The following is a 57,671-nucleotide window of genomic DNA, read 5'->3' as shown; positions in this document are numbered from 1 at the left end:
GCTTCATGGCCGCCTCCAGCCGGTCGGTGGCCGAACCGTCCGGGGCGGCCAGGCCCTCGGCCGTGGCGGAACGGACAAAACGGTTTTTCACCCGCATGCCGTTTATGGTGATGGGCTCGAAAACGCGCATGGAAAATCAGGCCGCCTCGAAACGGTCCAGGAACCGCTCCAGGTCGTTTGGTTGGCCTTCCTGGTAGTCCTCGGGATAGAGCAACGCGCCCATGAAGAAAACGCTCTCCAGGGACAGGGCCTGGCCGGCCCGGTGGGCGAAACTTTCGAGGCCCGCCGCAAAGGCGGCCACGTCCGCCGCGTCCACCGGGCCTGAAGCGCCCGAGGCGTCCTTCAAGGCCCCGGCCGCTTCCTCGGGCAGGGCTTCGAGGAGCAGGCACTTGCGGGTGAGGCCCTCCCGGTGGGCGGCCGTGTCGCCGGCCTCGTGCAGGGCGCCAAGGGCCTTGGCCTCCAGTTCCCGGATGTGCCGGGCAGCCGTGGCCACGATATCGAAGGCCGCCTTGGGGACTTTGCGTTTTTCCATCGTTCCTCCCTTCTTCCGGCCGGCCCGGGAGCCGCACCGTGGCATTGCATGTTACCAAAATCCGTTCGCCAGGCCAAGCAAACTCGAACGAGCCCCGGCCGCATCCGCCCGCCTTGGCGGGAGAACCCCGGCAGGCGGGCCGAGAAAGCCTGGCCGCCCGCCGATCCAGGGTGGCCCTTGACGGCAAAGGGCTCGGCCGGATACTTCTTTTATAAGAAATACGAGATGGTTACAAAGGAGCATCCCGCATTGGGCACCTCTTTCCCGCCCCTGCCCGAGCCGGCCGGCCGAGGCACCCCCCGGCCCGGCGCCCCGGCCGGCCTCCTCTCCCGCCTGTGTTTCGACCGGGAAGACCATGCGCTGCTGCGCATCGTCGACGACGTCCTGGCCCGTGGCGGCTCCTCGAGCCTCAAACGCCTGCTCGCGCCCTACCTCCATCCCCACGGCATCAAGGAGATGGCCGCGCCCCGGGGGCTGCGCATCGCCTACGCCACCATCCACCTGCTCGGCTCCCTGGAAGCGGGCCTGGCCGGGGATCGGCTGACGGCCCTGCGCTCGCTTCGCGACGAGGTCACGGCCACGGCCGAATCGGGCCTGGAAAAAAACACCGCCCGGGTGCTCCTGCAGATCATGAAGGAGCTGGTGCGGACCCGGGACAATCCGCGCCGCCAACTGGAGCTGGCCCACGACTTCCGTCTGGCCGTGACCGGCAAGCCCCGGACGGTGCGGCGGCTCCTGGCCGAATTCCACCTGCTCGAAATGCCCGAGGCCTGGAACCAGGACGCCTTTGACGACCACATCCACGACGCCAACACCAAGGGCCGCAAATCCCCCACCCATCTCATCATGGACGCCTGGATCAAGGGCATCCGCCGGCTGACCGTCATCCACTACCACTTCGTGCGCCAGGAGACGGCGGCCGAACTGCTCGAAGCCGCCGCCATCATGGACATGGCCGTGGACATCGGCATCGAGTGCCTGGCCCGGCACGAGGGCCGGCTGGTCAAGATCATCTGGACGCCGCGCGGGCTGTCCCAGCCGGAGGATTTTTCGCAGTTTTTGGCCCGGCCCGGGGTGCGGGCCTTCATGCGCCAGGGGTTCGACCTGTCGTTGCGGTGGCAGCGCCACGTGCTGGCAGTGCTTGCCGCCTTCAACGACCGCCACCGCCTCGATATCAACGAACGCCACGGGTTCGCCCTGCCGCCGCTCGACCCCGAGGAATTCCTGGCCTTCGTCGGCGCGGGCCAGGCGAGCATCCTGCACCTGGCCCGGTTTATCCACGACAACCTGCAGCCCTTCCTGGACGCCCGGGCGGCCGAAAGCCTGGCTGCGGCCGGGAAGTGCCCGGACTCGTGCGCCTTTCTGGCCGAACGCGACGCCCTGGATACCGAGGCCCTGCTCGAAACCTACCTGTCGCCCGAAGCCAACCCCGGCATCCCGCTCCCGGAGGAGGCCGGCCCCGGCGAAACCCTGCCCGAGCGGCTGGCCCTTTCGCCCGCCGCCCTGGTGGAGGAGATGGCGGCGCTCCACTGCGACAACCGGCTGACCCTGGTCACGGCCGAAATGGCCCTCGCCGACGTGCTCTCCGTCCTTTTCGCCTGCAAGGGGGCCATCACCCATTGCGACATCTTCAACCTCCGGGTCTTCGAAACCACCGGCCACGATACCGGCGAAACGTTGGCGCTGCTCTCCATCGTCAACACCGGCAACGTGGTGGCCTTAAAACGCCTGATCGTGCGGACGGCCGACCGGCTGGACGGCCCGGGCGGCGATCCGGACAAGGCGGCCCGGCTGCGGGCCCTGCTCCCGGCCGTGGCGTCCCTTGTCGCCGCCTACCGCAAGCACGCACTTGGCTCGCGCATCGGCACCGACTCCACGGGCCAGTCCACCCGCAGCCACGGCATGGGGCTCGTGGTGGCGGACACCTTGACCAGCCGGGCCCGCAACCGGCTGGCCCGGCGCGAAAAGCACCCCCGGCTGAGCCTTCGCCGGGCCATCCCGGTCGGCCTCATGGTCAGCCCCCGCGTCACCACCCTGCCGGACGAATTCGCCTCCCCGCTTTCGGCCCGGTTTTTCCGGTTCCTGCGCGAGCTGCCCGGGTTTCGGCTGGCCGGCTACCGGAGCCGGCTGTCCTGGGTCCGGGAGCGGCCGTACAAGGCCACGGCCGCGACCGCCAACATCCACACCCTGGGCGGCGTCCAGCCCAAGGCCAGCGAACGGTTCCAGGCCGAGGCCGCGGCGGTCGGGCGGCCGCCCCGCCTCACCGTTCGCACCGTAAACGGCACGCTCAAAAACACGCTCAAGATCCTGGTCGGCTTCGTCGTGGCCGCAGCCTCGTTCGCCACGGTCCATTCCTGGTGGGTGCTGGCCTGGCTGGGACCCTTCATCTGGTTTGGCATCACCGGCCTTCGAAACGTCCTCCAGGCGGTCCTTGGCTGCGGCGGATTTCGCGGCAGCCCGCTTCTCACCTGGAAAGACTACGTGCGTTTCGACCGGCTGGCGGACTCGCTTCTTTTCACCGGCTTTTCCGTGCCGCTCCTCGACATCCTGGTGCGGACCGTCCTCCTCGACCAGGGACTCGGCATCACCACCGCGACCAACCCGCTGGCCCTGTTCGCGGCCATGGCCCTGGCCAACGGCCTTTATCTGGCCAGCCACAACCTTTTCCGGGGCCTGCCGCAATCCGCCGCCGTCGGCAACCTCTTCCGCTCGGTCCTGTCGATCCCCCTGGCCCTTGGCTTCAACCAGGGCCTGGCCTGGATCCTTTGGAAGGCCGGGGTGGCGGACCCGGCGGCGGACCTCGAACCCTTTGCCGCCATCGTGTCCAAATTCGCCTCGGACTGCGTGGCCGCCGGCATCGAGGGCCTGGCCGACCGGGGCCGGTACGTGCGAATGCGGCTTCGCGACTACCGCGCCAAGATCCGCCAGCTCTACGACACCTATTCCCTGCTGGAGACGCTTTATCCGAGCGAGGACGTGGCCAAGCTCCTGGAAACGCCCAAGGCGTTCATCTCGGCCCTCGGCTCGGAAAACCGCGACCTGGACAAGATCGTCATCGTCAATGCCTTGGATTTTCTTTATTTCTGGATGTACCAGCCCCGGGCGCGCACGGTCCTCGACCAGGCGATCCGGGCCATGACCCTGGAGGAACGGCGGGTCTTTTTGCTGTCGCAGCTGGTCCTCAAGCGGGAAAAGGAGATCAGTCGCCTTTTCATCGACGGTCTGGTGGGCAGGAAGTTCGCGCCGGCCTTGTCGTTTTATTTGAGCAACTGGCAGCGCTATCTGGACGACCTCGAGGAGTTGGCCCGACGCCATCCGCCGGCCGAGGCGCTCAGCCGCGAAAACACGTTTCTTGGCTTCGAAGGGTCCGTGGGCGGGCTGTAACCGCACCGCCCCCCGCCGCCGGTCGCCCGGCAAAGGCCCGGCGGCGGGGAACATCGTGTGCGGCGGCTTACGCCGAAGTCGTCTCCACGCCGGACAGGGCGCTCGATATGACGCTGTCGAGCTGTTCCATGGGATTGGTGCCCCCGGCCTCGGCGTACTTCATAGCCGCCTGGGCCTGGGGCCCGGCCCCGGCTGCCGGCTGTTGGGGCGGGGTCAGGGAGGACATGTCGCCGGATTTGGCCGCGCCGGCGAACTTGTCGGCCATCTTGGTCAGCATGTCGGACGCTTTGGAATCGGTGCTGTTTTTGGCGGCCTCGGTCAGCTTGTCCGAAATGGTCTGGGCCACCTCCTTGAACTTGTCCGGGTCCGAGGCCTGCAGGTCTTTGAGTTTCTGCATCATCTCCGCACCCTGGGAAAACTTCTTCTCGTCCCCGCCATCGCCCTGGATGCTCAGGCCTCCGGCGTTGAGGGAGGAGGTGGAACTCGTGCCGGACGTGGAGCCGGTTCCATTCAGGAGTCCGGACGCGGTCGTCGTCGTATTGGACGCATAGTTGAGGCCGACAAGATCGGTGGACATAGGTTTCTCCTTGGTTACCGGGCAAAATTGCCTGCCTCAAGCATATCGGCCGCACTACGGAAGTCTTTATGGATAAAAAATTATAATTTATCTGTAACCTTTTGGGAACTTTTCTCGTCGGGCCATTCTCGATCTTTTCTGCTTTCCAACGGCGTTCTTTCCTGGACGCAACGTCCGTCCCCACCATTAGCGCAATGCCATCATGATCCTGGTGGAAGCTTTTTCCCATTGCCCTATTGCAATGCAATTTCCATACAAGAGAATTTTATTACAGTCTTCTGTAACATCCGGGCCGGGGATGCGTCGCCAAGGCGGCCGGTACGGCCTGGAGCCGGATTTGGAGCCGCGAAGATCGGGAAAGGGACAGGCAAGGCCCTGCCTGCGGCCAGGGTGGCTCGCCGGCCAGGCCCGACAGGCGCCGAAAGGCGCCTTCGCTGCAAGCCGGAAACGCTTGGACAAACGATCGAAGGGAGGACGACGACCGCAACGGGCGGGCCGTCTGGCAGACGGAAGGAAGGAAAAATGCGGCCGCTTCAGGCGGCGCAGACAAAAAAGAGGGAAAGCGGCAAGGGAGTCACACAGGGAACCATGCGGAATATCGCCGCCTGGGCCCGCCCACAAACGCATCCGCCACCCTGGCCCACCCCTTTCCGGGGGGTCCGGGGCAGCGCCCTGGTAGGGTCCGGGGCAGCGCCCCGGCGGGGTCCGGGGCGGCGCCCCGGCCGCCGGAGGCCCGGAGGCATAGAATTAGAACATCTGCTTGAGCAGGTCCTCGCCCTTGCCGAGGGGGGCGTTGGGGTCGGTGAAAAACGCCTTTTCCTGCTCCTGGTCCATGATGGCCATGGAGCCGCGCTCGGTGCCTTCCTTGAAGGCCATGGCCACGCCGTCCACGGTGCCCATGACGATGCCCGGCGGCCGGGAGAAGTCTTCCACCGGGTAGTCGTCTTCCACGGCCTTGCGGTAGGACAGCCAGATGGGCAGCGCGGCCCGGCCGCCGGTTTCGCCCTTGCCCATGGACTTGGGCTGGTCGAAGCCGATGTAGCAGCCGGTCAGCAGGTAGGGGGAAAAGCCCATGAACCAGGCGTCCTGGAAGTCGTTGGTGGTGCCGGTCTTGCCGGCCAGCGGCCGGCCGAGGACCTTGACCGCGGTGGCCGTGCCGGCGCGGACGACTTCTTTCAGCAGGCAGTCCATGACGTAGGCGGTCTGGGGCGTGAGGACCTGCTTGATCTCGGGCTTGTTGACGAAGATTTCCTCGCCCCACGGGCTCTTGACGTCCAGGATGAAACGCGGGGTGATGGTCGAGCCGTCCCGGGCGAAGGCGGAATAGGCGTGAACCATGTCGAGGAGGTTGACGGCCACGGCCCCGAGGCTGACGGGCAGGTAGGGCACGAATTCGCCGCGAAGGCCCAGTTCCTGGGCCCGCTCCACGATCTTTTTCATGCCCACCTGCTGGGCCACGCGCACGGTGACGAGGTTTTTGGACTTGGCCAGGGCCGACCGGATGGTCATGGGCCCGCCGTAGTCGCCCTCGTAGTTGCCGGGCGTCCAGACCTGCCCGCTCCAGGGGTCGCGGTAGGAGAAGGGGCCGTCCATGACCACGGTGGCCGGAGTCATGCCGTTGTCCATGGCAACCGAATAAACCACAGGCTTGAAGGACGAGCCCGGCTGGCGAAAGGACTGGGTGGCCCGGTTGAACTGGCTTTTTTCAAAAGAGAAGCCGCCGACGCAGGCCAGGACCTCGCCGGTGCGCGGATCCATGGACACCAGGCCGCCTTCGATGCGCGGCTCGAGCTGCATGGCGAGCTTCCACATGGGCCGGCCGGGTTTGGACGGCGCGGACGGGGCGGACGCTTCGGCGGCCTTGGCCTTCCTGCCGCCCTTGGCGGCGGCCGCAGCGGAGGCGGCGGCCGGGGCGGCGGCCGGGTCGGCCACGGCCCTGGCCGGGCCGGCCTTGTCCGGAACGGCCAGGATCGAGGCCCACACCAGATCCCCGACCTCGACCTTGCCCTTGGCAAAACTCATCTCGTCGGCCGGGATGAGGCCATACTTGTCGCCGAAACGGACCACCGCCCCCTGGCCCGTGACCTCCTGGACGAGGGCCTTGACCCAGCGGCCGGGGACGAGGAGCGATTCCGGCACGTTGCTGTGGGCGTAGAAATCCTCGAACTTCTCTTTTTCCAATTTTTCCAGGGCCGGCTTGTAACCGCGCCGCTTTTCCGAAGCGACCAGGCCGTCGCGCAGGGCCCGCTCGGCCGCCTCCTGGTGCTTGATGTCAACCGCCGTGTGGACGTGCAGGCCGCCGTTGTAGATCTGGTCCTCGCCGAAGCGGTCGATGAGCTCCCGGCGGACCTCTTCGAGGTAAAAAGGCGCCACTTCCCAGGACGGGTCGGGCATGCTTTTAAAGACCAGGGGCTCGGCCACGGCCGCGTCGTGCTGTTCCTTGGTGATCCAGCCCTGGACCAGCATGCGCCCGAGGACGTAGCGCTGGCGGTTTTTGGCGGACTCGAAATCGCGGAACGGACTGTAGCGGGTCGGGGCCTGGGGCAGGCCGGCCAGGAGCGCCGCCTGGGCGATGGTCAGGTCCGTGACGTGGACGCCGAAATAGGTCCTGGCCGCCGCCTCCACGCCGTAGGCCCGGGAGCCCAGGTAGATCTGGTTCAGGTAGATGGTGAGGATCTCGTCCTTGGTCAGGTACTTTTCCAGGCGGTAGGCCAGGATGGCTTCCTTGACCTTGCGCTTGTAGCTTTTTTCCGAGGACAAAAGCAGGCGCTTTATGATCTGCTGGGTGATAGTGGAACCGCCCTGCTTGATGCCGCCGCGCTGGAGGTTTTTGATCATGGCCCGGCCGATGGCCGTGATGTCCACGCCCTCGTGCTGGTAGAAGGTGGCGTCCTCGGCGGCCAGGAAGGCCTTGGGCAGAAAGTCGGGCATTTCCGAAAGCGTCACCAGAAACCGCTTTTCGGAATAGAAATAGCCGAGGATCTTGTTGTCCCGGGTATAGACGGTGGTGACCAGGGGCGGCCGGTAGTCGGTGATCTTGCGGAAGCTCGGCAGATCGCTCGAGGCCCAGTAGTAGAGGCCGATCAGGCCGGCCGCGCCCGAGAGCAGGCCGACAAAGAGCAAGAGGACGAAAAGGATGACGAACTTTTTCACGTGCCAAATCTCGCTGGGGAGGGAGTGACGAAAGGCATGCCTTCCCGGGGTGGAAGCCCCCAGGCCAGGCGCAAGCGGCCATGCAGCTCCCGTACGCGGGCTTCCGAGGAGCCAAGGAGTGTCAGCATTCCCGCCACGGTCCGACCCTGGCGGTGGACCAGACACCCGGCGGCGGCAAAGGCCGTCACCCGGCCGCCGGCCAGCCAGAACGGGAAGAGGCGGCAATAATACGGCCGTGCCGGCCTTGGCAAGCGGCAACCCGTGGCCCGCAGGAAAACGCACCGCCCGGCCGGGGTGACCGACAGGCGCAGATGCCGGCCGGCATCAGGGAACAGCAGTTCCAGGGCCTGCCCCTCCCGGGGGAACAGGTGGCGCAGGTTGGCCAGGAAGGCCCGGGAGTTGGGTTCGGGGGTGAACGCGCCGCGAGAGAGCCCCACCTGCTCGACGATGCGGTGGCGCTCCATCTCCGAGACGGGGAAGCACAGCTCCTCCTGGCCCGGCGAAAGCTCGCAGCACGTGGGTCCGCACCCGGCGCAGCGGCTGCATATATCCAACTCAAGCGGCGCGGGGATATCCCCCGGCCGGTCCATGGCGTTCACGGCGACCTCCCGGCGCGCCGGAACCGCCAGGGCCATTGCCCAGGACGTGCCGGCATCCCCGGCAACCATAATACCGCCATCCCCGGCCGTAAAGGGCGGCCCGGGCCGGGCGCGTCGGGCCCGGCGCGCCCGACGCCGGCCCGAAGGCGGCGGCGGGCGCGCGGGTCTAGGCCGACAGCTTCTCCCGGGCCAGGACCGTCAGCCCCAGGCGGCCGTGGACATCCTCCAAAAGGCCCAGGTGGAGCATGTCCCGAACCATGGGCTGGACCTGGGAAAAATGCCGCACCAGGCCCCGGGCGATGTCCTCCTCGGTGGCCGGCGGCTCGCAGATCCGCAAAATGTCCTTGGCCGTCTGGGTCAGGGATCCGTCGGGTTTTATGGCGGCAACGCTTTCGTCGGCGTCGTACATATCGGACGTCATGACGTCTCCTTTTTGCAAAAATACCAGTCCGGGCAGTCCGCGCCGCCGGCCCTGGCCCGTTCCTCGGCCATGGCCTGGGTCCGGGGCGGCGGGGCGAGCACGGACTCGCCCGGCTTCCAGCCGGCAGGGGTGGCCACGCCGTGGGCGTCGGTGGTCCGCAGGGCGGCGACCAGGCGCAGGATCTCGTCCACGCTGCGGCCCGTGGTCATGGGATAGGCGGCAAAGGCCCTGACGATCTGGCGGTCGTCGATGACGTAGGTCAGGCGCGCCGGTTCGTTCGGCGATTCCGTGGGCATGAGCATGCCGTAGCGGCGGGCCACCTCGCCTGTGGTGTCCGCGGCCAGGGGGAAATCCACCGTGACCGCGAACCTGGCCTCCAGGGACCGGACCCAGGCGATGTGGGAAAAGACGGAATCGACCGACAGGCCGAGCAGCTCGCAGCCGAGCTGGCGCAGATCCTGCCGGACGCCGGCGAAGGCGATCAGCTCCGTGGCGCACACCGGCGTGAAGTCGGCCGGGTGGGAGAAGAACACCAGCCAGCTGCCGCGAAAGTCTTCCAGACGCAGGATGCCCTGCGTCGTCTCGACCTCGAAATCCGGGGCCGGTTCGCCGATGCGGGGCTGGCCCGGCAGGGCGGCGCAGTCGGTCATGAAGGCTCCTTGCCGGCCGCACTTTGCGGCCTTTTTACGCCTCTGATGGCCCAAGGTATCGCCGCTTCGCCGTCCGGCGTCAAGCTTGGGCGGCTTTGCCTCCAATTCTGAGTGCCGCGCTCGGAAAACCGGTCAGTGCAGGGCGCACAGGTCGTCGGCCAGGCGGTGCAGGAGCGCGGCCTTGATCTCCTCGGCCTGTTCCGGGTCCTCCACCCGCCGTCCGTCGGCCCCGCGCACGTAAAAGACGTCCCGGACCCGGCCGGCCGGGGTCATGACCTTGGCCAGATGGGTTTCCAGGCGCAGTTCGTAAAGGGTGCGGGCGATGTCGTAAAGGAGCCCCACCCGGTCGTCGCAGGCCACCTCGATGACCGTGAACAGATCCGAGGCCCGGTTGTCGAGGAGGACCACCGGCGGGGTCCGGGGGCCGGCCGCCGGCGGCCGGGAGAGAAACGAGGCCCGTTTTTTGGCCAGCCGGTAGGCCAGGAAGAGCTTGCCCGACAGGGTGTAGCGGATGGCCCGGGACACCCGGGCGAAGACCTCGTCGGCATAGAGGACGTCCGGCGGATTGCCGGTCGTCAGCGACAGGATGGTCACCCCGCCGTCCCAGACGAAGACGTCGGCGTCGCAGATCGACAGGTCGTGCAGGGCCAGGACTCCGGCCACGGTGGCGAAAAGGGCCCGCACGTTTCGGGCCGCCACCGTGACCCGGAAGCCGTCCGCGGCGGGCAGGGCCTCGTGGGAGAGCGCGGCCACGTCCTGGCCCCGGCCGCCCGGACGCATGCGCCGGCCCTCGGCCTCGACCGCGTCGAGCTCGGCGAGCAAGGCCAGGTGGCCCATGATGGTTTCCGGCTCCTCGGCCACCAGATAGCGGGGCGGCATGGCGAGCAGGGCCTGTTCCAGGGCTTCAGGGGCCATCCGGCCCCGGGCCAGGTCCCGGAGGCGGTCGCGGGTGGCCAGCATGATCCGGGCGTCGCTCGCCCCGAAAAGCCGTCCCTGCTCGATGGTGGAGCGGACCTTGGCGTAGAGGTCGAAGACGAGGGTCTCCTTCCAGCCGGTCCAGGCCTGGGGGCCGGTGGCCAGGCCGTCGCACCGGGCAATGAGCGTCAGCATGTCGAGCCGCTCGACCGTGGCCACCCGGCCGGCCACCCGGGCCACCACGTCGCGGTCGGACAGGTCGCGGCCGGTGGCGGTGTCGGGCAAAAGGAGGTGTTCGCGCACGAGCGCCCCCACGGTGTGCCGGGCTTCCGGCGGGGCGGACAGGCGGGCCAGCATGGCCTCGGCCAGCTCGGCCCCCTTTTCGGCATGCCCGCCGCCAAGGCCCTTGCCGACGTCATGGAGGAGCAGTCCCCAGAAGGCCAGCTCCGGCCGGGGCAGGCCCGAGAGGAGCTCGAAGTAGCGGCCCTCGCCCCCGGCCCGGACCTCGGCCAACAGGCGCACGGCTTCGAGGCTGTGCCGGCCCACGGGATGGATGTGGTAGATGTCGAAGGCCACGATGTCCTCGACCCGGGCGAATTCCGGCAGCGCGGCCCGCAGGATGCCGGTGGTCATGGCCGCGTCCATGGCCAGGCCCGTGACGTCGGCCATCATGATCTCGCCCAGGCTGTCGTAGAGGTGCCGGCCGGTGCGCGGCGAGACCCCGGCCAGCCGGCCAAGCTCCCCGGCCATGGCCCGCAGCCGGCGCAGGGTGTCGTGGGACGGGGCCCGGCCGGAGGTGGCGCAGGCCAAAAGCAGGTCGAAGACCCCTTCCATGGCCGCGGCGTCGGAGAGCCCGGGCGCGAAACGAAGCCCCTCCGGGGCCAGCTCCACGCCGCCGGCCACGATCGTGGCCGGGGCGGCCAGATCGATGGCCCCGACCGCCCCGGCCAGAAGCGGCCAGGCCGAGAGGCGAAGGGCCTTGATGTCGGCCATGGCCCGCAAGAGCCGGGCCAGAAACCGCTCGACCCCCTTGCGGTCGCCCCGGGCCCCGAAGCCCAGGGCTTCCGAGAGGCGCTCCTGGAACTCGAAATAGAGCCTGTCGTTTTTGCGGCCGCTCAGGCGGTGGAGGTGCATCCGGGCGGAGAGGACAAAGCGGACGTCCTCGCCGAGGGCGGCAAGTTCGGGGGCCAGCACCCGGGCGTCCCGGTCCCGGTCCCGGTCCAGGGCCAGAAGCCACCGGACCTGATGGGCGTCGCGCAGGCCGCCCAGGCCGTTTTTGAGGTTCGGCTCGAGCATGCCGCCGGCGTCGCCGTGGGCGGCCTTGCGCTCCTCGTTGCCCCGGGCCAGCCAGCCCGCGAACCCGGCGGCCTGGGCGGGGAAGACGTCGGCGGCCAGGCGGGCGGCCAGGCTGTCGCAGACGGCCCGGTCCCCGGCCAGGAAGCGGAGATCCAGAAACGAGGCCAGGACTTGCCAGTCGTTTCGGGCCAGATCCAGGCACTGGCCGATGGTGCGGACCCCGTGGCCGAGCTCGACCCCGAGGTCCCAGAGCGGAAAAAAGAGGAACCGGGCCAGTTCCGGCGCACCCGACATTCCGGGCGCCTGGGATGTGTCCGAACCCTCCGGGCCCTTTGGGGCGCTTGGACCGTTGGGCGCGTCTGGCGACGATTCGCCGCCGAAGACCACGAGCACGTCGATGTCCGAGGCCGGGCAGAGTTCGCGCCGGCCGTAGCCGCCCACGGCGACCAGGGCGAACCCCGACGGGTCCGGACAGCCGGCCCCGTATTCGTCCAGGCGTTCGCGGAAATAGCGGTCGTAGACGTCGGACAGGGCGGCCACATAGGCGACGTCCACCTGCCCGGCGGCCAGGGCGGCGTCGAGGAGGCTTTTGCCCTCAACGAGAAGGGCCGCGCTTGGCGGCCTGTCGGTTGCGGCCATGCCGGCACTCCGATTCCCTTGCATGAAAAACCGGGAGGAAGGACCTTTCTGGCCTTCCTCCCGGTCGTCAAGCGGGTTTTCCGCCGGGGGCGGGATGCCCCGGCCGTTGTTTTTTCGCGGACGGTCCGGCGGGACCGGGGCCGGACCGAAAGGCCCTAGACGGCCGCGTTGCCGGTCTCGCCGGTGCGGATGCGGATGACCTCGTCCACGGTGGTGACGAAGATCTTGCCGTCGCCGACCTCGCCAGTCTGGGCCGCGGCCTGGATGGCCTTGATGACCTCGGTGGCCACGCCGTCCTCGACCACCAGCTCCATCTTGACCTTGGGCACGAAATCGACCTGGTACTCGGCTCCGCGGTAGACTTCGGTGTGGCCGCGCTGGCGGCCGAAACCCTTGACTTCGGAAACGGTCATGCCCTTGATGCCGATGCTGGTAAGCTTTTCCTTGATCTCATCGAGCTTGTAGGGCCGGGTGATGACTTCGATCTTTTTCATGGCGCGCTCCTCTCCCCTCGTTAGAGCTGATAGCCGACTTCGCTGTGCTGGCTGACGTCGAGACCCTTGATCTCGTCTTCCTGGCTTACCCGAATACCGACCATCAAGTCCACGACTTTAAAGAGGATAAGCGTCATGACGAAGCAGAACGCCCAGGTGGCGGCCACGGACACGAACTGGATCCACAGCTGTCCGGGGTTGCCGTAGAAAAGGCCGTCGGCTCCCAGCTCGTTGACGGCCTTGGTGGCGAAAAGGCCGGTGGCCAGGGCGCCGAAGGTGCCGCCGAGGCCGTGGATGCCGACCACGTCCAGGGCGTCGTCGTACTTGAACACGCTTTTGACCAGCACGCCGCCGTAGCACAGCCCGCCGGCCACCAGGCCGATCAGGATGGCCGGCATGGGCTCGACGTAGCCGGCGGCCGGGGTGATGGCGACCAAGCCGGCCACCGCGCCCGAGGCCATGCCAAGCGTGGTCGGCTTGCCGCGGTGCATCCACTCGACCACGATCCAGCTGACGGCCGCGGCGGCGGCGGCCAGGTGGGTGGTGACGAAGGCCGAGGCGGCCAGGCCGTTGGCGGCCAGGGCGCTGCCGGCGTTGAAGCCGAACCAGCCGAACCAGAGCAAACCCGCGCCGAGGATGGTCAGCGGCAGGTTGTGGGGAATAAACGACTGCTTGCCGTAGCCGTGCCGGCGGCCGAGGTACAGGACCGCGGCCAGGGCCGAGGCGCCGGAGCTCATGTGCACGACCGCGCCGCCGGCGAAGTCGAGGGCCCCCATCTTGGCCATCCAGCCGCCGCCCCAGACCCAGTGGGCCATGGGACAGTAGACCAGGACCAGCCACAGGGAGGTGAAAAGCAGGAAGCCGGAAAATTTGATCCGCTCGGCAAAGGCGCCGGTGATCAGCGCGGGCGTGATGACCGCGAACATGCACTGGAAGATCATGAAGGCCAGGTGCGGGATGTTGTCGATCCCTTCCTTGGCCGCGGTGCCGACGCCCTTGAGGAACACGAAGTCCAGGTTGCCGATCAGGCCGCCGATGTCCCCGCCAAAGGCCAGGGAGTAGCCGACGATGGCCCACAGGACGGTGACCGTGCCGAGCAGGATGTTGGAGTGCATGAGCGTGCCGAGGATGTTTTTTCCCCGGACCATGCCACCGTAGAACAGAGCCAGGCCCGGCGTCATGAGCATGACCAGGGCCGCCGAAATGAGCACGAAGGCGGTATCTGCCGCGTTCATGGTTTCCCCCTCTCGTAACGTTTTTGTACAATGCGACTTTGCCAGCGCCGCGCTTCCATCCGCCGGGCGAACCCCCTGTCCGACCCCTCTCCAGTGGTCGGACGGCCCTGCCCGGCCGGCGCGGCAAAACTGTCCTAGAAGGATCTTGACATTTTTGCAACAATAAAAAGACAGCCCCAGGCGAAAATGGCCGGCCGCCCCGCCCGACCCTGGCAAGTCCCCCGGGAATGCGCTATCCTTGGGACAAGAGCCAGTCCCTTCCGGAGCCTGCCCATGTCCGACAAAAAAGCCAAAATCCTGGTGGTCGAAGACGACGCCGACGTCCGCCAAGCCATCGCCTTTTGGCTGGCGACGGCCGGCTACGCGGTGCTCGAGGCCACCGACGGACGCACGGGCCTCGACGTGATCCGGGCCGAAGGGCCGCAAGCCGTGCTCCTGGACCTCCGCCTGCCGGGCCTCGACGGGTTTGGCGTGCTCGAGGCTCTTGGCCGGGAAGGCGGCGAACAGCCGCCGGTCCTGGTCATTTCCGGCCAGAACGAGATCGCGGGCGTCGTCCAGGCCTTTCGCATGGGCGCGGCCGATTACCTGCAAAAGCCCATCGTCAGCTTCGACCTCCTCGGCCACGCCCTGGAAGCGGTGCTCGAACGGCGGCGGCTGGCCCGGGCCGTGCGCCTGGCCGAAACCCGCTATTTCAACCTGGTGCAGAACCTGCCGCTGCTGGTCTTCGTCCTCGGCGAAAGCCTCGAGGTGACGTTCATCAACAAGTTCTGCCGTCCGCTCCTCGGCTTTTCCCGGGCCGAGGCCCTGGGCACGCCGGACTGGTTCCTCGGGCGCCTGCACCCCGACGACCGGGAGCGGATCGGTTCGCGCCTGACCGGCGGGTTTCCGCCCCTGGAACGGTCCCGGACCGAGGAATGCCGGTTCGTCCACAAAAACGGCGCCACCATCCATGCCCTGTTGCGGGCCATCCCGTCGGCCGGTCCGGGCCGGCCGGGCCGGGCCATCCCGCCCGACGCGGACGGGTCCATCGAAGGCATCGTGGTCGACATCACCGACCGGGTCGAACTCGAACGGTTCGTGGTCCAGGAGGAAAAGCTCAAGACCCTTGGCGCCATCTCGGCCGAGGTGGCCCATGAAATCCGCAACCCCCTTTTTTCCATCGCCGGCTTCGCCCACCGCTTGCAAGCCCGGATGCCCGAAAACCGCGAGGCGGCCATCATCCTGTCCGAAGCCCGGCGGCTCGAGGACATTCTCGACCGGATCAGCTCCTACCTCCACCCGGTGGACCTGCGGCCGCGCCTTTGCGCCCTAAACGCCATCGTGTCCACGGCCCTGGACTTCCTGGCCCCGGAATTCTCGGCCCGGGGCATTGCCGCCGACTTCCGGCCCGCCCCCGGCCTGCCCGACCTGCAACTCGATCCGGAACTCCTCACCCAGGTGGTGACCAGCCTCGTGCGCTACGCGGCGAGGCGTCTGCCCCAGGGCGGCCGCGTGGTCCTCGCCTCCTCGCGCCACGCCCGGTTCGGCCACCTGGACGTGGCCTTTGCCGCCGACCGGCCCGTGGCCGAGCCCGAGCTCCTCTTCCTGCCCTTCGAGGAGGGCGAGGAACGGATGGGACTGCCGCTGTCCTACCGGATTGTCAAAAACATGGGTGGCTCCCTGACCTTTTCCCAGATCGGCCCGGACGCGGCCTTCACCGTGCAGCTGCCCCTCGGCCAGTCTTCCGACCAGCCACTCCCCGCCAACGGGGAGGACGACCTTTTTGACGACAACGACGACACCGCCGCAAACGGGCCCCCGGACGCGGGACGCAGCCCCCTGGAGCGGCCATGACCCGGGAGGCCTGGCTCGACCGGCTGGCCGGCGTGGCCCTGCCCGGCCAGCCGGTGGTGGTGGACGGCGGGGCCAACAAGGGCAACGTGGCGGCCCGCATCCTGGAGGTCCTGCCCGGGGCCGGGCTGCACGCCTTCGAGCCCCAGCCGCGCCTGGCCCGGAAACTGGCCAAGCGCTTCGCCGGCGACCCGCGCGTCACGATCCACGCCCTGGCCCTGGGTGAAACGGCCGACACCCTCACCCTGTCGGTCCTTTCCCGGCCGACCCTGTCCTCGCTGCTGCCGCCGTCCGGCATCCACGACAAATACGCGGGCCAGGCCCTGGCGGTGATGGATTCCTTCGCGGTGCCGGTGGCACGCCTGGACGCCGTGCTGTCCCGGGCCGACGTGGTGAAGCTCGATTTGCAGGGCTACGAACTGCCGGCCCTTCGCGGCGCGGCCGGACTTCTGGGCGGAGTGTCGGCGGTGGTGGCCGAGATGGCGCTGGCCTACCCGCTCTACGCGGGGCAGGCCCTGTTGCCGGAGGTGGAGGCCTATCTGGCGGAGTTCGGGCTGGCGCTCGACGGGATGTACGATTTTTACCGGGACAGCGAGAGCAGGATCGTCTCCGGGGACGCCGTGTTCCTGCGCCAGGGAGCCGGCCGGTCTGGCCGGCCGGTCAGCCGGCCAGACCGGTGAGGAAGGCGGCGGTCTTTCGCGCCCCGTCCAGGTCCACGGCCGCCTTGGGCGGCGGCGGGGCGTCGAGGGCGGCGGCCAGGCGCCCGGCCAGGACCGGCGGAGCCAGATCGGCCGGATCGAGGAGGCCGAAAAGGCCGAGGCCGGCCAGCCGCTCGGCCCGCATCCGCTGCTCCCGGTTCTGGTCGAAGGGCAGGACCAGGGCGCGGGTCCCGGCCGCGAGCAGGGCCATGACCGTATTGTAGCCGGCCAGACTGACCGACAGGTCGGCGGCGGCCAGGATGGCGGCGAAGCCGTGGGCAAACCGGGCCACCCGGGCGTCGGGGAGGGCCTTTGCCGCCCGCTCCATGGCGGCAAAGGCCGCGTCCTCGCAAAAGGGGCCGGAAAAGACCCGCACCGCCGCCCGGGAGAGGCGCGGATGGTCCCGGCAGGCGGCCAGGACCGCGAGCAGCATTTCCGAACCGACCTTGCCGCCGCCGGCGCTCACCACCACGAATTCCGCATCCCCCGCCACGCCAAGTTCCCGGCGCACGTCCGCCCCGTGGCGGCCGCCGGCCGCCACGGCCGGAGCCACGTAGCCGGTGTGGCGGACCGGGACAGGGATCTCGGCCGCCCGGGCAAAGGTGGCGGCCAGGGGAATGAGCGCCGGGTCGGCGTGCACGGCCACGGCGTCGAAATACCGGCCGAGCCGGTCGAGGACCCGGGCCTCGTAAGCGGCCTGGTCCTTTTTCTCGACCAGGATGTCGCGCACCCCGCACACGGCCCGGCACGGGCCGAAATCCCCCCGCCGCACGGCGGAGAGGGCCGGCACCAGCTCGAATTCGAAGGCCTTGCGGCCGAAGGGATAGAGTTCCACGAAAAAGACGTCCGGCGCGAATCCGGCCAGGGCGGCCAGGAGCCGTTGCCGGCGGTCGGCCTTGACCCGGTCGAGGGCTTCGCCGGCCAGGGTCAGGCCGGAAAACCCGGCGTCCATGGACAATGCCGGCAGCCGGGCCACGGCGACGCCCGGCGGCGTCGCGGCCGGGGTCTCGGGCCCGCCGACCACCAGCAGGCGATCGTGCCCGGCCAGGGCGGCCACGATTTCGAGCGTGCGGAAAAGGTGCCCCATGCCAAGGACATGCTGGCAGTAGACCGCTATTTTCACGGCCTATCCGGCAGGACGATGTCCAGGGCCCCGACCGACAGGGAGCCGCCCCGACACACGATCTGCTGCACCCGGCCGACATCGAAGGCCGGCGGCTCGTCCGGCAGAAAGGCCCGGCCGAGCAGGTGGTAGAGCACGGCCTTGATGACGCCCTGGTGGGTGACGACCAGGACGCTGCGGCCGGCGTTGGCCCGGGCCGCGTCCACCAGGGCGTGTTCGGCCCGCTGGCGGACCTCGGCCCGCGACTCGCCGCCGGGGGGGGTGAAATTCCAGCCCGCCGCCTCGGCGGCGGCCAGGGCGTCGGCCGGGATGTCGCGCCAGTACCGGCCGGTCCACTCGCCGAAATGCTGTTCGCGAAGCCGCCGGTCCAGGGTCACGGGCAGGCGCAGGGCCAGGTTCAGGATGCCGGCGGTGGCCTTGGCCCGGCCGAGGTCGCTGGTGAGGATGCGGGCCAGGCCGAGTCCGGCCAGGGACGGGGCCAGCTCGCCGGCCCTGGCCTTGCCGGCCGGGGCCAGTTCGCTGTCCCACTGGCCCTGGATCCGTTTTCCCAGGTTCCAGAGGGTGGCGGCGTGGCGCAGGAGATAAAAGACGGCTTGCGGCATGGAAAAGTCCTTGAAGTCCCGGTACGCTTCCCGGCCGGCCTAGGTCCCGAGGCGGCCCAGGAAATCGTCCATGTGGCTGACCGCCGTGCGGCAGGCGTCGCACAGGGGGGGAGCCAGGCGCTCCACCAGGCCCGCGTCGCCCGAGGCGGCGGCCGCCTCCGCCTCGGCGGCCAGGGCCCGCATGGCCAAGGCCCCGAACATGGCCGCGTTGCCCTTGAGCGTATGGGCCACCCGCTCGCACACGGCCAGATCCCCGTCGTGCACGGCCGCGGCGAGGACTTCGAGCTGCTGGGGCACGGAGTTGACGAACTCCCGGCCCACCTTGGCCAGAAGCCCGGCCTTGCAGCCGTATTGGGAAAAAAGGCCCTGGGTGTCAAGAACGGCCCGGGCCGGCGTCGGCACGGCCCTGGGAACGCCGGCCGTCCCTGGGCCCCGGCGGTCCAGTACGACCCGGACCACCTCGAAAAAGGCCTCCACGTCGATAGGCTTGGTGATGTAGCCGTCCAGGCCCGCGGCCAAAAACCGTTCCCGTTCCTGGTCCATGGCATAGGCCGACAGCCCGACCACGGGCAGGGTCGGATCGATGCCGCCCTCTCCGGCCCGGATGGCCCGGGTGGCGGCCAGTCCGTCCATGACCGGCATCTGGATGTCCATGAGGACCACGTCCACCCGCTCCCGGGCCAGGAAATCCAGGGCGGCCCGGCCGTTCTCGGCCATGGCCACCTCGTGCCCCCGGCTCTCCAGGAGGTCGCCGGCAAAGACGCGGTTGACCCGGTTGTCCTCGACCAGGAGGATGCGAAGCCGCGGCATGGCCTCGGCCTGGAAACGGCAGGCCGGTCCGGCGGGGGTCCCGTAGGCCGGCCCGGCCGCCGACGTCGCCGGCTCGGCCACCTCGAACGGACATTCGAGCCAGAAGACGCTCCCCCGGCCGGGCACGCTTTCGACGAACACCCCGCCGCCCATGAGCCCGGCCAGCCGGCGGCAGATGGCAAGGCCAAGGCCCGTGCCGGCCTGGCGGCGGGTCAGGCCGTCGTCGACCTGGGTGAAGCTGTCGAAGATGGCGGCCTGCTGCTCCTCGGCAATGCCGACCCCGGTGTCGGCCACGGCAAAGCGCAGGATCTGGCGCGGCGCCTCCCCGGCCGGGCCCGGCAGTTCGCCGGTCCGGCTGACGGTGACGGCCACGGAACCGGCCTCGGTGTACTTGACGGCGTTGCTGAGCAGGTTTCGCAGCACCTGGCGCAGCCGCAGGCCGTCGCCGCGCACGTCGCGGGGGACCTCCGGCCCCATGGCCAGGGTCAGGTCGAGCCCCTTGTTGCGGGCCAGGACCTCCTGTTCCTTGACCACGGCCGCGAGGCAGGCCGGCAGGTCGAACGATTCGTTTTTAAGCTCCATGCGGCCGGCTTCGATCTTCGAATAGTCGAGGATGTCGTTTATGAGGGACAAAAGCGTTGCGGCCGACTCCTCGACCACGGCCAGGCGCTCGCGTTGCCGCGGCTCCAGCCGGTCGCGCAGCATGAGCTGGACGTAGCCGAGCACGGCATTGAGCGGCGTGCGAATCTCATGGCTCATGTTGGCCAGAAAGGCCCCCTTGGCCTGGCTGCCGGCCTCGGCCCGCTCCAGGGCGGCGGCCAGTTCCGCTTCGAGCTTTTTGCCGGCCGTCACGTCGCGCACGATCTCGACCACGCCGGTCACGGCGCCGCCGTCGTCAAACAGCGGAAAGCAGAAAAGCTCCAGCCAGCCGGTCTCGCCGCCCAAACCGCAGCGCTTGACCAGACTCATGGCCAGCTTGCCCGAGGCCATGGCCCGAAGCGACGGACAGTCCTGGCAGGGCATGCCAAGGCCCTGGTAGACCTCGTGGCATTTGCGTCCCACCGGCTCGTTGCTGTCGATATAGAGGGCCCGCATGGCCCGGTTGACCGTGACCACGGTCAGGTCGGGCGAAAGCACGGAGATGCCGTCCTGAATGGACGAGAGCACGGTTTCGAGGAACCGGGCCTCGTGGCGCAACCGCTCCCCGACCCGTTCCCGCTCCAGGACTTCTGCGGCCAGACGGGCCCGGACCCGGCCCAGCTCGGCGCCGAGCTGGAGCGTTTCGGCCTCCAGGCCGTCGCGGACCTTGGTGGCCGCGGCCTCGGCCAGCCGGCGCTCGGTGACGTCCAGGGCCACGCCGATGATGCCTGTCGCCTCGCCTCCGGCCCCGGCGTCGCGCACCACGGCCTTGTGGATGGCCATGGACCGCCAGCCGGCCGGCAGGGACAGCCTGGCCTCGTAGACTTGCCGGTGGCCCTTGGCCAGCAACTCGCTCTCCAGGGCTTCGTAGGGCGAGGCGTTGTCCGTGCCGCACAGGTCGCCAAGGGTCTGGCCGACGATCCGGGCGCGCGGCAGGCCGAGGAGCGTTTCGAAGGCCTGGTTGCAGCCGGTGTAGCGGCCGTCCCGCCCCTTGTGGAAAACCGGCAGCGGCAAGGCCTCGAGCATGGCCAGGGCGTGGCCGGCCTGGGTGTGGAGCCTTTGTTCCACGAGCTTCCTGGCCGTCACGTCCCGGCCCACGAACTGGTACTCCGCCACGGCGCCGGAGGCATCGAAGAGGGCCCGGCACGTCCAGCGCTGCCAACGGATGCGGCCGTCGGCCCGGACCACCCGATGCTCGAAGCCGGTGGTCGGACGGGCCGGGCCAAGGGAGGCCACGCGCCGGGCAACGACCGCCGCGTCCTCCTCGGGAATCCCGGGCCGGAAGTCCTCTGCCACGCAGGCCTCGGGTGTGCGGCTCCAGTAGCGGGCAAAGGCCGGGTTGGCGAAGGTCAGCCGGCCGGCCGCGTCGCGGCGGCAGATGAGTTCGGTCTGGTGCTCGACGATGGAGCGGTATTCGATTTCGTGCGCCGGCCGGCCGTCGGGAAGGGCGGCGGGAAAATCGGCGCAGGCCCCTTCCAGGGCCACCGGGCAGCCCCGGGCGTCGCGCACGCACCGCAGGACGCAGCGCAACCGCGTGATGCTGCCGTCGGGCCGGTAGCTCCCGACCTCGAAAGCGACGGCGTCCGGCCGGGCCAGGGCCGCCAAAAGGACGTCGCGGCGGCCGGGAGCGTCCAGGCGCAGGGGATGGCTGGCCTGGCCGGCCTGGCGCAGGCAGTCGGCCACGTCGCGGTAGCCCAGAAGCCGGGCCAGGGGGGTGTTGACGGCCAGGGGACGCCCGGCCGGGTCGAGGCGGAAAAGGCCTTGCATGGCCTGGTCGTAAAGATCGCGGTACCGGGCCGCCTCCGCGCCGAGCCGGGCCGTTTCGGCCTCGGCCAAAAGAAGATGCAAGGCCGTGGCCACGTCGGTGGCGGTCAGGACGCCAAGCAGGAAGCCGGCCGCGTCGGTGACGGCCAGCCGGCCGGCGCCGGCCCCGTCCATGCCGCCCACGGCCTCGGCCAGGGACAGCTGGGGCGAGACGGCCTCGACCGGAGCCCGCATGACCGCCTCCACCGGGCACCGGCGGATGTCCCGGCCGCCGGCCATGAGGGCCGCGGCGTCGGTGGCCGTCACGAGGCCGAGCGGCCGGTCTGCCTCGGCCACCACCACGCCGCCGACGCCGGCGCGGACCATGCGACCAAGGACCAGGGGCAGCGGCTCGCCGGCCCTGGCCGTGACCACGGTCCGGACCATGGCGCTGGCCACGGTCCGGCCGGACAGGCCGTCCACGCCCTGGCCCAGGCGGGCCACCAAAAGCGGGGTGAGGAGGCCCACGGCCCGGCCCGTGGCGTCCACCACGGCCAGCCGGCGCGACGGCGCGGCGAGCAGGTGCCGCAGGGCGGAGGGCAGAACATCGGTTTCCTGGGAAACCGCCACCGGGTCCATGAAATCGCGGACAGCCAGCTGGGCGGCCCTGTCCGGGTCCCGGACCAGGACCCGGGCCACACTCCGGACGGTGACCACGCCCAGCGGGCGGCCCCCGTCAAGGACCAGGGCCTCGGCGACCCCGGCCTGGCAAAGGATGCCCGCAGCCTGGACAGCCGTGGTCCAGAGCCCAAGCGTCAGCGGCGTCGCGGGCGGCAGGTCGCGCAGCCGCGTCTCGCAGAGATTGGCCATGGGACAGGCTCCAAGCCTTTCCGGCGCGGCACGACGTATCGCCTGAAAGGTTCCAGGTTCATAGGAACAACGATAGCACTCAATATGATTATTTATTCTATCACGAAGGTTCCTGGTCCGGCCAGGGACTTTTTCACCCTCCCCCGGCCAGACGGCGCAGGACCCCGGCCACGGCGCCGTAATTGCGGGTCCGGTCGTGGTCGGCCCGCACCGAAGCGGCAGCCGCCTCGCCCATGGTCCGGCGCAATTCGCGGTCGCCGAGAAGCGTGGCCAGGGCCTGTCGGTAGGCCGCGTCGTCGCCGGGCGGGGTGAGGAGGCCCGTGCGGCCGGAGGCGACCACCTCGGGCACCCCGCCGTCGGCCAGGGCGGCCACGGGCAGGCCGGCGGCCTGGGCCTCCAGATAGACCATGCCGAGCGACTCCCGGATGCCCGGAAAGGCGAAAACGTCGCCGGCCGCGTACACGGCGGCCAGTTCCTCCCGGGGGACGAGCCCCAGAAACCGGTGCCGGCCGGGGAGCTCCCGCTCGGCCAGGGCGGCCAGCTGCCCGCGCATCTCGCCGTCCCCGGCCACGACCAGGAAAAAGGGCAGCCCCTGGCGGGCCAGCTCGCCCAGACGGGAAAAAAGGTAGGCGAGGCTCACGGCCTTGACGTCGTTTCGAAACATGGCCGCCGTGACCACCACCGGCGTGGGGCCGACGTTCCACTCCCGGCGCAATCCCCGCCTGGCCGCCGCGTCGAAGGCGAAGGCGTCGGCATCGATGCCCGGCCGGACATAGACGATCCTGTCTTCCGGCAGGAGCCGGCGCAAATTCTCCGCGTCCAGCCGGCGGTTGGAGAAGACCAGGCGGGCGGCCAGGAGCGACCGGCGGTTGCACTCGAAGCCGAGCCGGGTCTTGAGGCTGCGGCGCTGTTTGGTGGAATAGATCCCCTGGAAGATGACGTAGGGGATGCCGAGCCTGCCCGCCACATAGGGGCCGATGACGTCCGGGGACTTGTAGTAGGCGTGGTAGGTGAGCCAGGCCTTGACGTCCGCCTCCCTGGCCGCGCGCAGAGCCTGGCGGCGGGCGGCCGGCACGGCCAGCCACAAGGCGGGCCGGGCCGAGAACCAGCGCGACCGGAAGCGGCTTGGCGTCATGACCGAAAGCCCCTCGCCGGCCAGGGCCGCGGCCAGTTCCCGGCCGATGGTCCGGTCGCCCGAAGGGGCCGGGTGGTCGAGCGGCTTAAAGGGCGCGTAGAAGGCGACGTTCAAACGGCCTCGCGAACCAGGGCGAACGCTCCGGCCGGCCGGCCGGCGTGGCGGGCGAAGACCTCGGCCAGGCGCCGGGTATTGGCCGCGTTGTCGAAATCCCGGGCCACGGCCGCCCGGGCAGCGGCAACCATCCGGTCCCGAAGCGTCCCGTCGGCCAGCAGCCGGGCGATGTTTCCGGCCAGGGCGGCCGGGTCGTCGGGCCGGCAGACAAGCCCGGTCTCCTCGTCACGGACCAGTTCCGGCAGGGCCGAGACGTCGGTCGCGGCCACGGGCAGGCCCATGGCCATGGCCTCGACCACCACGTTGGGCACGCCGTCGCGGTCGCCGTTTGGCAAAACGCGGCAGCCCAGGGCAAAGACATGGGCCTGCCGGTAGAGCGCGAGCACCATTTCGTGGGGCATGGCCCCGTGGAACCGGACCCGGCCGGCCAGGCCCAGGGCCTCGGCCCTGGCGACAAGCCCCTCCCGGTCCTCGCCCTCCCCGACCAGGTCCCAGGACACGTCCAGCCCCTGGCCGACGAGAAGGCCCAGGGCGTCGAGCACGGTGTCGAGCCCTTTTTTGGCCGTGAGCCGGGCCACGGTCAGCAGCCTGTAGGGCGGCACCGGCTCCGGCCGGGCGGCCGTGCCGTTAAAAAGCGCCAGATCGATGCCGTGGTAGACGGCGTGGACCGGGGTGGCGTTTCCGGCCAGGCGGCGCAGATAGGCGGCGTTGGCCCGGGTGCAGGTGACGACAAAGGCGGCCCGGCGGATCTTTTCGGCGAGCCTGTCCGGGGCCTGGGTCCAGACGTCTTTCGCGTGGCCGGTGAAGCTGACCGGCAGGCCGGCGATCAGGCCGGCGTAGAGGGCGACCGAGGTCGGCGAATGGGCGAAGTGGGCGTGCAGATGGGCCGGCTCGCCGGGAGCCAGGGCCCGGCGACACAGGAACCCGGCCTGGAGCAGGTGCTTTATGGTGGCCGATTTGCGGGTGCGCAGGAAATGCCGGGCCGCAAGGGCCGCCGCCCGCAGGTAGCCGGCCGGCGCGGCCAGGGCGGCCCGGACATTCTCGTAGACCAGTTCCCCCAGGGCCGGCCGGATATATTCCGGCAGATACACGACATCGGCCTTGATGCGGTAGATCGAGGCGTGGCGCAGCTTTTCGCGGGGGTCGCGCATGGAGACGATGCGGACCTTGAAGCCCAGGGATTCGAGCAGCAGGATCTCGTTGGATATGAAGGTCTCGGAGATGCGCGGATAGCCCTTTAAGACCATCACCAGCACCGGAGCCTTGTCAGCGACCGCCATCGTGTCTCCCATTGCCATAGTTGTGCCGAAGAGATGCCTCCGGCGGCCAAAGGGCGTGGCCCTTTGGAAACCCTAAAAAAATCGCACCGAGGGGCTGCGAATCCAGTTTCAACCATTTTTCCCCGTCGTGCAAACGCAACAGTCCATCCATGCCGACAAACCCCCGCCACCCTACCCCGACCAGGGGGTCCGGGGGGGATGATCCCCCCCGGCCGCCGGAGGCATCTTTTTTACTTCAATCCGCGATACCCGAACACCAGCCGGAGGGCCCGGCGGACGAAGGGCGAGAAGAGCCTGGCTTCGAGGCGGCGGCCGGCGGCCCGTTTGTTGGTCTCGGCCAGGGTCGGGTAGGGGTGGACCGCGCCGGAGAGCGTGCCGAGCCCCACCTTGCCGGCCAGCCCGGCCACCCATTCGGCGAGCAGTTCCCCGGCGCCCGGGCCGGCGATGCCGACGCCGAGCGGCCGGCCGCGCCGGTCGAGGACCAGCTTGACCAGCCCGGCCGTGTCGCCCTCGGCCCGGGCCCGGTCGTTGCCGGAAAAGGGCTCGGCCACGATGGCGACGGCGTGTCCCGCCTCCCGGGCCTCGCCCTCGGTCAGGCCGACCACGGCCAGCTCGGGCTCGGTGTAGGTGCAGCGCGGCAGGAGCCGGTAGTCGGCTTTTTTGGGCAGCCGGAAGACGGCGCCGGCCACCACCACCCCGCCCTCGTAGCCGGCGGCGTGGGTGAAAAGGTGCCTGCCCGTCACGTCGCCGGCCCCGAAGATGTGGGGGGCGGTGGTCCGAAGCCTCTCGTCGAGGACGAGCCCCCTCTCCGTGCGCTCGACGCCGGCCGACTCCAGGTCCAGGGTGTCGAGGTTCGGCGTGCGCCCCAGGGCCACCAGGATGGCCTCGGCCTCGATGCGCTCCTCGCGGCCGTCGCGCTGGATGACGACCGCCTTCAGGCCGCCCGGGACCGGGGCCGGCTGGACGGAAAGGACCTTGCAGCCAAGGCGCAGGTCCACTCCCTCGACAGTCAGGCGCGCCGCCACCACATCGGCCAGATCCGGGTCCTCGGCTGAAAGGATCCGGCCGCTTCGCTGTACGAGCGTCACCCGGCTCCCCAGCCGGGCAAAGGCCTGGCCCATCTCCACGGCCATGGGCCCGCCGCCAAGGACCAGCAAGGAGGCCGGCAAGCGGTCCAGGGCAAAAATCTCGCGGTTGGTGAGGCAGCCGGCTGCGGCCAGGCCCGGGATGTCCGGCACCGCGGCCCGGGAGCCGGTGGCGATGACGAAACGGTCGGCGGTGATCCGCCGGCCGTCGAGATCGATGGTGTGGGGGTCGAGAAACCGGGGCTCGCCGAAGCGGACCTCGGCCCCGAGGGACCGGAACCGCTCGGGCGAGTCGTGTTCCTCGATGCCGGCGATGACCGCTGCGATGCGGCGGCGGACCTGGGCGAAATCGACCGGCGGCAGGTCCGGGGCGGGCAGGCCGAAGTCCCGGGACCGGGCGGCCAGGGCGCGCACCCGGGCGGTCTGGATAAGCGTCTTGCTCGGCACGCAGCCGAAGTGCAGGCAGTCGCCGCCGAGCCGGCCCTCGCGGTCGACGAGCAGGACCCGCACCCCGAGCCGGGCCGCGCCGGCCGCGACGGTCAGGCCCGCCGAGCCGCCGCCGAACACCGCCAGATCGAAATCGCGCCGCGATCCCATGGCCGCCTCCTTTTTTTCCGCGACGTCCCGACTCTATGGCCGCCGCCGGTTTCATGGTAGCGTAATCGGACCAAAAGCCAAGCGTCCGGGCCGTCCGGCCCGGCATGAGGAGAGACCATGGCGCGCGCATACGACCTGATCGTCCTTGGCGGCGGGCCGGCTTCCGGACCGGCGGCGAGACTGTGTCGCGAGGCGGGCTGGACCGTGGCCGTCGTCGAGGCCGGGCGGCTCGGCGGGGTCTGCCCCAATGTGGGCTGCAATCCGAAAAAAGTGCTCCTGAGCGGGCCGGAAACCCTCGTCCAGGTCCGGCATCTTCTCGGCAAGGGCCTCTCCGGCGCACCGCGTCCGGACTGGGCGGCGCTCATGGCCTTCAAACGGAGCTTCACCCGGCCGGTGGACGCCCGGGTGGAGGGCTCGCTTCGGGAGGCCGGCATCGACATCGTGCGCGGCCGGGCCGTTTTCACGGGCCGGCGCACGGTTGCGGTCAGCGGCGAGGAGCTGGCCGCCCAAAAGATCCTCCTCGCGGTCGGGGCCACGCCGAGCCGGTTTTCCTTCCCGGGCGCGGACAGGCTCGCCACGAGCGACGATTTCCTGGATTTGGACGCCCTGCCCGGCCGGGTGACCTTTGTGGGCGGCGGGTTCATCGCCTTCGAACTGGCGCACATCGCCGCGGCCTGCGGGGCCAGGGCCACCATCCTCACCCACGGCGACGCGGTCCTGCGCCGCTTCGACCAGGACCTGGTGGCCCGGCTCCTGGCCGCCACCCGGGCCAGAGGCATCGAGGTGCGGCTTAGGGCCCCGGTCACGGCCATCCGGCAGGAGGCGGACGGGCTGGCCATCGAGACGCCCGACGGCCCGGTCCGGGCGGATCTGGCCGTCAACGCCGCCGGCCGGCCGGCCAACCTGGACGGACTCGGCCTGGAGGCGGCCGGCGTGGCCCGGAGCAAGGCCGGCGTCACGGTCAACGACCATCTCCAAAGCCCGACCAACCCGGACGTCTACGCCGCCGGCGACTGCCTGGACGCGCCCTTCGCCCTGACGCCGACGGCGGACCTGGAAAGCCGGATCGCGGGCGAAAACATGCTTGCCGGCAACACCCGGACCATCGACCGGACCGGCACGCCGAGCGTCCTTTTCACCCTGCCCCCCCTGGCCATGGCCGGGCTGACCGAGGCCGACTGCCAGGCCCGGGGCATCCCGTACCGCAAAAAGGAGTACGACCTGGCCGAGGCCTTTCCCTGGCAGCGGCTCGGCGAGACGACCGGCTTTTCCAAAACGCTCGTCTCCCCGGACGACGACCGCATCCTCGGGGCCCACATCCTCGGCCACGGGGCGGAAGAGATGATAAACGCCGTGGCCCTGGCCATGCGCCAGCATCTCCCGGCCAAGGCCCTGCGCGAGGCGGTCTGGGCCTACCCCACCTGCGGCTACTACCTCAGGTACCTGTTCTAGCCGGCCGCCGGCCGCGTCCCTACTTCTCGTCGAAGATCCGGCGGGCCTCGGCGTCGGTGAGCGGTTCCCAGGCCCATGGAAAAAGCAGCATGACGGCCGCGAAAAAAACCAGCGCCACAGCGGCAAGAGCATCCTTCATGACGGTTCCCCCTGTTTCCCGGCCCCCGGCCGGGACTCCCTGGATTCCACCTTTCTTTCTATCCTTTTTTACGCGTCCGGCAACAGAAAACGCGTCCCGTGCCCTCCCTTTGTTTGCCACTGGCGGCGGCTTCGGCTACAGAATGGGGCATCCCGTGAAAACGATCCAAGGAGCGGCACCATGGCCCTTTTCGGCAGCGATAAGACCTCGGAGAAGAAAAAGCCCAAGAAAGCCGAAGCCGCCACGCCCAAGCGGCTCATTCCCGAAGACAACCTGGCCGAGCTTACCAAGTTCTTCGAAGCCATGAAGGAACCGGTGGAACTGGTCGTCTTCACCGACCCCAGGCAAAACGCCCCGTACAACGCCTTCATGGAGTCGCTTTGCCGGGAGCTGGCGGAACTGGCGCCCAAGATCACGGCCCGGTTCGAGCCCCTGGAGAGCGATGCCGCCAAACTCCATGGCGTGGATTTTTCCCCCACCCTGCTCCTGGCCCCGGACCGCTGCAAGATCCGCTATCTCGGCGCGCCCTTGGGCGAAGAGGCCAGGACGCTCATCGAGACCATCATGCGGCTGTCGCTTGGCCAAAGCGGCCTGGGCCAGATTTCCAAGCAGCTGTTGCAGGAGCTCGAGGAGAAGCGCGACGTCATGGTCTTCGTCAATCCCTCCTGCCCGTACTGCCCGGGGCAGGTGGCCCATGCCTTCCACTGCGCCCTGGAGCGGCCGGACCTGGTGTCGGCCATGTGCGTGGACAGCTCCCAGCACCCGGCCCTGGCCGACCGCTACCACGTCGGCTCCGTGCCCCACACGGTCATCAACGAGACGTTCACGAGCATGGGCCTTTTGCCCGAGGAGCGGTTCGCGGTGGAGCTGGTGACGCTCAAAAGCGCCGAGGACCTGCTGGCCGAGCAGCGGGCGGCCGGGATCCTGCCGGCCGAGGGGCTGGACGTGCGGGAAGTGGACATCGTGGTGGCCGGGGCCGGGGCGGCCGGGCTGACGGCCGCCATGTACGCGGTCCGAAGCGGGCTTTCGGCCGTGGTGCTCGAAAAAAACGTCATCGGCGGCCAGGTGGCCCTGACGCCGGTGGTCGAGAACTATCCGGGATTCGCCAACGTGCCGGGCAAGCGGCTCATGGAGATGATCGCCGAGCAGGCCCGGGCCTACGCCGAGATCCACGAGGGCGAGGGCATCGTCGAGGTCAAGATCGGCAAGCACGTGGAGGTCTACACCGACCGGGCGGTGTACGTGGCCAAGGGGCTCATCCTGTCCACCGGGGCGACCTGGAAAAAGATCGGGGCCCCGGGCGAGGACCGCTACTTCGGCTTTGGCGTCAGCTACTGCTCCACCTGCGACGGCTATCTCTACCGGGAGAAAAAGGCCGTGGTGGTCGGCGGCGGCAACACGGCCATGACCGACGCCCTGCACCTCAAAAACCTCGGCGTGGACGTGACCGTCATCCACCGCCGCGACGCCTTCCGGGCCGAAAAGCACTTGCAGGACGCCCTGGCCAAGGAAGGCGTGCCCACCCTCATGAACACGGTGGTCACGGAAATAAAGGGCGACGAGAACAAGGTCACGGCCGTGCGGATACGAAACCTGACGGACGGATCGGAGCGGGAGATGCCGGTGGACGCGGTGTTCGTGGCCGTGGGCCTGTCCCCCAACACCGGGCTTGCCGAGGAACTTGGGCTGACGCTTGACGCCGACGGCTTTATCCAGACGGACCGGGGCAAGCGGACCTCGATCCCGCGCATCTACGCGGCCGGGGACGTGACCGGCGGGGCGCGCCAGATCGCCACGGCCGTGGGCGACGGCTCGACGGCGGCCTTGTCCGCCTTCGAGGACCTGGCCCACCCGTACTGGAAAAAAACGAAGACCGCCTAGGGCGTGGCGTAAAATTCCGCGGGCGCAAGTTCCGTGGACTCGAACCAGCCCCGGCAGGACAGGTGCTGGCGGATGTCCTGGCACAGTTCGCACTTGTTGACGTAGCCCTCGGCCCGGGCCGTGTAGCCTTCGAGGCCGGCGGCGTAGTCGAAAAGGCCCTGGATGCCGGAGCCGGCCAGGGTGCAGAGGATGGGATAGCGCTCGGGATCGAGCGGGGCCCCGAGGTCGGCCGCCCGCAGGGCCAGCCCCGAGCACAGGCCCGGCACGTAGTCGCCGTAGAGGTCCAGGTGGAAATGGCCGGTGTCGGTCAGTTCGGCCCGGCAGTCCGGGGAGGCCGCGGCCAGGATCGCCTCCACGGGCCGCCGGCCAAGGACCGGGGCGAAGAGATCGAAGGCCCGGCCGCCCTGGTGGATCCAGGTCCGCCCCAGGATGGCGGCCGGATAGTCCGGCCCGAATTTCGCGAGGTATTCCCGGAACGGATGGGTCGTGTCCGGGTCAAAAACCTGCAGGTCGTCCAGAAAATGCTCCTGCCAGGGCAGGACCGCCACCCCGGCCAGCCGCGCCGCCTCCAGAACGCCGAGCGTCTTTCGCAGCGGAACGAACCCGTTGTGCATGGGGCTTATGGACACGAGCAGGCGCGAAAGCCCCATGTCCCGCAGCTCGGCCAGAAGCTCCCGGGCTTCGTCCGGGTCGTCGTACCAGGACCCGCTCGTTTCCACGTATTCGATGGGCATGCCCGTTTCGGCCGCCGCGGCCAGCACCCCGGCCAGGCCCAGCGGATCGGCCAGCGGCTCCCCGCCGCCGACGTGCATGGCCGTGGCCCCCAGTTCCAGGGCCTTGGCGAAAAGCGTCCCGGCCGTCTCCCGGTCCAGGTATTCGGCCGCCCGGGACGGCCCGCCCCGGTAGAGGCAGTGCGGACAGGCGCTTTGGCACTGGTAGGTGGGGATGACCCCGCCTGCGCGCAGGCGCGAGACGACCAGCAGGGACATGGTTCAGCCTCTGGAAAGCCGGCCCGGGGCGGCCGGCACGGCCTCGGCCTGGCCGGCCGCCCGGGCCGCTTTGGGCCGGACCTGGGGCACTACGCACGTGGGATCGATGGCGTCATGGCTCATGGCTTCTCCATGGCGGCCGGGCGCGGCTCCTCGCTGGCGGCCAGCTTCTGGTGGATGACGCCGATGCCCTCGGCCGGGTAGCGCAGGCGCAGGAAGAAATAGCGGTCCACGACCTTGAGCACGTAATCCTTGGTCTCGTCGTAGGGCGGCACGCCGCCGTGCTTGGCCACGGCCCCGGGACCGGCGTTGTAGGCGGCCAGGGCCTGGACCTCGGTCTGGAACTGGTCGAGCATGGCTTTCAAATACTTGGTGCCGGCCGCGATGTTGCGCTCGGGGTCGAAGGGCTCGGTCAGGCCCAAAAGCTTCTGGGTGTCGGGCATGATCTGCATGAGCCCCTGCGCCCCCTTGGGCGAGACGGCGCAGGCGTTAAACCGCGACTCCTGTTCGATGAGCGCGTAGACCAGCCTCGGGTCGAGGCCGTTTTTGCGGCTGTAGCTGTTGACCAGCCGAATCAGCTTCCCGTCCTCGATCACGGCCGGATAGCGGCAGCCCACGGCCTTTTTGTCGGCGAACTTGTACCCGGCCTGGTGCAGCGAGGCGTCCCGTTTGGCCGCGGCCACGGGATCGGGCAGGGTCACCCCGTGGATTTCCGTTGACGGCATGGGACTGGAAACGATTTTCGGCCCGGCGGCCAGGGCCGATCCGGCCAGCACGCCCACGAACAAGGCGGCGGCCGGAAATGAAACATGCATGCGCAAGGCTCCTTCGCGCTATGGCGCTCACTTACCTAAACCCCGTACCCGGTTCGTCAAGGCTTGACAAGAAAGGGTCAACGAACCTGCCGGCGCCATCGATCGATGGTGTCGGCAATGAACCCCTTGTCGTTACACGGCGTGGCCCAGACGTCGGAAAACCGCGCCGTGTCGCTTCGCGGCCGCTCATTGTCGCCGAGATCGCGCAGCCGGATGCGCATGGGCACCGGCACGCCCTCGCCGACCACCACCGCCTCCTGGGTGCGAAGCGCCGGCAGGGCGGCCAGGAGCCCGGCCGCGTTCTCCGGCATGGCCCGGCGCACGAAAAGCTGGTCCTGCTCGTTGCTCATGCGCAGGGAAACGAGCGTATTGACCTGGGACAGCACGGTTTCGGAAATCTCCGACGGCCGCTGGGTCACGAGCCCCAAGGACACGCCGTACTTGCGGCCCTCCTTGGCGATGCGCGAGAGGGCCCGGCGGGTCGGGGCAAAGGCGGCGGCCGAATCGCGCGGCACGTAGCGGTGCGCCTCCTCGCACACGAGCAGGACCGGCACGCCGCGCCCCCGCTCGGTCCAGAGCGCGAAATCGAAGATCAGCCGGCACAGGACCGAAACCACCACGTCCACGATCTCGGCCGGCACCCCGGCCAGGTTGAAGATGGTCAGCGGCCGGCCATCGGCCGGCAGGCGCAGATACCGGGCCAAAACCCCGGCCATGCTGTCCTCGACGGTCAGTTGGCCGAACATGAAGCCGAACCGCCGGTCCCGGCGCAGGGCGTCCATCCGGGCGGTCAGGCGCAGGTAGGGCACGGAGTTCTCGGGCTTGTCCAGCCGGCCCATGCCGACCTTCAAGAGCTCGATCACCCGGGCCAGCCGGTAGGGGACCGGCGTGTCGATGGTGAGGGCCCCGTCGTCCGCGCCAAGGCCGCGCAGGAACTCGGCCTTGGCCGCCACCACGCAGTCCTTTAGGATATTGGCCTCCACCTCCCGGTAGGGCTGCTCGCCGCTGCAAAAGACCTGCGCCATCTCCTCGAAATCCAAGAGCCAGTACGGCAGGACCAGGTTGTCCGGCGAGACCGACTCGGCCAGGTCGCCAAAGGCATGGGCGTACTCGTCGTGGGGGTCGAGCAGCACGATATGCCCGTTGGCGTGGGCCGAGAGCACGGACCGCAGGAGCACGGCCACGGTGCAGGACTTGCCCGAACCGGTGGTGCCGAGGACCGCGAAGTGCTTGCCCAGAAAATCGTCCACCACCATGTAGGCCGGCACGGCCGCGTCCTGGTGCAGAGCCCCGATCCGCACGCTCGATTTGGCCGGCTTGGCGTAGATGCGCGACAGATCCTCGGTCACCGCCTGCCGCACCACCGCCCCGAGCCGGGGGCTGACCGACACGCCCCGCTGGAACACGAACTCGTCGGTCTCGGGCCCAAGGCTCTCGCCCAGAAGCGCCAGCCGCGCCACATGCCGTCCCTCGCCTCCCTGCCCCGCTTCCGTCAAAAGCGCCTGCACCAGCCCAAAGACCATGGACCGCTCGGACGGGATCACCACCATGTCGCCGACCCCGGCCGCCCCGGCCGCCCCGGCGGTGAGCACCACCGTCACCTCCGCGCCCTCCACGGACGCTACGTAGCCGATGGGATTACGTTCAAACATGAGGAAGATGCCTCCGGCGGCCGGGGGGGGATCATCCCCCCGGACCCCCTGGATAAATCGGGGGTTGTTTCTGGTGTTTAACCTGCGGCCGTCCGCGTTTCATTTCTTCCTTGCGGCGCTTCGCCGCCGGCGCACCATGTTGGCGCAATCGGGCCGGCGTGGCTTTCCGGATTTGCGGCCAGTGTCGCCGGCCCGATTGCGCCAACAGACGTCGATGCCCCGCCGCCCGACGTTGCCGCCAAGGCTCCCGCCCACCCCGTTGGGGAGGGTCCGGGAGGGGATCATCCCCTCCCGGCCGCCGGAGGCATCCCCCCGTCCCCGCCCCCGCCCGCACCGCCTTCGCGGAGCGCCGCCTCGATGGCGGCGGCCAGGTCGCGACGCAAGATGGGTTTCAGGAGCAGGTCGCGGATGCCGATGCCCCTGGCGCCTTCCTTGCTCATGGTCTCGCTGAAGCCGGTGAGCATGAGGACAGGCAGGCCGGGGCAGACGGCCAGGACTTCCCGGGCCAGGTCCGCGCCGGTCATGCCGGGCATGTTCTGGTCGGTGATCAGGAGGTCGAAGGCGGCGGGATCGTCGCGGATGGCGGCCAGGGCCTGCCGGGGATCTGTTTCGGCCCGGGCCCGGTAGCCAAGGGATTCGATCAGTTCCCGGCCGATCTCGGCCAACGCCTCCTCGTCGTCCACGAGGAGAACGCGTCCCCGGCCCATGGCGGGACGCGGTTCGGGGACCGTGGCCGCCTTGCCGGCGTCCTGGGCCAGGGGCAGGTAGACGTCGAAGAGCGCGCCCTGGCCGGGGTCGCTTTTGACCTTGATGTCGCCGTGATACTTGCGGACCACGCCGTGGGCCACGGACAGGCCCATGCCCGTGCCTTCGCCGGGCTTTTTGGTAGTGAAAAAGGGATCGAAAACCCGCTCCAGGATGTCCGGGCCGATGCCCGGGCCGGTGTCGCGGACCCAAAGGCGCAGGCACTCGCCGGGATTGGCCTCGCCGGGAATGGGACACAGGCCGGCGGGCGCCTCCTCCAGCCCCACTTCGAGCACGCCGCCGGTCTCGCGCATGGCGTGGGCCGCATTGGCGCACAGGTTCATGAGGATCTGCTGGATCTGGGTGGGCTCGGCCAGGATGGTGTCGCGGCCGGGGCGGATGGATTCCACCAGGGCGATGGTGTTGGGCACGGTGGCCCGGATGAGTTTGAGGGTTTCCTTGACCAGCGGCCCGACATGGAGCGGCGTGGCCTCCTGGTCGTTTTGGCGGCTGAACGTCAGGATCTGGAGCACCAGGTCCCTGGCCCGGCGGCAGGCCGACAGGATGTGGTCCACCCGGCGGGCAAGGCTGCCGTCCTGTTCGGCCTCGGCCTCGATCATCTCGGCAAAGCCCATGATGATGCCGAGGATGTTGTTGAAATCGTGGGCGATGCCGCCGGCCAGCGTGCCGATGGCCTCCATTTTCTGGCTCTGGCGCAGCCGCATCTCCAGGTTTTTGCGCTCCGTGACGTCGTGGGCCACGAAGACCGTGCCGAGCGGCGCGTCGTCGGCGTGGGTGAGCGGCGAGGCGGTGATCAAAAATTCGCCGCGAAGCCTGGGGATGGAAATTTCCCGGGAATGGTAGCGGCCGTCGGTCATGGCCAGGATCTCGTCCGAGCGTTCGCCGGGGCGGTCCGGCAGGTCGAAGAGAAACGAGCACTCCCGGCCGACCACGTCCTTGGGCGGCAGGCCCAGGCGGTGGGCCATGGCCAGATTCAGACGGCGGACCTTGCACTGGCGGTCGATGACCACGACCATGTCCTGGACCGAATCGAAGGTGCCCTCCCACTCGCGCTTGGCCGCGACGATGAGTTTGGTGACCCGCTCGCGTTCCTCCATCTCCCGGGTCAGCCGGCGGTTGGCGCTGGCAAGCGCCGCGGTCCGCTCCGAGACCCTGGTTTCGAGGCGGTTTTTGAGGGCCTGGAAATCGCGCTCGGCCCGCCACTTGGCGCCAAGCGAGGTGGCGAACTGGCGGATTTCCTGGGGATGGAAGGGCTTTTGGATATAGAGGAGCTTGTCGGCCGGCGGCACCCGGCTGGCGATGGTGGCCGGATCGATGTCGGTGAAGGCCGTGACCACCACGATCTGGATCCAGGGGTCCATGGCCCGGATCGCCTCGGCCGCGACCAGTCCGCCGCGCCCGGGCGGCATGCGGACGTCGAGGAAGGCGGCGGCAAAGGGCCGGTGTTCGCGGCCGGCCTCGGCCACGGCGGCCACGGCCTCCTCGCCCTGGCGGCACAGCGTCAGTTCGAACCGGGCTTCCTTGGACGCGGCGGCTGCGCCGTCCAGGCCGCCAAGGCCGCCAAGGCCGTCGAGGCCGTCGAAAAAATCGTCCTGCGGGGCCAGGATCTCGGTGAAAAGATCGAGGATGCGCGGCTCGTCGTCGGCCACCAGAAGGCGCATGGGCGCGATTGTCGCGGCGGGTGCCGCCATGGCGCTTCCCCTTGTCCTGTTGCGGCCCGGTCTACGGCGCGGCGGCGGCCGTGGACCGGCCTCGTGTCGCGTTCTCGAAATTCGTGCCTGCGAATTTCGAGAACAACATATTAAAATAATTATTTTTTCTAAAAAATAACAACATATTTTTTAGCCCACGCCACCCTAGGGCATTTCGGACCGGTCGGAACGATCGGAAGCCGAGGGAATCCGGGCCGGCGCGGCGGATTTCGCCTTGGCCGGCCCGGGCTTGGCGGCCGCGGCCGGCGCCGGTTGCGCCGGGGCCGGCTGGAACGGCACCGGGGTGCCCGGGGCACGGGGCGCCGGGGCCGACGTTGGGGCCACGGGGGCCGTGGCCGGCGCGGCCGGGGGCGCTGTCGCCGGTACGGAAGTCGAGGCGGCCGGGGCTTGAACCGCAGCGGCCGGACCGGGGGCCGGGGCAACCGGAGTGGCCGGGGCCGGTTGCGAAGCCGCCGGAGTCGGGGCCGGCTTCGGCAGTTCCGGCTGGAGCGCGGCCGGAGCCGGCAGGTTGACCTCTTCCATGGTGGACAGGCGGGTCAGGTTGTCGTGGGCCAGGGGATAGAAGCGCGGGTTGGAAGCGATGGCCCGCTCCAGATATTCCTGGGCCTTGGCCTTGTTTCCCGCCTCCATGTAGCACACGCCGACGTTGTTGAGCGCGGCCGACTCCGTGGCCGCTGCGGCAAAGACGGCATACGCCTCGTCGTACCGGCCAAGCCGGCACAGGGCGAGCCCCAGGTTGTTGGCGATCTTGGGGGACTTTTTGGCGGCCCCGGCCCGGCGGAAGGCGGCGGCCGCGTCCTCGGGGCGCCCAAGGAGCATGAGCGAGATGCCCCGGTTGTTTTCCACGTCCGGATCAAAGGCCACGGCGAGAAACTTGTCGTACACGGCCAGGGCGGCCTCGGGCCGGCCCTCCCGGTTCTCGATGGTCCCGAGCAGGGCGGCGGCCCGGGCCAGCGACGGGTCGCGGTCCAGGGCCTGGGCCAGGGCCTCGGCCGCCGGCTCCCTGGCCCCGCCGAGATAGAGGGCGAAGCCGAGCCCCTGCAGGGCGGCCGCGGATTTGGGGTTGGCCTTGAGCGCCTGCTGGTAGGCCAGCCTGGCCTGGGCGAAATCGCCGCCGCCAAGGGACAGGTCGCCCAGGCGGGTGTGGACCGTGGCCGGATCGGCGCCGGATTTGAAGGCCGCGATATACTGGCGCGCCGCTTCGTTCCTGTCCCCGGCCGCCAGGGCCGCGTCGCCGGCGGCCACGGCGGCCGCCCCGGTCTTGCCGGCCGGATCGGACTTGACCCGGCCCCGGGACCCGCCGCAGCCGGCCAGTCCGGCCAGACAAACGGCCAATGCCAATGCGGCAACCGCCGCCCGCAAACATCCTTTCACCGGCCCCCCCTTGCGCCCGGCGAACATAGCAGAGCCGGCGGGGAGGGTAAACACGGCCCCCGGCCGGCCGGCGTCCAGGGTTTGTGGATTGCGCGGCCGCCCAGGGGACGCCAAAGCGCCCCTTTTGACGGGCCTGTCCATGATTCGTGGACCACGGACCGGCCGGGGTCGGACCCGGCCGCAACGGTCGCCGCCAACCGCCTGGAATAAAAACGATTCCAAAGAGAGGGCCAGGAAGAAGCCAACGCCGTCCGCCTGGCATGATTCTTCCAAGTCCCCGGGAAAAAATCGAAAAAAGTTGCGGCTGACGCAACGCCCGAGAAAAGCGCCATGAAGTCCTTTTTATCCGACCAACGAGGCATCGCCGCCGTGGAAATGGCCATCGGCATGCTGCTCCTCGTTCCCCTGCTCCTGGTGCTGGTCGAGGCGACCAAGGCCCTGACCGAGTATTCCCAGCTGCAAAACGCCTCCATGGAGGGCGCGCGGATGCTGGCGCGCCAAAACGGCGACACCAGCGGCGTGAACGACTACGTCCAGAGCCTTTTCCAGAAGGCCGACGGCACATCGACCGTGGACGGCGAGGCGCCGACCGTGAACATCACCCCCCGCGACAGCCAAAACAACGTAACCGTGCAGGTGGAACATGCCTTCAAGCCCTATTTCGCCAACGCCAGCGACGCGCAAGGGAACCCGAATCCTTTCAATATTATGGGCTCGACTCCGCTCACACTGTCGTCAAAGACCGTCATGGCCCTGCCGGCCGCCAACTGAGGGCGGCAACGCCCAGGGGGCGTCGAGCGTCATCATCGCCGCGGCCCTGGTCGGCACCATGGCCGCGGCCGGCGTGGCCGTGGACCTAAGCCGCGTCTACGTGGCCCACAACCAGCTGCAAAACGCCGTGGACGCGGCCGCCCTGGCCGGCAGCCTCCAGTTGCCCGACGACCCGGACGTCACCAACGGCAAGGTCAAGGCCGCGGTGACGGCCAACCTGGCCCTGAACGATCCCGACGCCACGGACATCCAGGTCACCTCCGGCGGCGCGACGCGCAGCGTGTGCGTGGACGCAAAGGCCAACGTGGACATGACGCTCACCAAGGTCATCGGCATCGGGGACACCACGGTCACGGCCGAGGCCTGCGCCGGGTACAACGACATCGAGCTGGTCCTGGTCCTCGACAGCACCGGCAGCATGAAGGGCTCGCCCATCGACAGCGCCAAGGACGCGGCCAGGGACCTGGTCAACCTGATCATGCCGGCCTCGACGTCCTCGACCCGGTCGAAGATCGGGCTCGTCCCCTTCCAGGGCAAGGTCCGCATCGACGGCAGCGACCCGGTCACGGCCGAGCGCAACCCCGACGGTGTGGGCCCGGGTTGCCGCAACGCCGACGGCACCCTCAACACCGGCAAGCTCAAGGTCGAATACAGTCGGACCGCGACCAGTACCAACATCTTCTACGGCTACACGTTAAGCGGGGTCAGCACCTTCACGGACAAGACCTGCTCCGGCATGTCCCCGATCCGGGCCCTGTCCTCGGACAAGAACACCATCCTCAACAACATCGAGGCCATAAACGCCGGGGCCGTCACCTCGGGCACGCTCATTTCCGAGGGCATCAAGTGGGGACGCAAGGTGCTCTCGCCCGAGGCGCCCTATGTCGAGGGCAGCACGGACAAGAAGGTGCGCAAGATCATGATCGTCCTGACCGACGGCGACACCGAGGACGGCCGCTGCGGCGGGAACTTCGCCTCGGCCTCCAAGACCGTCAACACCTACTGGACCAACGCCTACTTCGGCCAGGGGCTCAAGCCCGACACCGCCACCTCGCCCTACGCCACCCTGTCCACGGCCACGGCCACCCTGGCCCAGATCCCGGACTGCAAGGACGGCGGCAAGCTCAACCAGTTCGTGCTCGACGAGGCCGATGCCGCCAAAAACGACCTCAACTACCCGGTGGAGATCTTCTCCGTGCGCTTTGGCGCTTCCGACGCCACGGACAAGAGCCTCATGCAGAAGATCGCCTCGTCCAAGCCCGGCACCACGGACCACTACTACGACGCGCCGTCGAGCACCGGCATCCAGGACATGTTCAAGAAGATCGGGCAGCAGCTCGGCCAGCGGCTCATGACCAAGAAGGAAGCCACCACCGGCACGCCGTAGAAGGGACCAAGGCCATGGCATCGACACCTCGCAGCACCCAGGCCCGGGCAAGGGCCGAAACGGGTTCCACGGCCGTGGAACTGGCCCTCGTGCTGCCGGTGCTCCTCATGATGCTTTTCGGCATCATCGAGATCGCCAACATCCTGCGCATCCAGATCACCCTGGACAGCGCCGTGACCGCCATCGCCCGGGACGCGGCCACGCACCAGACCACGAAGGACTCGGCCGAGCAGTACATGGACCAGGAGGGCCTGCTCCCCGCCGTCACCCAGACCGGCAGCCAGGGCGCGGTCCCGCCCGTCCTGACCTTGAGCCCGGCCACGACCACCACCTGCAAGGTGACGCCCTGCACCCCTTTCGAGGTCAGGCTCAGCTACACCTACAAGGCGGTCACTCCCATGATGCAGCCGTTTTTCGACAACCTGGTCCTTACGGCCTCGGCCAAAAGGGCCTCCGAGCCCTGGTGAACACGCAACCCGGCCTAACGATCCAGCCCGGCCCAGGCCGGTCCGGCCGGATCGCGGCGAAGGAACCCGTCATGAAGAAAATCCGCCTGGCCCCCGTCTGTCTCGTCCTGCTCCTTTGGGCCGGAACGGCCGGAGCCGCCACGACCAAGGACAACCTCGTCAAATTCTACCAATCCTACCTCGCCCTGGTCAGCGCCGGCGACTACGTCGCCACCTCCCGGGACCAGCCCGACGTCTGGGACGCCAAGTTCGACGCCGCGGCCCGGGACGCGGGCTTCGAGAACGCGGCCGACGCCCTGGCCGCCAGCGAAACCATGGCCAGCGACAGCGACATCGCCGCCCTGCGCCAGACCGTGACGGACAAGATCCTCCTGCAATACCGGCCCTATCGAGAGTAGCTCCCGGCCGGACAGGAGGGGCGCCAGGACGCCCGAACGGGTGTGGGGACAAGGCGGGTGCGCCGCCCGTTTCACGCGACAAGGTCCCTGGGCATGGCGGACGCCGTCCGCCATGCCCAGGGACCTTGGTGCGTCCGGGACGCGACACTAGAAGAAGTTTCGGAAGATCTCGGCCAGGCCGGCCAGCCGGCCCGTGGCCAGGGCCAGGCCGAAGGCGGCGACCACGAGGAAGAAGATGACGCGGAGGGCCAGGCGCCGGGCCAGGAAGGTGCCAAAGAGGCTTCCCGCCTGGGTCCTGGCCGAGGGGATGATGTTTTCCGAACGCAACAGCGAATAGAGGCCGGCCACGGCCATGACGCACACGGCCAAGGCCAGCAGGTTTTCCGGCCTGTGGAAGAAATCCGACAGCCCCGAGGCCGCCTTCCCGGCCGAGGCCGCCCCGCCCGAAAAGGAATCCAGGGCCTCGCGCACGCCAGACTGGGTCTCCCTGACGGAGCGCATCACCTCGCCGGCAGCGGCCATGCCCTTCCCCTCCCCGGCGCGTCCGCGCCGTGCGCTGCGTTCGCCCGGCACGCCGCGGCCGACCGGCTGCGGCGTTTCCACCGGCTCAATGGGCTATCCCCCCGAACATCTTCATGAGGCTTATGACGGCCGGCCCCAGGATCACGATCAGAAGCGTCGGAAAGATAAAGAAAATGAGCGGGAAAAGAAGCTTGACCGGCAGCTTGGCCGCCAGCTCCTCGGCCAGCTGGAACCGTTTGGTCCGCATGGAGTCGGCGTAGACGCGAAGGGTCTGGGCGATGGAGGTGCCGAACATGTCGGTCTGGATCAGCATGGCCACAAGGCTCCCCATGTCCTCGAGGCCGATGCGGGACGACAGGTTTTTAAGGGCCTCGCGCCGGGACTTGCCGGCCCGCAGCTCCAGCGTCAGCAGCCGCAGCTCGGAACTTAAAACCGGCTCCTTGGAGGCCATTTCGACGCAGACCCGGTAGATGGCGGCGTCAAGCCCCATGCCGGCCTCCACGCAGACGACGAGCAGGTCCAGGGCATCGGGCAGACCGCGCTGGATGGCCTTTTGCCGCTTTTTCACCCGGGCGTCGAGGAGAAGGCCCGGCAGGTAGAAGCCGCCGGCCACGCAGGCCAGGGCCACGAACATCTTGTACTGGCCGGGTAGCCGGCCGGACAGGGCCAAAAGCGCGCCGACCACCAGCCCGACCAGCCCGGCCCCGGCCTTGATGCCCCAGTAGATCTCCACCGCCCCGGGCTGGCGAAAGCCCGCGTGGACAAGGTTTGCCCGCGTCTTGGAAAGCTCTTTGGCCTCCTTGGGCTTGACGGCCTCGCCGAACCGGGTGGCCAGCCCCTGGCCCAGCCCGATCAGCCAGCCGACCAGACCCGGCCGGCCAAGGGCCTCCCCGCCCGGCCCGCCGGCGGGATGGAGCACGGCCATGGCCCGGACGGCGAATTCCCGCCGGCGGCGGCGCTCCTCCCGCATGGCGCCGACCGCGTAGGCGAAAAGCCCGACGCTGGCCGCGACGCAAAGCGTTATGGCGAACAGGAGCATGGCCGGTCCTCCTCGTGTTGGAACCCTTGAAAAACACGCCGGTATTTACTCAAGAAAAAATACTTATCGACTTATGCATTACAACGTATCCACTTTTTCTCTGGACGCCACACTAGACATCGATCCGGACCATCTTGCGGATGACCAGGACGCCGAGGGTCATGAGCCCGGCCACCAGATAGAGGAAGAACCGGCCAAGGGCTTCGGTGAAAAGCAGGTTCAGGTAGCCGGGGTTTAACATCTGCACGGCCCCGCACACGAAAAACGGCAGCAGGCACAAAACCCAGGCCGCCATGCGGCCCTCGGCCGAGAGCACCCGGATGCGGCCCTTGAGCTTTATGCGCTCGCGGATGAGCCAGGCGATGTTCTCCACGATCTCGGCCAGGTTGCCGCCGGTCTCGTTCTGGATCTTGACCGAGATGACGAAGAAGTTGAGGTCCGGGCAGTCCACCCGCTCCATCAGGTTGTCGAGGGCGACGGTCACGCCCATGCCGAAGTTGACCTCTTCCATGGTCTTTTGGAACTCGCCCCGGATGGGCTCGGCAAATTCGCTGACCACCATGCCCATGCCGCTCGAAAAGGTGTGCCCGGCCTTCAAGGCCCGACCCACCAGCTCCAGGGCCTCGGGCAACTGGGTTTCAAAAGCGGCCATGCGCTTGGCCTTTCGCATGGCGATCCACTTGAACGGCAGGACCCCGAGCGCGAATCCGATGGCCACCCGGGCCAGGAAATTGCCGAGGTAGAGGGAGGCGGCCACGTAGCCCGTGACGCCGAAGACCAGGGACAGGAGCACGAAAAGGCCGAGAGGCGCCTCGATGTCGGCCTGGTCGAGCATCCGGTCCATGCGCCGGCTCCAGGCCTGGCGCGACAGGAACACGTCGAGCCAGCGCAGGCCGCTCATCTCGTGCTTTTTGACGATGTCGCCGGCGAAATCCGCGCCAAGGCCCTTGCCCTGGGCCAACTGTTCGAGACGCCGGGCCATTTCCTTGCCGCTGGTGTCGGTCAGCCGCCGGATGACCAGGACCACGGCCACGAAGAGGTAGACCAGGGACAGCAGCAAGGCCAGGGACAGGATGTTCGGCAGTCCGTCGGACATGGCGTTCCCCTTACGGTGCGGCGGACTGGCGCAGTTGCATGGTCGTTGCCTCCGTCCGGCTTCAGCTCTCGACCACGTTGCGCGGATCGAAGATGCCGTCTGGCACGCGGATGCCCTTGGCCTCGAACCTGGCCGCGAACTTCGGCCGGATGCCCCGGGCCATGAACACGCCCTTGACCTTGCCGTCGGCCGCCATCCCCCGTTGCTCGAAGGCGAAAATCTCCTGCATGGTGATGACCTCGCCTTCCATGCCGGTCAGCTCCTGGAAGCTGACGAGCTTCCTGCTGCCGTCGGAAAAGCGCGAGATCTGGATGATGACGTCCACGGCCGAGGCGATGTAGCGCTTGAGGGACAGGGGCGAAATGGCGAGCCCGGCCATGGCGACGAGCGTTTCCAGACGCATGAGGGCGTCGCGGGGAGTGTTGGCGTGGAGCGTGGCCAGGGATCCGTCGTGGCCGGTGTTCATGGCCTGGAGCATGTCGAGGGCCTCGGCGCCGCGCACCTCGCCGACGATGATCCGGTCCGGGCGCATGCGCAGGCAGTTTCTGACCAGGTCGCGCTGGGTGACCTCGCCCCGGCCCTCGATGTTGGGCGGCCGGGATTCGAGCCTGACCACGTGGTCCTGCTTGAGCTGGAGTTCGGCCGCGTCCTCCACGGTCACGATGCGCTCGTCGTGGGGAATGAACCCCGAGAGGCAGTTGAGCATGGTGGTCTTGCCCGTGCCCGTGCCGCCGGAAATAAGAATATTGAGCCGGGCCAGGACAATGCCCTGGAGCACGTCGGCAATGTCCCGGGTCATGGCCCGAAAATGGATCAGGTCCTCGATGGTCAGCTTGTCCTTGGCGAATTTCCGGATGGACAGGGCGGGCCCGTCAATGGCCAGGGGCGGGATGATGGCGTTGACGCGCGAGCCGTCCGGGAGCCTGGCGTCGACCATGGGCGAGGACTCGTCCACCCGCCGGCCGACCTTGGACACGATGCGGTCGATGATCTTTTTTAAGTGCTCGTTGTCCTTGAAGCGCGACTCGGTCAAGACCAGCTTGCCCGACCGTTCCACGTAGATCTGCCGGAAGGAGTTGACCAGGATGTCATTTATGGTCTGGTCCTTCAAGAACGGCTCCAGCGGTCCAAGCCCGAGCATCTCGTCCTTGACTTCGCTGATGAGCCGCTCCCGCTCCACCTGGTTGAGCGGGGTCTGGCTGAACTCGTCGCGCAAAAGCCGCTCCACGAGCTTCCCGATCTCGGCCCCCAGCGACGCGCCGTCCATGGTGTCCAGGAGCGAAAGGTCGATCAGGTCGATCAGCCGGTCGTGGATGCGGGTCTTGATCTCGTAATACTCGTCCAGGGCCACGCCCGGATCCTTGCGCTCCTTCTCGACGGGAGCCCCGGGGCGTTGCATCTGGCGCATCAAAGGCGGCCGGCCGCGTTCCATAGGAAGGTCGCTCCTTTTATGCCTCCGGCGGCCAGGAGAGGCGCCACCTCTCCTGGACCTCTCCGCCGGGGGGCATCATGCCCCCCGGACCCCCCGAAAGGGGAGCGCGGCTGTCTGTCCTACAGGCAATCTGATTCTTGCAGCCCTGAAACTACAATACCCCAACCACCATCACAACACCCCCCTTCCCTTCTTCCGTCCAGGGGGTCCGGGGGGGATGATCCCCCCCGGCCGCCGGAGGCATCTTCATATCTTCTCACCCCTTGCGGCCGGAAAGGAGCTTCAGGCCAAAGAGGCCTTTTTTTCGCTCCGGGTCTGGGGCCGGGGCCAGGGCCCGGGCCAGGTCGCTTATGGACCGGGTGACCGGGGCCTTGGGCGCGGTTTCAAGGAGCGTCTTGCCCTGGTTGATGGCCGACAGCGTGGTCTTGTAGTCGTTTGGCACCCGCCAGAAGACCGGCAGGGCCAGGGCCTTTTCCATGTCTTCCACCACCAGGTCGCTTTCGTCGAGGTGGCGGTTGACCACGATCTTGAGTTTCTCGTCGAGCCCGGCCTCGGCGTGGCGGATGTTGTCGAGAAAGCGCCGGACGTTGGCCAGACAGGCCAGGTTCTGGACGCCGACGAGCACGATGGCGTCGGAGATGTCCATGACTTTGAGCGTGATCTCGTCCAGGTACATGCCGAGGTCGATGACCACCGTGTCGAAGACCTGGCGCATGAGGTCAAGAAGCCTGGAGATGTTTTCGGGGGTGGCCATCTGCAGGTCGTCGAGGCGGCTTGGCGGGGCGAGGAGGTAAAGCCCCGAGGCGTGGCGCGACATGACGCTCATGAGATAGGTGGCGTCGAGCCGGCTGATGTTTCCGAGGACCTCGCCCCAGTGGTACTTGGGCGCGATGTCCAAAAAGAGCTGGGCCTCGCCGAAGGGCAGGTTCATGTCCATGAGGGCGACGGTGGCCCCGGGCTTGTGGGTCAGGCAGGCGGCGGCCAGGTTGACGGCCAGCGTGGTGGTGCCGACCCCGCCCTTGGCCCCGAAGACGTTCACGATGCGGCCCTGCTTGCTGCCGCGCGGCCCAAGCCGGCTTTCCCGGCGGGCTTTTAAGCGCCAAAGGGCCATGCGCACTTCCTCGTGGCTGACCGGCTGGGGGAAAAATTCGCGCACGCCCTGACGCATGAGCCGCATGAGGATCTCGGTGTCGTAGGCCCCGGCGGTCAGAAAGACCTCCCGGTCCCCGCGCCGGGCCACGATCTCGGCCACGGCCTCGAGTTCCTCCTCGCCGCCCGCCGCGTCGAGTTCGCGCACGAGCAGGTCCGCGAACTCCTCGCCGTCGCCAAGAACCTCGAAGTCCCCGTCCTCGGACAGGCACTCCTCGAACACCAGCCGCGCCGGCGACGCCTCCATATCCAGGAACACCGTCAACTTGTCCCGCATGCCCCCTCCTCCCGCGCGGCCGCTACTTGCTGGTGAATTGGAGGATCGAGCCGCCTGGATTCTCTTCCTTGGGCGGCTCGGCCTTTTCGTACCGGTCATAGGCCAGGGCGGCCTTCTCCCCGGGCATGCCGACCACCGGACTGCCGTCACCGGCGCAGGGATCGAGCTTCTGGTTCTCGAAAACGGCGTGAAACGACCGGCCGTAGTCCCAACTGGTGTCCTTCTCGGCCTGGCAGCCGGCCAGGAGCCCGGCCAGGGCCAGGGCGGGGAGCCAGCAAACGCGCTTCATGGAAGCCTCCTGTCCGGCCGGCGGGCGGCCGGCGGCGGTGCGGGCGTTGTCCCGGGACCTCATTCCTCGCTCCGGCCGCGAACGGTCGCCACCTGGGGCACGGCGTGGCCGAAGTCGCCGTCGAGGGCCGCGCCGCTGACGGCCAGGGGCCCGGCGGCCGGGGTCGCCTGCCCGCCGTCCCGGCGGATGCCGAGGAAAAACTCCAGGTCGTCGGGTTCGTGGGCCGAATCCGTGGGCAGGGAAACGGCCTTCTTGTCCAGCGGCTTGGCCAGGTGGGCCGTGATGAGGATGACGAGCTCGGTCTGGTCCTTCTGGAACTGCGAGCTTTTAAACAGGTTGCCGAGGATCGGGATGTCGCCGACCACGGGGTACTTGTCGAAGGTGCTGCGGGCCTCTTCCTTGAGCATGCCGGCCACGGCGAAGGTCTGGCCGTTTTTGAGCTCGACGGTGGTGGAGGTGCGCCGGGTGTTGATGGCCGGGATGGTCGAACCCTGGAGCTGGATGGCGTGGGCGTAGTCGAGGTCCGACACTTCGGGGTGGACCTGCAGGTTGATGCGGTCGCCGCCGACGATGGTCGGGGTGAATTTGAGGCCCACGCCGAAATCCTTCCACTCGATGCTGGTGGTGCCAAGGCCCGAGGGCACGGGCACCGGGATCTGGCCGCCGGCCAGAAAGTCGGCGGTCTGGCCGTTTAAGCAGACCAGGTTGGGCTCGGCCAGGATCTTGACCAGCCCGTTTTCCTTGAGCACGTCGAGGACGGCCGTCATGGCGGTGTTGCCGGCGCCGCCCCAGTTGGTGTTCCAGCGGGCCACGGCCGTGCCCTGGTTCATGGTGGCCGTGGCCCGGTTGCTCGGCTGGTTGAACTCCCGGTAGGAAAGCTGGATGGGGGAGGAGTCGAAGGACGTGTTGCCGTCGGCGCCCTTGGCCGTCATGGTGATGTACTGGTAGACGTTCTGGGTGGCGTCCATGTTGAACATGCTGCCGGCCACGGACGTCAGGCCGCCGATCAGCGTGTAGGCGAAGTTGCCGTCGCCGATGGCGTTCAGGTTGATGCCCATGCGGTTGAGCACGCTCTTGGACATCTCGGCCACCCGCACTTCGAGCATGACCTGCTGCACGCCGCCGACGGCCATGAGGTTGACCACCTTCTTGGGGGCATAGACCTCGGCCAGGGTCAGGGCCTTTTTCATGTTCTCGGCGTCGCGGACCGTGCCGGCCAGGGCGATGGCGTCCTGGCTGGCCCGGACCTCGATGCCGGGTTCGCCGGGCAGCACGTCGTGGAGCATTTTCTTGAGCCGGGTGATGTCCGGGGCCACGTCCAGGTCGTAGACCGCGCGGATCTTGTCGCCCTTGTCCCACAGGGTCAGGTTGGTCACGCCCGGGGCCCGGCCGGTGACGTAGACCTGGCGCGGCGAAAGCAGCACGAAGTCCGCGATCTCGGGCTGGGCCACCGAGACCCGGGACACGTCCGCGTCGCTTTGCAGGATCACGGACTTGCCGATGGTCAGGCTGAGTTTCGGCGTCGACCGCACGGCCACGGGCGCGACGACCGCCGGCGCGGCGTAGCCCGTCGAGGCCAGGCCGGCCACCAGCACCCAGGCCAGAAGGCGCGTTCCCAGGCCGAAGGATTTACGGGTTCGCATGTTTTTTCTCCTCGGCCGGCATGACGCCCAGGCTGTCGAGCTTGATCCGCTCGCGCTCGGTGCCCCGGATGATCTCCACGCTGTAGCCGGCATCGGCCGGCGCGGGTTCGCTTTCGGCCACGGCCGGGGGCAGGGTCGGGGCCAGGGCGTAGGCGTCGAGGCTTCTGGCCACGTCCGCGCCGGCGGTGGCCACCACGTCGTCGTCCCCGGGCTTTCGAAGGGCCAGGTGCATGTTGCCGAGGTCCGAGGCCAGGGCCAGCCGCTCGGCCTCCTCGGGCGTGACCATGAGCGTGAAGAAATCCGTGTTGGCCAGCTCCTCGCGGCCGTCCTGGCCGACCCGCACCTCCCGCTCGGTGCCGGTGGTCAGGACCGGAATGTTTTCCAGGATGACCTTGGTGACTTTCTCGTCGGCCTTGCCGGGCTGGTTGTAGGTCGACAGGACGTCCACCCGGCAGCCCGGGGTGATGAGCCCGCCGGACCCCATGACCTTGGTGCCCTTGACGGTGAGGGCCCGCTTGCCGGGCTCCACCGAGGCGTCGAGGCCGCCGCCGGCCGCGCCCTTGGGCAGGAGCTTGTCCGGGGTGATGGGATCGTCCTGGGAGATCTCCCGGGCCGTCACCCGGCCGACGACCTCCGAGGCGTCCCGCATGGCCCCGAGGGGCGCGGCCTCGGGGTCGTAGGGCTTCAGGCGCACCATGGTGGTGTCCAGGCGCGCGCCCTTGGCCAGGGGCCGGGCGGCCACCAGGACCTCGATCTTTTTCGTCTCGGCCGCGGGCTTGCCCGGCTCGCCGGTGCCGCGCACCGACCCCAGCCACCGGATGGTCAGCACCCCGGCCACCAGCGCCAGGATCACGGCCAGGATCATATGGGGTATCGCCTTGGACTTCATCGGCCTCTCCGCCTCGGCCCGTCTCGCGGCCCACGTTCATTTGACTTTGTTAAACGCTGTTCCATCTTATGTTCCGGCCGACGCTGCCAGCGCTCCCCCGGGGCGGCCCCGGGCGCGCCGCCCCGGCCGGCCGGCGGGAATCCTCCTGCGCGCCGCCTGGAAAGACACCTGGGCAGGCGTTACCAAGCAAAAAGCCTGCCATAAAATAACACACCGCCCGGCGCCTCCGGCCGCCCCGCCCGGCGACCGGCCTTCCCGGCCGGGGGATTGCCGGGGCAGGGGCATGAGGATAGCTTTGGCGGACACTGCCACGCTCCAAGGAGCATTATCATGCTGATCCAGGTCAAGGCCTCGGCCGGCTCGGGCAAGACCCATGCCCTGACCGAACGTTTCATCGCGTTGGCCCTTGGCACCAAGGGCAACCTGCCGCGCATCTGCGCCGACAGCCTGGAGGCCGGCTACGCCCTGCCCGAGATCATGGCCGTGACCTTCACCAACAAGGCCGCGGCCGAGATGCGCGAGCGGGTCTTTCACCGCTTGAAAACCATGGCCCTTGGCCTTGGCGGCACGGACCCGGCCTCAAGGGCCAAGGCCCGCGACGAACTGGAAGAACTGCTCATCCACGCCGAGCGCCTGAACATCCGCACCATCGACAGCCTCCTCTTCCTCCTGGCCCGGGCCTTCGCCCTGGAACTCGGCCTGCGTCCGGACTTCGAGCCGGCCTTCGACGACTCGGCCATCCTCGCCGACCTCTACGATCGGCTGGCCGCCAGCCTGCCCGAGGACCCGGCCCTGTCCCGCCTCTTCGGCGAGGCCCAGGCCGCCCTGCTCCAGGGCGTGACCGGCTTTCTGCCCATGGACCGGTTCCGGGAGCGGCTCATGGCCGTGGCCGGGCGCCTCCTGGTCGAACCGCTCGGCCATGCGGCCGACGCCGACGCCCTGCGCCTGGGGCTCGAACGGCGCCTTGGCGGCCTTTCCAACGCCGCCGGAGCCATGCTCGCCGCCCTGGACGCGGCCGGGGCCAAGGCCCACGCCAATTTCCTCGCCTTTTTGCGCAAGTGCCGCGACGCGGACCAGACAGACGCCCCGCCCCGCTCGGCCTTTGCCGACAAGGCCTGCCTGGCCGACTGTCTGCTGAAGGGCTGCCGGGACATGGCCGGAGAGGACCTGGAACGGCTCTACGACAGCCTGCGCGAGGCCCACGCCGTCTGCGGCCGGGAGCTGCCGGTCCTGCGGGCGGCCATGGGCCTGGCCCCGTTCGGAGCCCTGGCCGCCCGCATCGGCGAGGATTTTCCGGCCTACCTGACCCAGATGCGCGTCCTGCCCCATTCCCAGTGGCCGCGGCTGGTGGCCGGCCGGCTGTCCGGCGATTTCGGCGTGCCGGACGCCTGGTGCCGGCTCGGGGCCGGACTGGCCCACATCCTGATCGACGAGTTCCAGGACACCTCGCGCACCCAGTGGGACGTGCTGCGCCTGCTTTCCGTCGAGTGTCTGGCCCGGGGCGGCAGCCTCTATCTGGTCGGGGACGTCAAGCAGGCCATCTACGGCTGGCGGGGCGGCGACGCGGCCCTTTTCGACGCCGCCCCGGCCGATGCCGAGTTGTCCCGCATCGCCGAGGTCATCCGCCAGACCCTGCCCGTCAACTGGCGAAGCGCGCCCGAGGTGGTCGCCGCCAACAACCGCTTTTTCGCCCCCCTGGCCGATCCGGCCAAGGCCCGGGAGGTGGCCGCCGCCCTCCTTGGCCCCCAGCTCCAGGCGGCCGTGCCCGAGCTTGCCGGCATGCTGTCCCGGGCCTTTGCCGACGCGTCCCAGTCCCTGCCCCCGGACCGGTCCGGCCCGGCCGGGCACGTGCGCGTGACGGCCCTGCCGGCCGCCTCGTCGGGCGAATACGACGCCGCCGCCCGGGAGGCCCTGGTCCGGCTCCTGCGGACCGAGCTCTTGCCCCGCCACGGCCCGGCCGGGGTGGCCGTCCTCACCCGGTCCAATCCGCAGGCCGCCCGGGTGGCCACCTGGCTGATCGAGGCCGGCATGCCGGTTGTGACCGAAAACAGCCTCCGGCTGGCCGACCATCCGCTCATCCGCCAGTTGGCCGCCATGCTGGCCTTTTTGGACTACCCGCCGGACAGCCTGTCCTTTTGGGCCTTTGTCTCCGGGCAGGAGCTTTTCGGCGACCTCTCGGGCATTTCCCGCACCGAGCTTGCCGAGTGGCTGTGCCGCCTGCCCCGGCGGGGCTCCCTGTCCCTGGCCTTCCGGGACCGCTGGCCCGAGGCCTGGACCCGGTTCATCCGGCCCTACCTGCGCCAGACCGGGCTGGCCGCGCCCTATGACCTTTTGCGCGAGATCGTGACCGGCTACGGCCTGCTCACGCGCCGGCCCGGGGACGAGGCCTTCCTGCGCCGGTTTCTCGAAATCGCCCATCTGGCCGAGAGCCGGGGCCGGACGTCCATTTCCGCCTTTCTCGATTTCTGGCGGGAGCTCGGGGACGACGAGAAGGTGCCCCAGCCCGAAAACGTCGAGGCCGTGCGCGTCCTGACCATGCACAAGGCCAAGGGCCTGCAGTTTCCGGCCGTGGTCGTGCCCTTCCACCACTTCTCCGGCCGCACCGGCGAAGCGCCGCTGGTGACCGCCACCCTGGAGGAAGGCGAGGTCCTGGCCCCGGACCTGCCGGGACTCGGGCCCGACCACGCCCGCCGCCGGGCCCATGAGCTGGCCGAGCAGGTCCACCTCCTCTACGTGGCCTGGACCCGGCCCGAGGTGGAGCTCCACGCCTTCGTGCCCGGCCACGGCAAGCTCCGGGAGGACGCCCGCTATCCCCTGCCCAAGGCCCTGGCCCTCCTTTTCGCCGCTTTCGGCCAGGACCCGGCCGACGGCGAGCCCATCCGCCTCGGCGACCTGCCGGACCTGCCCCCGCCGCCGCCCCGGGCCTGCGCCGCCCCGCTTCCGCCCCCGGCCGGCGGGGCCGAGGCCGTCAGCCCGCCCATGGCCTGGCTGCCGCGCCTCAAGGTCTACCGCAACGTGGCCCGGGACATCCGCGACTCCCTGCGCTTTTCCGAAAAGCGGCGCGGCGAGCTGGCCCACCTGGCGGCCGAGGGCTTCGCCCGGGCCGGGTTCGACCCGGCCGCCCCGGAACCGGACGCCCGCCGGGCCGTGCTGACGGCCCTTGGCGGCGAGCGCCTGGACGCCGGCCTGCGGTCCAGTCTCACCCGGGAATTCACGGACATGCTCGTGTGGCTGGCCGGGCTGCCCCAGTGCCGGGAGGCCCTGGCCGCCGGCTTTTGCGAGCGCGAGCTTCTGACCGACGACGGCGAGCGCCTGCGGCCGGACCTCCTGTTCTGCGGCCCGGCCGAAACCGTGGTCATCGACTTCAAGACCGGCCACGCCCAGCCGGAACACGTCGCCCAGGTGGCCCGCTACCTCGACCTGGCCCGTCGCCTGCCCGGCCGGGCCGCCCTGCCGGCGGCCGGCCACCTCGTCTACCTCGACCGACGGGAGTGCCGTCCCGTGGAGGCCCGTTCATGAAACCCGTGGGCGTCATTCCCTGGACCGAAGAGTTCTTTGCCGGCGTGGCCGACCGCCTCGTGGCCGAGACCGGCGGCGATTTCCAGGACACCCTGGTCATCTTCCCCCTGCGCCGGGCCGCCCGCCATTTGTGCGACCGGCTGGCCGCCATGCCGGGCCTGCCCAAACCGCTCCTTTTGCCCGAGATAACGGCCGTCGGCGACTGGGCGACGAGCCTTGGCGCGTCGCTCGCCCCGACGCCGCCGGTCATGCTCGACGTCCTCGACCGGGTGTCGCTCCTCCACGACATCGTGCGCGAGATCGCGCCCGAGGCCGAGGCGACCGGGGAATTCCCCCTGGACATGACGCGGTTTTTCCCCTGGGGCCTGGAACTGGCCGAGCTCATGGAGGCGCTTTTCCGCCACAACATCCCGGGCAAGGACCTGGACTACCTGGAAGGGCAGGTCCTGCCGCCGGCCGCGGCCCTGCTCTCGCGCCTGGGGGCCATCCACGCCCGCTACCGAGAACGCCTCCTGGCCGAGGGCCTGGCCACGCCCGGCCTGTGCCTGTCCCTGGCCGCCGGGAAGGCCCAGGTGGCGGTCGAGCGCCTGGCCGGCCGCCGGGTCTTCGCCTGCGGCTTCTCGGTCCTCTCGGGCGCGGAAAAGGCCCTTTTCAAGGCCCTGTGGCGCAGCGGCAGCCTGGAGATGCTCTGGCACGGCGACCCGGCCCTGGCCGATCCCGGCGGCCGGGTCCACTTCGCCTGCCTGGAGCAGAAACGCTGGCTCGGGGACTGGAACGCCCGGGCCGTGGTCCTCCAGGGCGGCCGCCGGCGGCGCAGCCGGCAAAAGGGCGACCCGGACCGGCCGACGTTGATGCTCGACGCCACCACCGCCAACCTGTCCTCCAAACGGCTGCGCTTTTTCGAGGGCCACGACCTCCACGCCCAACTCAAAGCCCTGGAGACCTGTCTGGCCGAGGCCGAGGACCTGGAAGACACGGCCATCGTCCTGCCGGACACGGGCCTGCTGTCCCCGGTGCTCCACATCCTGCCCCGAAAGGACGTGAACATCTCCATGGGCTATCCCCTGGCCCGCTCATCCCTGGCCCGGCTCCTCGAAACCATCCTGGCCCTCCAGGAGACGCGGCTGGCCTCGGGCCGCTACCACTGGCGCACCCTGGTCGCCCTCCTGCGCCACCCCTACCTGAAGATGCTGCGCGTCGGCGAGGAGGAGCCCTTGCGGGCCCTCTTTCACACCCTGGAGGCGGGACTCCGCCAGGGCGGGGCCTTTGCCGATCCCCTGGCCCTGGAAATCGGGGGCGAGGACGGGCCGCCCGATCCGGAGGCCCTGGCCCTGTGCCGCCAGGTCCTTCACACCTGCCTGACGGGCTTTTCGGACGTGGACACGCCCCGGACACTCGGCAACGCCCTGGCCGGGCTGTGCGAGCTGCTCCTCGACCCGGACCATGCCGGCGACGCCTGGGAGCGGTTTCTGATCGACGCCGAATGCCTCTTTCGGCTGGCCACAGGCGTGGTCCCGGCCCTGACCAGCGGCCGGCTGGCCGACGCGGTCCTGCCCCAGGCCACGCTCTTCGCCCTCCTGCGGCGTCTTCTGGCCGACGAGCGCGTGCCTTTCGAGGCCGAGCCGTTGACGGGCCTGCAGGTCATGGGCGTCCTCGAAACCCGGCTCCTCTCCTTCCGCCGGGTCTTCGTCCTCGACGCCGTGGAGGACAAGCTCCCGGGCTCGGCCCCCTACGAGCCGCTGCTGCCGGACACCCTGCGCCGCCTTTTGGCCCTGCCCGATTCCCGGGAGCGCGACCTGGTCGCGGCCTACAACATCTATCGCCTCTTTTTCGGGGCCGAGGAAATAACCGTCTTCTACCGGACCGGGGCCCCCGGGGCCGGGCTCTTCGAGGACAGCAAGCCCGTGCGCAGCCGGTACGTGGAGCAGCTTCTGTGGGAGGAGGAAAAACGCCTCGGCCGGGTGCTGACCCCGGGCGAGCCGCCGGTGTCGCTCATCACCCTGCCCCTTTGCCCCATCCCCCCGGCCGACGCCTCCCTGCCCCGGTCCCCGGCCGTGGCCGAACGGCTCGACAGCTACCTCTCCACCAAAAAGCTCTCGGCCACCTTTTTCGACACCTACCTCGCCTGTCCGCTCCGGTTTTTCTACCGCTACCTCTCGCCGCTGGCCCCCCTGGCCGAGGTGGCCGAGGAAGGCGACCGGGCGGCCGTGGGCGAGGTGGTCCACGAAGTGTTGCGGGAGTTTTTCGCGGCCTCCCTCGGCCGGGATATCGACGCGGCCGACATAAACGCCGCCGCCCTGGCCGACCTCTACGAAACCCGGATGCGGCAGAGCCCGGCCTGCCAGGCCCTGCCGCCCGACGGCCAGCTCCTGCTCCTGCGGGCCGGCCGGACCCGGCTCATGCACATGGCCGCCTCCATGCCGCGCACCACCCCCCTGGCGCTGGAAACCGAACTCGGCGCCAGCCTCGAAACCGCCGGCCGGACCTATCTGCTGGCCGGCCGGGCCGACCGTCTCGACCGCCGCGAGGAGGGGCTCGTCATCCTCGACTACAAGACCGGCTCGGTCCCCTCCCTGCCCGTCGCCGTCTGGGGCGACGAAGGGTTCTGGAGCCGCATCGCCCGCTGGCGCGGGCCGGCCGACGATCCGGGCCTGTTCGAGGAAGCGGCCCGGCGCATCGGCAGCGTCCAGCTGCCGCTCTATTGCTGGCTCTACGCCGCGTCCAAAGGCGAGACCCCGGCCGACGCCGCTTTCGTGGAGCTGCGCGACGCGGGCGCGGAAAAGCCGCTCTTCGGCCCGCGCCTGGACCCGGCCGGCCGCGAGGACGCCATCGTGCGCCAGACCCCGGATCTGCTGGCCTTCCTCCTGCGCCACCTGGCCACGGCCCAGGCCTTCCCCCCCCGCCCCGACGACCGCCGCTGTCCCTACTGCGACTTCCGCCCGGCCTGCGGCGCGGTGTGTCGATAGGGAAAGGAGAGGAGAGGGGAAGACGGAAGATGCCTCCGGCGGCCGGGGGGGATCATCCCGGTATGAACCGGGTACATGATTGACAGAACGGACCGGGTACATGGTTGACACTTTTGGGCAGAGGAGGAAGCTCCAATGCCCTGGAAAAAGGTCAATCCGATGGAAGAACGCGCCCGGTTCATTGTGGAGTTGTCGCAGCGACGGGAATCATTTGCAGCCTTGTGCCGCAAGTATGGGATCAGTCGCGAAACGGGTTACAAGTGGCTGCGCCGCTATCAGGCAGGGGAAGGGCTTGGGGAACGAAGCCGCGTTGCCCGGCATTGCCCGCACAAAACACCTGATGCAGTCGTCACGTTATTACTCGCATTGCGACAGGAGAATCCCTACTGGGGTCCCAAAAAGCTCGTCAGGCTTCTGCAAGATGTGCACGGCATAGAGTACCCACCGGCCAAAAGTACAGCCGGCGACATTTTGAAACGGCACGGATTGATCACCGCCACAAAAGCAAAGCGCCGTCAGTCAGGAGGCCGGTTGCGGCGAGAGGATCTCCGGCAGCCCAAACAGGCAAATGATGTTTGGAGTGCGGATTACAAGGGCTGGTTTCGCCTGGAGGACAGGAGCATTTGCCATCCTTTGACAATCAGTGACATCTTTAGCCGCTATGTCTTAGGGTGTTACGTCTTTCCTACGCAGACGCTTGAACGAACAAAAGAGGCGATGCGGCGGGTGTTTATGCGATACGGCCTGCCACGCGCCATCCGCGTGGACAATGGGACTCCGTTTGGTTCGACCGGGATCGCAGGTTTGACCGGCTTAAGCGTCTGGTGGCTCCAGCTGGGTATTGTCGTGGACTTCATCGCGCCTGGAAAGCCCGAGCAAAATGGCTGCCACGAAAGAATGCATCGGACCTTGAAACTGGAAGCCACTATCCCGCCTTCGGCGAATCTGCGGGAGCAACAAGAACGATTGGAGTCCTGGCGGGAGCGATTTAATAGCCATCGTCCCCATGAAGCACTTGATCAGGCCACGCCGGCTTCAATCTACCGGCCTTCGTCCCGGCGGCTGCCTCGAAACGAACCATGCTTTGAGTATCCCTCCTCTTTCGAAAGTCGGACGGTTCGCCGGGATGGGATGTTCAACTGGGAAGGCAGGCAGATTTTTCTCGGCGAGGCATTTGCGAAATGTCGCATCGGCCTGACCAGAAATTATGATGATCGTTGGCTGGTTTATCTTGGAGAGCACCTGCTCGGCGGGTTTTGCCCCAAAGACCCCAAACGGGTGGTTCCGGTTCGATCCCTGATCAGCTAAAAAGTGTCAGGGATGTACCCGGTCCAAACTGTCAACGATGTTCCCGGTTGCACACCCCCCCGGACCCCCTGGAAGGGAAAAACGGGATGGCGGGACGGAAAAGGGAGCGGAACGGGGGAGAGACCGCGGGTGCGGGGCTACTTGTCGAGGAACTTTTCCGCGACGGCCTCGTCGGTCTTGGGCCGCAGCGGCTCGTAGTAGGTGGTCGACTTGGAGGCCTGGGTCACGTTATTGTACTTGACCTTCATCTTGACGTTCTTGTCCGGAAAATCCCAGCGCCGGATCGTCCAGTCGCCTTCGGTCGTCTCCTTGGGCGGGCCGGCCACCTTGGTGGCCATGCTCGTGATGATGCCCAGGTCGTCGTGATCGGTCCGCACGATGCGGTTGTAGAGTTTGCCGGCCACCACCCCGTACACGATGATGGGGGCCGTCTGCTCATGCAGGATGAGCCGACAGGGACCGGTATAGTTGTAATAGGCGATCCCGCCCCGTTCGTCGAACTTCACGAAGTAATCGTGGTCGTTGATGTCCTTGAGCGGGGTCCCGTACGGGGGCCTCGTGCAATCGAAGCCGCCGGCCAGGACGCTTGCCGCCTGGAGCAGAAAAAAAAGGCACAGCCCGAACACGGCGCGACGCGGCATATTCCCCCCTTGGCGGCACGACAACATACGAAAGGACGCTGGCGAATGCGGTTTTTCATACGCAACCCGTTGAAAAACCGCAAGACTCGTTTCGGGGAGAAAACGCGGGATAGGAGACGGCCCAGCCCCCTCCCGGCCGCCGCAGGGGGCTTCCCCCCTCGCTTCCTTTCTCCGCCCCCTGTCGGAAGCCATCCTTACTTGCCGAGGTATTCCTCGGGAGCGGCGTCATCGGCCTGGGGACGCAGCGGCTCGTAATAGGTGGCCGACTTGGTGGCGTGGGTGACGTTGTTGTATTTAAGCTTCATCTTGACGTTTTTCTCCGGAAAATTCCAGCGCATGACCAGCCAGTCGCCTTCCGTCGTGGTCTGGGGCGTACCGGCCAGCTTGGTGGTCACGCTCTTGATGACTTCAAGGTTGTCATTCTCCGTTTTCATGATGCGGCTGTAGAGTTTGCCGTCCACCGCACCGTAGACGATGACCGGGGCCAGCCGCTCGTGGATGCCGAGCTTGCACGGGCCGGTGTAATTGTAATAGGCGACGCCGTCTTTTTCCTGGAACTTGACGAAATAGCCATTGTCGTTGATGTCGGCAATCGGCGTGCCATAGGGCGGTTTGGCGCAGTCGAATCCGCCGGCCAGGGCGCTTGCCGCCAGGGACAGGGAAAGGAAACACAGCAGA

Annotated in this window: 43 protein-coding genes (2 of these 43 running past the window's edge); 12 read left to right on the top strand and 31 right to left on the bottom strand. The window is 68.7% G+C overall.

Annotation, left to right across the window (positions count from 1 at the left end):
* Positions 1-130, bottom strand: partial view of an oxidoreductase gene (locus DFW101_RS16545; RefSeq protein ID WP_009182666.1) — the beginning only. Its footprint begins 1,016 nt before the window's first position; only the first 130 of its 1,146 coding nucleotides appear in the window; its start codon is at positions 128-130; its stop codon lies beyond the left edge, outside the window.
* A 6-nt stretch (positions 131-136) separates the two neighbouring features.
* Entirely contained in the window at positions 137-532 is a 396-nt protein-coding gene (locus DFW101_RS16540) for a hypothetical protein (RefSeq protein WP_009182665.1), read from the bottom strand.
* A gap of 249 nt (positions 533-781) precedes the next feature.
* On the opposite strand from DFW101_RS16540, the gene DFW101_RS16535 reads away from it, so the two are divergent.
* Positions 782-3,916, top strand: coding sequence for a hypothetical protein (locus tag DFW101_RS16535; protein WP_009182664.1), 3,135 nt, complete (start codon positions 782-784; stop codon positions 3,914-3,916).
* A gap of 67 nt (positions 3,917-3,983) precedes the next feature.
* Here DFW101_RS16535 and DFW101_RS16530 read toward each other — a convergent pair whose 3' ends face one another.
* The 8 genes from DFW101_RS16530 to DFW101_RS16495 all read right to left on the bottom strand — a co-directional run bounded on the left by DFW101_RS16530 (position 3,984) and on the right by DFW101_RS16495 (position 13,895).
* A complete protein-coding gene (locus DFW101_RS16530) occupies positions 3,984-4,493 on the bottom strand; it encodes a hypothetical protein (RefSeq protein ID WP_009182663.1) in 510 nt (169 codons plus the stop codon).
* Positions 4,494-5,240: 747 nt separating this feature from the next.
* Positions 5,241-7,646 (bottom strand): penicillin-binding protein 1A, encoded by a 2,406-nt coding sequence (locus DFW101_RS16525; RefSeq protein WP_009182662.1) that lies wholly within the window; start codon positions 7,644-7,646, stop codon positions 5,241-5,243.
* Positions 7,643-8,314: a YkgJ family cysteine cluster protein gene (locus DFW101_RS16520; protein WP_009182661.1), complete on the bottom strand. Its 672-nt coding sequence runs from the start codon at positions 8,312-8,314 to the stop codon at positions 7,643-7,645. The genes DFW101_RS16525 and DFW101_RS16520 overlap by 4 nt, the downstream gene beginning before the upstream one ends.
* A 97-nt stretch (positions 8,315-8,411) precedes the next feature.
* Positions 8,412-8,666 (bottom strand): hypothetical protein, encoded by a 255-nt coding sequence (locus DFW101_RS16515; protein WP_009182660.1) that lies wholly within the window; start codon positions 8,664-8,666, stop codon positions 8,412-8,414.
* On the bottom strand, positions 8,663-9,316 hold the full coding sequence (locus tag DFW101_RS16510) for a peroxiredoxin (RefSeq protein WP_009182659.1): 654 nt from the start codon (positions 9,314-9,316) through the stop codon (positions 8,663-8,665). The genes DFW101_RS16515 and DFW101_RS16510 overlap by 4 nt, the downstream gene beginning before the upstream one ends.
* Positions 9,317-9,448: 132 nt before the next feature.
* Positions 9,449-12,166, bottom strand: a complete 2,718-nt coding sequence (locus DFW101_RS16505; protein ID WP_009182658.1) for a [protein-PII] uridylyltransferase family protein — start codon at positions 12,164-12,166, stop codon at positions 9,449-9,451.
* 155 nt (positions 12,167-12,321) lie between these two features.
* Positions 12,322-12,660, bottom strand: coding sequence for a P-II family nitrogen regulator (locus DFW101_RS16500; protein ID WP_009109315.1), 339 nt, complete (start codon positions 12,658-12,660; stop codon positions 12,322-12,324).
* A gap of 20 nt (positions 12,661-12,680) precedes the next feature.
* The gene (locus DFW101_RS16495; RefSeq protein ID WP_009182657.1) at positions 12,681-13,895 is read right to left on the bottom strand and encodes an ammonium transporter; all 1,215 of its coding nucleotides are present in this window, start codon (positions 13,893-13,895) and stop codon (positions 12,681-12,683) included.
* Positions 13,896-14,168: 273 nt separating this feature from the next.
* Here DFW101_RS16495 and DFW101_RS16490 point away from each other — a divergent pair, with 273 nt between their 5' ends.
* Both DFW101_RS16490 and DFW101_RS16485 read left to right on the top strand, forming a co-directional pair.
* The gene (locus tag DFW101_RS16490; protein ID WP_009182656.1) at positions 14,169-15,728 is read left to right on the top strand and encodes an ATP-binding response regulator; all 1,560 of its coding nucleotides are present in this window, start codon (positions 14,169-14,171) and stop codon (positions 15,726-15,728) included.
* Positions 15,725-16,405: an FkbM family methyltransferase gene (locus DFW101_RS16485; RefSeq protein ID WP_009182655.1), complete on the top strand. Its 681-nt coding sequence runs from the start codon at positions 15,725-15,727 to the stop codon at positions 16,403-16,405. The genes DFW101_RS16490 and DFW101_RS16485 overlap by 4 nt, the downstream gene beginning before the upstream one ends.
* On the opposite strand, the gene DFW101_RS16480 is transcribed toward DFW101_RS16485, so the two are convergent.
* The 6 genes from DFW101_RS16480 to DFW101_RS16455 all read right to left on the bottom strand — a co-directional run bounded on the left by DFW101_RS16480 (position 16,386) and on the right by DFW101_RS16455 (position 26,421).
* Complete coding sequence (locus DFW101_RS16480; protein ID WP_009182654.1) at positions 16,386-17,546, bottom strand: glycosyltransferase family protein; 1,161 nt, start codon at positions 17,544-17,546, stop codon at positions 16,386-16,388. The two genes, DFW101_RS16485 and DFW101_RS16480, sit on opposite strands and share 20 nt — an antisense overlap.
* Positions 17,543-18,148 (bottom strand): histidine phosphatase family protein, encoded by a 606-nt coding sequence (locus tag DFW101_RS16475; protein WP_009182653.1) that lies wholly within the window; start codon positions 18,146-18,148, stop codon positions 17,543-17,545. Before DFW101_RS16475 ends, DFW101_RS16480 begins: the two co-directional genes overlap by 4 nt.
* 39 nt (positions 18,149-18,187) lie before the next feature.
* Positions 18,188-22,210, bottom strand: a complete 4,023-nt coding sequence (locus tag DFW101_RS16470) for a PAS domain-containing protein (protein WP_009182652.1) — start codon at positions 22,208-22,210, stop codon at positions 18,188-18,190.
* Positions 22,211-22,343: 133 nt separating this feature from the next.
* Complete coding sequence (locus tag DFW101_RS16465; protein WP_009182651.1) at positions 22,344-23,459, bottom strand: glycosyltransferase family 4 protein; 1,116 nt, start codon at positions 23,457-23,459, stop codon at positions 22,344-22,346.
* The gene (locus DFW101_RS16460) at positions 23,456-24,739 is read right to left on the bottom strand and encodes a glycosyltransferase family 4 protein (protein ID WP_009182650.1); all 1,284 of its coding nucleotides are present in this window, start codon (positions 24,737-24,739) and stop codon (positions 23,456-23,458) included. The genes DFW101_RS16465 and DFW101_RS16460 overlap by 4 nt, the downstream gene beginning before the upstream one ends.
* Before the next feature lie 230 nt (positions 24,740-24,969).
* On the bottom strand, positions 24,970-26,421 hold the full coding sequence (locus tag DFW101_RS16455) for a dihydrolipoyl dehydrogenase family protein (RefSeq protein ID WP_009182649.1): 1,452 nt from the start codon (positions 26,419-26,421) through the stop codon (positions 24,970-24,972).
* A 117-nt stretch (positions 26,422-26,538) separates the two neighbouring features.
* Here DFW101_RS16455 and DFW101_RS16450 point away from each other — a divergent pair, with 117 nt between their 5' ends.
* Both DFW101_RS16450 and DFW101_RS16445 read left to right on the top strand, forming a co-directional pair.
* Positions 26,539-27,873 (top strand): dihydrolipoyl dehydrogenase family protein, encoded by a 1,335-nt coding sequence (locus DFW101_RS16450; RefSeq protein WP_009182648.1) that lies wholly within the window; start codon positions 26,539-26,541, stop codon positions 27,871-27,873.
* Positions 27,874-28,192: 319 nt separating this feature from the next.
* On the top strand, positions 28,193-29,893 hold the full coding sequence (locus tag DFW101_RS16445; protein WP_009182646.1) for an FAD-dependent oxidoreductase: 1,701 nt from the start codon (positions 28,193-28,195) through the stop codon (positions 29,891-29,893).
* On the opposite strand, the gene DFW101_RS16440 is transcribed toward DFW101_RS16445, so the two are convergent.
* The 5 genes from DFW101_RS16440 to DFW101_RS20205 form a co-directional block, all read right to left on the bottom strand.
* Positions 29,890-30,882 carry a radical SAM family protein gene (locus DFW101_RS16440; RefSeq protein ID WP_009182645.1) on the bottom strand — a complete coding sequence of 331 codons (993 nt, stop codon included), beginning with the start codon at positions 30,880-30,882 and terminating at the stop codon, positions 29,890-29,892. The genes DFW101_RS16445 and DFW101_RS16440 overlap by 4 nt on opposite strands.
* Positions 30,883-31,001: 119 nt before the next feature.
* On the bottom strand, positions 31,002-31,697 hold the full coding sequence (locus DFW101_RS16435) for a lytic transglycosylase domain-containing protein (protein ID WP_009182643.1): 696 nt from the start codon (positions 31,695-31,697) through the stop codon (positions 31,002-31,004).
* Between the two features lie 77 nt (positions 31,698-31,774).
* A complete protein-coding gene (locus DFW101_RS16430) occupies positions 31,775-33,349 on the bottom strand; it encodes an ATP-binding protein (protein WP_009182642.1) in 1,575 nt (524 codons plus the stop codon).
* Positions 33,350-33,630: 281 nt separating this feature from the next.
* The gene (locus DFW101_RS16420) at positions 33,631-35,805 is read right to left on the bottom strand and encodes a hybrid sensor histidine kinase/response regulator (RefSeq protein WP_009182640.1); all 2,175 of its coding nucleotides are present in this window, start codon (positions 35,803-35,805) and stop codon (positions 33,631-33,633) included.
* A 165-nt stretch (positions 35,806-35,970) separates the two neighbouring features.
* Positions 35,971-37,200: a tetratricopeptide repeat protein gene (locus tag DFW101_RS20205; RefSeq protein WP_268743546.1), complete on the bottom strand. Its 1,230-nt coding sequence runs from the start codon at positions 37,198-37,200 to the stop codon at positions 35,971-35,973.
* Positions 37,201-37,530: 330 nt separating this feature from the next.
* Here DFW101_RS20205 and DFW101_RS16410 point away from each other — a divergent pair, with 330 nt between their 5' ends.
* The 4 genes from DFW101_RS16410 (at position 37,531) to DFW101_RS16395 (ending at position 40,223) form a co-directional block, all read left to right on the top strand.
* Positions 37,531-37,971 carry a TadE/TadG family type IV pilus assembly protein gene (locus DFW101_RS16410; RefSeq protein WP_009182638.1) on the top strand — a complete coding sequence of 147 codons (441 nt, stop codon included), beginning with the start codon at positions 37,531-37,533 and terminating at the stop codon, positions 37,969-37,971.
* Positions 37,895-39,358 (top strand): pilus assembly protein TadG-related protein, encoded by a 1,464-nt coding sequence (locus DFW101_RS16405; protein WP_419187167.1) that lies wholly within the window; start codon positions 37,895-37,897, stop codon positions 39,356-39,358. The genes DFW101_RS16410 and DFW101_RS16405 overlap by 77 nt, the downstream gene beginning before the upstream one ends.
* A gap of 14 nt (positions 39,359-39,372) precedes the next feature.
* Positions 39,373-39,825 carry a TadE/TadG family type IV pilus assembly protein gene (locus tag DFW101_RS16400; RefSeq protein WP_009182636.1) on the top strand — a complete coding sequence of 151 codons (453 nt, stop codon included), beginning with the start codon at positions 39,373-39,375 and terminating at the stop codon, positions 39,823-39,825.
* Between the two features lie 71 nt (positions 39,826-39,896).
* The gene (locus tag DFW101_RS16395; protein ID WP_009182635.1) at positions 39,897-40,223 is read left to right on the top strand and encodes a hypothetical protein; all 327 of its coding nucleotides are present in this window, start codon (positions 39,897-39,899) and stop codon (positions 40,221-40,223) included.
* A 147-nt stretch (positions 40,224-40,370) separates the two neighbouring features.
* Here DFW101_RS16395 and DFW101_RS16390 read toward each other — a convergent pair whose 3' ends face one another.
* From DFW101_RS16390 to cpaB, 8 genes are all read right to left on the bottom strand, one after another.
* Positions 40,371-40,745, bottom strand: a complete 375-nt coding sequence (locus tag DFW101_RS16390; protein WP_009182634.1) for a hypothetical protein — start codon at positions 40,743-40,745, stop codon at positions 40,371-40,373.
* 85 nt (positions 40,746-40,830) lie between these two features.
* The gene (locus DFW101_RS16385; protein ID WP_009182633.1) at positions 40,831-41,784 is read right to left on the bottom strand and encodes a type II secretion system F family protein; all 954 of its coding nucleotides are present in this window, start codon (positions 41,782-41,784) and stop codon (positions 40,831-40,833) included.
* A gap of 112 nt (positions 41,785-41,896) precedes the next feature.
* On the bottom strand, positions 41,897-42,880 hold the full coding sequence (locus DFW101_RS16380; protein WP_009182632.1) for a type II secretion system F family protein: 984 nt from the start codon (positions 42,878-42,880) through the stop codon (positions 41,897-41,899).
* A gap of 61 nt (positions 42,881-42,941) precedes the next feature.
* Positions 42,942-44,312, bottom strand: coding sequence for a TadA family conjugal transfer-associated ATPase (locus DFW101_RS16375; protein ID WP_009182631.1), 1,371 nt, complete (start codon positions 44,310-44,312; stop codon positions 42,942-42,944).
* A gap of 256 nt (positions 44,313-44,568) precedes the next feature.
* Complete coding sequence (locus DFW101_RS16370) at positions 44,569-45,738, bottom strand: CpaE/TadZ family protein (RefSeq protein ID WP_009182630.1); 1,170 nt, start codon at positions 45,736-45,738, stop codon at positions 44,569-44,571.
* Positions 45,739-45,760: 22 nt separating this feature from the next.
* The gene (locus DFW101_RS16365) at positions 45,761-46,027 is read right to left on the bottom strand and encodes a hypothetical protein (protein WP_043643470.1); all 267 of its coding nucleotides are present in this window, start codon (positions 46,025-46,027) and stop codon (positions 45,761-45,763) included.
* Positions 46,028-46,086: 59 nt separating this feature from the next.
* Positions 46,087-47,670 carry a type II and III secretion system protein family protein gene (locus DFW101_RS16360; RefSeq protein WP_009182628.1) on the bottom strand — a complete coding sequence of 528 codons (1,584 nt, stop codon included), beginning with the start codon at positions 47,668-47,670 and terminating at the stop codon, positions 46,087-46,089.
* Complete coding sequence (gene cpaB, locus DFW101_RS16355; RefSeq protein ID WP_009182627.1) at positions 47,657-48,559, bottom strand: Flp pilus assembly protein CpaB; 903 nt, start codon at positions 48,557-48,559, stop codon at positions 47,657-47,659. The genes DFW101_RS16360 and cpaB overlap by 14 nt, the downstream gene beginning before the upstream one ends.
* A 330-nt stretch (positions 48,560-48,889) precedes the next feature.
* Between cpaB and DFW101_RS16350 the strand changes: the two genes are divergently transcribed.
* From DFW101_RS16350 to DFW101_RS19230, 3 genes are all read left to right on the top strand, one after another.
* Positions 48,890-52,078 carry a UvrD-helicase domain-containing protein gene (locus DFW101_RS16350; protein ID WP_009182626.1) on the top strand — a complete coding sequence of 1,063 codons (3,189 nt, stop codon included), beginning with the start codon at positions 48,890-48,892 and terminating at the stop codon, positions 52,076-52,078.
* Positions 52,075-55,044, top strand: a complete 2,970-nt coding sequence (locus DFW101_RS16345; protein ID WP_009182625.1) for a PD-(D/E)XK nuclease family protein — start codon at positions 52,075-52,077, stop codon at positions 55,042-55,044. Before DFW101_RS16350 ends, DFW101_RS16345 begins: the two co-directional genes overlap by 4 nt.
* A 135-nt stretch (positions 55,045-55,179) precedes the next feature.
* Entirely contained in the window at positions 55,180-56,352 is a 1,173-nt protein-coding gene (locus DFW101_RS19230) for an integrase core domain-containing protein (protein ID WP_009179523.1), read from the top strand.
* 137 nt (positions 56,353-56,489) lie between these two features.
* Here the strand turns inward: DFW101_RS19230 and DFW101_RS16340 are convergent, their stop codons facing one another.
* Together DFW101_RS16340 and DFW101_RS16335 are read right to left on the bottom strand one after the other, a co-directional pair.
* Positions 56,490-56,993: a hypothetical protein gene (locus tag DFW101_RS16340; protein WP_009182624.1), complete on the bottom strand. Its 504-nt coding sequence runs from the start codon at positions 56,991-56,993 to the stop codon at positions 56,490-56,492.
* 194 nt (positions 56,994-57,187) lie between these two features.
* Positions 57,188-57,671 carry the 3' portion of a hypothetical protein gene (locus DFW101_RS16335; RefSeq protein ID WP_009182623.1) on the bottom strand. It continues 20 nt past the right edge of the window, so only the last 484 of its 504 coding nucleotides appear in the window; its start codon lies beyond the right edge, outside the window; its stop codon occupies positions 57,188-57,190.

This window comes from Solidesulfovibrio carbinoliphilus subsp. oakridgensis (genome assembly GCF_000177215.2).
In the GTDB taxonomy this organism is placed as follows: domain Bacteria; phylum Desulfobacterota; class Desulfovibrionia; order Desulfovibrionales; family Desulfovibrionaceae; genus Solidesulfovibrio; species Solidesulfovibrio carbinoliphilus.
Note: the sequence above shows the minus strand (reverse complement) of the source record. Positions and strands in the feature narration are given on the sequence as shown.

Excerpts from the sequence above, each read along its gene's own strand:
- DFW101_RS16495 (WP_009182657.1), bottom strand. The coding sequence starts at position 13,895 with ATGAACGCGGCAGATACCGCCTTCGTGCTCATTTCGGCGGCCCTGGTC.
- DFW101_RS16470 (WP_009182652.1), bottom strand. The coding sequence starts at position 22,210 with ATGGCCAATCTCTGCGAGACGCGGCTGCGCGACCTGCCGCCCGCGACG.
- DFW101_RS16395 (WP_009182635.1), top strand. The coding sequence starts at position 39,897 with ATGAAGAAAATCCGCCTGGCCCCCGTCTGTCTCGTCCTGCTCCTTTGG.
- DFW101_RS16510 (WP_009182659.1), bottom strand. The coding sequence starts at position 9,316 with ATGACCGACTGCGCCGCCCTGCCGGGCCAGCCCCGCATCGGCGAACCG.
- DFW101_RS16375 (WP_009182631.1), bottom strand. The coding sequence starts at position 44,312 with ATGGAACGCGGCCGGCCGCCTTTGATGCGCCAGATGCAACGCCCCGGG.
- DFW101_RS16450 (WP_009182648.1), top strand. The coding sequence starts at position 26,539 with ATGGCGCGCGCATACGACCTGATCGTCCTTGGCGGCGGGCCGGCTTCC.
- DFW101_RS16440 (WP_009182645.1), bottom strand. The coding sequence starts at position 30,882 with ATGTCCCTGCTGGTCGTCTCGCGCCTGCGCGCAGGCGGGGTCATCCCC.
- DFW101_RS16515 (WP_009182660.1), bottom strand. The coding sequence starts at position 8,666 with ATGACGTCCGATATGTACGACGCCGACGAAAGCGTTGCCGCCATAAAA.
- DFW101_RS16475 (WP_009182653.1), bottom strand. The coding sequence starts at position 18,148 with ATGCCGCAAGCCGTCTTTTATCTCCTGCGCCACGCCGCCACCCTCTGG.
- DFW101_RS16345 (WP_009182625.1), top strand. The coding sequence starts at position 52,075 with ATGAAACCCGTGGGCGTCATTCCCTGGACCGAAGAGTTCTTTGCCGGC.
- DFW101_RS16455 (WP_009182649.1), bottom strand. The coding sequence starts at position 26,421 with ATGGGATCGCGGCGCGATTTCGATCTGGCGGTGTTCGGCGGCGGCTCG.
- DFW101_RS16500 (WP_009109315.1), bottom strand. The coding sequence starts at position 12,660 with ATGAAAAAGATCGAAGTCATCACCCGGCCCTACAAGCTCGATGAGATC.
- DFW101_RS16530 (WP_009182663.1), bottom strand. The coding sequence starts at position 4,493 with ATGTCCACCGATCTTGTCGGCCTCAACTATGCGTCCAATACGACGACG.
- DFW101_RS16360 (WP_009182628.1), bottom strand. The coding sequence starts at position 47,670 with ATGCGAACCCGTAAATCCTTCGGCCTGGGAACGCGCCTTCTGGCCTGG.
- DFW101_RS16370 (WP_009182630.1), bottom strand. The coding sequence starts at position 45,738 with ATGCGGGACAAGTTGACGGTGTTCCTGGATATGGAGGCGTCGCCGGCG.
- DFW101_RS16520 (WP_009182661.1), bottom strand. The coding sequence starts at position 8,314 with ATGGTTGCCGGGGATGCCGGCACGTCCTGGGCAATGGCCCTGGCGGTT.
- DFW101_RS16410 (WP_009182638.1), top strand. The coding sequence starts at position 37,531 with ATGAAGTCCTTTTTATCCGACCAACGAGGCATCGCCGCCGTGGAAATG.
- DFW101_RS16400 (WP_009182636.1), top strand. The coding sequence starts at position 39,373 with ATGGCATCGACACCTCGCAGCACCCAGGCCCGGGCAAGGGCCGAAACG.
- DFW101_RS16435 (WP_009182643.1), bottom strand. The coding sequence starts at position 31,697 with ATGCATGTTTCATTTCCGGCCGCCGCCTTGTTCGTGGGCGTGCTGGCC.
- DFW101_RS16380 (WP_009182632.1), bottom strand. The coding sequence starts at position 42,880 with ATGTCCGACGGACTGCCGAACATCCTGTCCCTGGCCTTGCTGCTGTCC.
- DFW101_RS16505 (WP_009182658.1), bottom strand. The coding sequence starts at position 12,166 with ATGGCCGCAACCGACAGGCCGCCAAGCGCGGCCCTTCTCGTTGAGGGC.
- DFW101_RS16420 (WP_009182640.1), bottom strand. The coding sequence starts at position 35,805 with ATGGCGGCACCCGCCGCGACAATCGCGCCCATGCGCCTTCTGGTGGCC.
- DFW101_RS16485 (WP_009182655.1), top strand. The coding sequence starts at position 15,725 with ATGACCCGGGAGGCCTGGCTCGACCGGCTGGCCGGCGTGGCCCTGCCC.
- DFW101_RS16430 (WP_009182642.1), bottom strand. The coding sequence starts at position 33,349 with ATGTTTGAACGTAATCCCATCGGCTACGTAGCGTCCGTGGAGGGCGCG.
- DFW101_RS16445 (WP_009182646.1), top strand. The coding sequence starts at position 28,193 with ATGGCCCTTTTCGGCAGCGATAAGACCTCGGAGAAGAAAAAGCCCAAG.
- cpaB (WP_009182627.1), bottom strand. The coding sequence starts at position 48,559 with ATGAAGTCCAAGGCGATACCCCATATGATCCTGGCCGTGATCCTGGCG.
- DFW101_RS16390 (WP_009182634.1), bottom strand. The coding sequence starts at position 40,745 with ATGGCCGCTGCCGGCGAGGTGATGCGCTCCGTCAGGGAGACCCAGTCT.
- DFW101_RS16540 (WP_009182665.1), bottom strand. The coding sequence starts at position 532 with ATGGAAAAACGCAAAGTCCCCAAGGCGGCCTTCGATATCGTGGCCACG.
- DFW101_RS16490 (WP_009182656.1), top strand. The coding sequence starts at position 14,169 with ATGTCCGACAAAAAAGCCAAAATCCTGGTGGTCGAAGACGACGCCGAC.
- DFW101_RS16385 (WP_009182633.1), bottom strand. The coding sequence starts at position 41,784 with ATGCTCCTGTTCGCCATAACGCTTTGCGTCGCGGCCAGCGTCGGGCTT.
- DFW101_RS19230 (WP_009179523.1), top strand. The coding sequence starts at position 55,180 with ATGCCCTGGAAAAAGGTCAATCCGATGGAAGAACGCGCCCGGTTCATT.
- DFW101_RS16365 (WP_043643470.1), bottom strand. The coding sequence starts at position 46,027 with ATGAAGCGCGTTTGCTGGCTCCCCGCCCTGGCCCTGGCCGGGCTCCTG.
- DFW101_RS16340 (WP_009182624.1), bottom strand. The coding sequence starts at position 56,993 with ATGCCGCGTCGCGCCGTGTTCGGGCTGTGCCTTTTTTTTCTGCTCCAG.
- DFW101_RS16350 (WP_009182626.1), top strand. The coding sequence starts at position 48,890 with ATGCTGATCCAGGTCAAGGCCTCGGCCGGCTCGGGCAAGACCCATGCC.
- DFW101_RS16460 (WP_009182650.1), bottom strand. The coding sequence starts at position 24,739 with ATGGCGGTCGCTGACAAGGCTCCGGTGCTGGTGATGGTCTTAAAGGGC.